Consider the following 57,671-nt stretch of genomic DNA (forward strand, 5'->3'; position numbering starts at 1 on the left):
ATGAACGCTTGGATAGATAGCTTTAAAGCGCTATTAATACGATATGAAACTAAAGAAAAACATTGGAGGGATTTTCATCTGCTCGCATTCTGTTGTATTTTGATTAGGAAACATTAAACAAGTTCATAATAAAAAAAAGAAAATGATAGAAATCACTTTCTTTTTTTGTGTAAATTGTTAAAAATAATTGTATATTATTTTGAATGATTCAAGGTGTTGGTGTCTATATTAATGTTGAGTCCCATGGCGATCTTCATTCCTAATTCAATATTGGCACGGAAGAAATGGCAGAGTTGCCTGTTGATGATTTCCTCTCGTTTAGGACCAGAAATTTTGCTCATATGATCAATAATATTTTGTATTAACCGTCCCTTTTCTTCAGGATTTAAGACTTTAGTATATAGAAGTCCTGGTTGAGTATAGTGATCGTCTTCGTTTTCATTTCTATTGTAGTGTCCTACCCAATTGCTGTCCAATTCGTAATTGTTGTTTTTGTATTTTTCATCAGTAACAATGTCATCAAAACTATTTGGAGAATAATTTGGTGTGTCACCGGCTGGGTTGGTTGCCATTGCGCCGTCTCTTTGATAGTTGTGATAGCCGTATGGACAGGCGTTTACCGGAAGTTGGTGGTAGTTGGCACCCAAGCGATAGCGTTGTGCATCGGGATAGGAAAATATTCTGCCTTGCAGCATTTTGTCGGGAGAAAATCCTATTCCGTTTATAATCTGACTTGGTGAAAAAGCCGCCTGCTCAACATGCGCAAAGTAATTGTTCGGGATTTCGTTGAGTTCTAAAATGCCTACTTCGATAAGTGGAAATTCTTGATGAGGCCATACTTTGGTAACATCAAAAGGATTCCAGCGGAATTCTTTTGCTTGTTCATCAGACATAACCTGAATGTACAGCTTCCATTGTGGAAATTGTCCTTTTTCTATAGATTGGCAAAGGTCTTCTTGAGCAAAATCTGGATTTTCTCCCGCTAATTTCGTCGCTTCGTCATCCGACCAATTTTTTATCCCTTGCAGTGTTTTAAACTGAAACTTTACCCAAACTTGTTGGTTGTCGTTATTGGTCATGGAAAAGGTATGAGAGCCGTAGCCGTTCATGTGGCGGTAACCGTACGGCGTACCTCGATCCGACATTAAAATTAAAACTTGATGTAAGCTTTCGGGATTCAAACTCCAAAAATCCCAAATCGCCGTGTGGCTTTTCAAATTGGTTTTGGGGTTTCGTTTTTGAGTGTGGATGAAATCGGGAAATTTTTTAGCATCTTTTATGAAAAAAACCGGAGTGTTGTTTCCAACAATGTCCCAGTTCCCCTCTTCGGTATAAAATTTCGTGGCAAAACCTCGCGGATCTCTTGCGGTATCGGCTGAGCCTTTTTCTCCACCAACAGTAGAAAATCTGGTGAAGGTTCTGCACGAGTTGCCCACCTTAGAAAATAGCTTTGCTTTGGTATAAGAACTGATGTCTTGGGTTACCGTAAATGTCCCGTAAGCACCGCTGCCTTTTGCATGAACCACGCGTTCTGGGATTCTCTCGCGGACAAAGTGTGCTAAGTTTTCTTGCAACATGAAATCTTGTAACAATACAGGGCCTCTAGGTCCTACGGTTTGCGAGTCTTGATGCTCAAAATAAGGGTTTCCTTGTGCTGAAGTTAATTTTTTGTTGCTCATAATGAAGAGATTTGTATGAAAAATACAAGTAAATAAAGAGTGGTGTATCCTGTATTTTTTTGTCCACCCAAATTTACCACGAAAAATTAGAAATAAAAGAAAAATCGTAATATCTTTGTGATAGATAATATATATCCAATGAACATTCAGCAATTAGAATATCTTATCGCGGTAGATAAGTACAAACATTTTGGTAAGGCAGCACAAGCGTGTTTTATTACCCAACCGACCCTTAGTGCAATGATTCAAAAGTTAGAAGACGAGTTGGATGTGAAAATATTCGACCGAACGACTCATCCTATCCGGACGACAGATGTTGGGGTGAAGATCTTGGATCAGGCCAGAAAAGTGATAGATGAAGTCAATGAACTGAGAAACACAGCCAGTCTTCTGAACAATGTTTTGGCAGGAAGACTTAATTTGGGGATCATCCCAACGGTATCTACTTTTATATTGCCCAAAGAAATTTTTGATTTTTTACAGTTGCATCCAAAGATTGAACTGAATGTGAAAGAAATGACCACGGAAAATATCATAAAGTCTCTAAAATCCGGTGAGTTGGATGCGGGGATTATTGCAACGCCTTATGATGCCGCCAATGAGTTTTACCAGGATTTTATTTTCAATGAAGAACTCATGGTCTATTCGGCAACGCAACAAAAGAAAAACGAAGATTCTTTTGTCATTCCGGAAGAAATAGACATCGATAAAGTTTGGTTATTGGAAGAAGGGAATTGTCTAAGAACTCAATTTGAAAATATTTGCAATTTGAAAGAGAATACCCTGAAACCCAAAAATCTGGATTTTATGGCATCCAATATTCATACATTGTTGCAAATGGTGGATCGTGTAGGTGGAATTTCAATTTTACCGGAGTTGGCTGTTAGTCAGCTTTCAGAAGAGAAAAGGTCAAAAGTCATGAGGTTCAGAAAGCCGTTTCCGTATCGTGAAATTAGCGTGATCTATTATAAACCCACCTATAAGCAAAAAATTATCGACGAATTGGTGAATGAGATAAAAAATACCATTAATCCAAAGCTGAACTATAACAGTTCGCCAGAAGATTTTGTGAACATTAAACCTCAAAAAAAATAAAAAGAGGCTTGTTTTCTTTGTTAATCAATTTATTGTCTGTAATTTTGCTCCATTAAAAAAGTAGAGGAAAAATTTGAACTGATTGCAACCTCCTAAAAAAATGCTAAAACAGACTTTCTATTTTAGTTTCTGCTGTAATCATTTCTTGTTTTTCTATTTGTTAAATTAAAAAATACAAGAAAAATTATGTCTTATTTATTCACATCAGAGTCCGTATCAGAAGGACATCCAGACAAAGTTGCCGACCAAATTTCCGATGCGCTTATCGATAATTTTTTGGCCTATGATCCCAGTTCTAAAGTAGCATGCGAAACTTTGGTAACTACCGGTCAGGTGGTTTTGGCAGGTGAGGTAAAGTCCGATGCGTACTTGGATGTACAGACCATTGCAAGAGAAGTCATCAACGGAATAGGATATACCAAAGGTGAATATATGTTCAACGGTGACTCTTGTGGGGTTATTTCGGCCATTCACGAACAGTCAACCGACATCAACCAAGGGGTGGATCGTGTGGTATCTAATGACGATTTCGAAACCCGTGCCAACGCACAAGGTGCTGGTGACCAAGGAATGATGTTTGGTTATGCCACCAACGAAACCGAAAATTATATGCCTTTGGCTTTGGATCTTGCGCATTCTATCCTGAAGGAATTGTCTGATCTAAGAAGAACAGGGCAGATCTCTTACCTTAGACCCGATGCAAAATCTCAAGTAACCATCGAGTATTCTGATGATCACAAGCCGGTTAGGATTGATACCATTGTTGTTTCTACTCAACACGACGATTTTGATAGCGAAGAAGAAATGTTGGCTAAAATTAAAAAAGACATCATCGAAATTCTAATTCCTAGAGTAAAAGATACTCAGAAACCAGAGATTCAGGCTTTGTTCAACGATCAAATTCAATATCACATCAATCCAACAGGGAAATTTGTAATCGGTGGACCGCACGGAGATACAGGACTTACTGGTCGAAAAATTATTGTGGATACTTACGGTGGAAAAGGAGCTCACGGTGGTGGTGCTTTTTCAGGGAAAGATCCTTCAAAAGTAGATAGAAGTGCAGCTTATGCAACTCGACATATTGCGAAAAACCTAGTGGCTGCAGGTGTTGCAGATGAGGTTCTGGTGCAAGTTTCTTATGCAATCGGTGTGGCAAAACCTTGTGGTTTGTACATTAACACTTACGGGACAGCGAAAGTAAATCTGAACGATGGTGAAATTGCAAACTTGGTGAACGAGATTTTTGATCTTAGACCTTATGCCATTGAAAAGAATTTGAAACTTAGAAACCCAATTTATCAAGAAACGGCTTCTTATGGACACATGGGAAGAACGCCTTATGTAGCAGACAAAACCTTCAATGCAGGTAAGCCAAATGAAAAAACTGTAAAAGATTTAGAATTCTTTACTTGGGAAAAATTGGATAAAGTAGATGCTATAAAAGCAAAATTCGGAATTTAAATTTTTAAATATTTTATAATTGAAAAGCAGCTTTACTCGTTAAGGCTGCTTTTTTATTCATCCAAATGAATGTTTTTCGTTTTTTTTGACTTTAAATTCTGAATAATGCTGATGATGTATTTTCTAATGTGCCCGTTAAGGAGGAGTTGTATGAATTTTTTCTCCAGCCAATGATGGGTAGGGAAAAGAAAAGAAAGTAATACGATTTTGGAAAGTAAGATGGGTATGGGTGCTCCATGAGTAATCTCGTGAAGCTGATGATCGACCAAAAGAATGATGAACTCAAAAAACATGATGAAGGAAATATAGCCCATGGATTTGATCCACCAATCCGGAATTTTGTAAAATGAAATTACCACCATGGCCATGGCCACCAAAATGATGAATAGGATGATGATGAGGTATTGGGTGAAATGTTTTCTTTCCAAAGCATCTTGACTTTTTTGATGCTCCAATTCCTTCTGAGCAAGTATGTTATTGAGTTCGATGTTTTGAATGTTTTCATTACTCAAAACCTTAATCCATTGACTTTTTGCAGAATTAAGTTTTTCGAGAATCTGAAAGGCTTTATCGCTTTGTTGGTGATCCAAATAATGTTGGGCAATTTGTTCGCCAAGCTCCACTTGGTTGGAGTAGATGTTGGTTTGTAAGCAATACTGGAAAGCCTTTTCCAAATCTTTAATTTTTTCATTTTCCAGACCCATTCTCTTTTCAAATTCTGCTTTTCGTAAGTAATAGTTGTATTGAAAATGCGGATTAAGATTGTCTTCTTCTTTAGCTAAATTCCAATAAAAAATAGCCGAATCTTTTTCACGGTCATGCTCTGCAATTCCCGCTTTTATCCGGTGGTAGATGGTGGGCCTGTCGCTTTCAAGAGCTTTTAGATCTTCCGGATTTTCTTTGTACCATTGCTTTAATTTGCCAAATTCCAGTTGGTTGAAATAGTAAGTTCTTAATGAACTTTGTGCATTATACGACAGCTGTTTTAGATTGTGTTTTTTAGCATATCGAACGATTTTTTTTGTGATTGCTGCAATGGCTTCGTTGTTTAGGAATTGAGTCAGGATTAGCACTCTGTTTTCTTCTGCATAGTACCATTTTGTAGAGTCGATAGGTTGGGATTGTGAAATTTCAGTTTTTACTTTCATGTTGTACTCTAATGCCTTTTCATATTTTTTTTGAAAATAATAGTAATCGGAAAGTAGCCCTAGAGTCACTACTTTTAAGGAGTCATGTCCTAAATCATAGGCCAAATAATGGGCATCCAATAAATTTCGCAATTGCTCTTCCGGCAGGTTTTGTTTTTCTTCGATTTTGCTTAGGATAATGAGTTGTATGATCTTGTACTTCGGGTTTTCTTCGGAACTGTTAAGTGTTAGGTTTAGATAGTTTAGTGCTTTGTAGGGTTGGTTTTTATTAATTAGAAAGTTGCTATACGCATAATACACCTGTTTTTTCAAATTGGTTGAGTTGCTTTTTTCTGCGTTTTCTTTGGCTTGTGAATAAAGATCGTACCCTTTTTCGTCACTAATGTTTTCGGGATCTGAGTGTTCCAGAATTGAAATATAGCATTGTGTATTGGTTTTTGGATCATTAAGCACAATGGCTTTTTCTAACGCTTTGTTTAAAAGTGAATCGGCTGCTTGAGAATTTTGCAAAGTGTCTTTTTGTCGAACAGCTTCTTGTAAAACAACATCAATAGGCCCAGTACGGTTCGTGTGTGTTTTGTTGCAAGAATACAATTCTAGCAAAAGAAAAATATAAACCCAAGTGGTGAAAAGTTTTTTGAAATTTAACATTTGGGAACGCTTTCTTTAATAAAGTGAATAAAATTACGAAATAAATTAAAAATAATTAACTTTGTAACACTAAAAACATCGAATCATGAAAAAATTATTATTGATAGCTGCACTTTCTCTAGGTGTAGGCTATGTGTTGGGAAATTACCAAACCTTATTGAAACTGGTTCAAGGAAAATATGAAACAGTCGATCTTCCGGATCAAACGAATGATGTGTTAGAATATCGAGAAGCCAGAAAGCTGTTTCAAAATTATCGTGTAGAAAGAGGTTTATCAGGGAATAACCAAACAGAAGGTTATTTTGACTTAACACAAAATCAAGCAAAAGAATTGTTTAACCTGATGGTTGCCAATAATTACGAAAAGGCCAGAGTATATTTTGGATACGACGGAAAAGGTATACATTGTTTATTGATCAATGGAATTGTAAGAGATGTCGAACAAAATGAAATGACCGGAAAAAGGAAATTGGATTTTATAACCATTGGCGGAGGCAATAAAGACTGTCCAAAACATTGTGACATTGAAGCTACCGTTGTTGGAGTTCAGGAAAATTAACTCAATTCAAAAACTGTAATTTCAGGCTCAATTCCCACTCTGCCGGGATAGCCAATCACACCAAAACCTCGATTGACATAGAGGTATTTGCCTTCGGATTCGTACAAGTCGGCCCATTTGGGATATTTGTATTGTACCGGAGACCATTTTATATTTTTTAGATCCAGGCCAAATTGCATACCGTGGGTGTGACCAGAAAGAGTAAGTTGTATGTTGGACGAATGTTTTTTTACCACTTGGTCGAAATGTGTGGGGTCGTGGCTCAATAATATCTTTGCCGACTCAGTAGGAAGTCCAACAGTAGCTTTGTTCAAATCTCCAAACTGAGGAAAGGGCTTTTCGCCCCAGTTTTCAACCCCAATTAGGTATAGTTTTTCTCCATTTTTTTCTATGGCAACAGCCTCATTTCTTAGCATTCTGAAGCCTGCCTGTTTTTCATAATCAATAAGTTGTAGGAGATTGGCATTTTTTTTCTCCATGCTTTCCCAAGCCACATAGTCGCCGTAATCGTGATTGCCCAAGATGGAAAATTTGCCATCTTTGGATTTTATTTTTGAAAAAAGAGGGATGAACGGACGGAATTCGTCGGCCAAATTATTGACCATGTCACCCGTGAAAACTACCAAATCAGCATCTTGATCGTTGATGAGCTGAATGGCTTTTTCTAATCTATCTGGATGAAGGAAACTTCCGCTATGGACATCGGAGATCTGCACAATTTTGTATCCTTTAAACGCTTTCGGAAGATGCCGAAGTTTTAATCTCACCGTTCTCACCTTATGTCTGTATTTACCAAAAATCACCCCATCCACCACCATCGCCGAGACCAATCCTCCTAAGGAAAGTCCAAGCAGGCTCAAGAATTTTCTACGGTCAGGAAAATGTTCTGCCGTATTGTTGAATTTTTGAAAAAAGTAACCTAAAGTACGGACGATGTCATCGCTTAAAAGAAAAATGGCAACAATAATCTTAGGCACGATAAAACCCAAGATTATTGTTGCAAGAAGTTGTATGGTTGAAGTTGCTCCTTGATCTGTTTTTTGAAAAGTAAGAATTTTGAAGAGGATGAAAACATAAATTAATAAGGTAATTATCCGATACAAATTTCTAGACCAAGTTGCATTAACCAGTGTTTTGAATGCCTGATAGACATAAAATTCCAGCAGAAAAAATAGACCAATAAAAATTAAGATGTTTTTCTGCATGACTAATCGTTATGATTTACAGAATTTGTTTTTTAAGTTTTTGATCATGTCGATGGACATTTCGCTCACGCCAAATTCGTAGGTCAATCCCCAATCCTTTTTTGCCACAGAATCGTCTATGGAAGCCGGCCAAGAGTCGGCAATGGCTTGTCTAAAATCCGGTTTGTAATCGATTTCGAATTCGGGAATGTGTTTTTTGATTTCTGTAGCCAACTCGTTTGGGGTAAAGCTCATTCCGCCTAAGTTGTAAGAGGTTCTTACCGTAAGGTTCTCGGAAGGCGCTTGCATCAATTGCAGTGTGGCATTGATGGCATCGTCCATGTACAACATGGGCATGGCGGTGTTTTCAGAGATAAAACTGGTATATTTTCCGTTTTCGACCGCTTCGTAATAGATTTCAACTGCGTAATCCGTTGTGCCTCCACCTGCAGGAGTTTTCCAAGAAATAAGTCCGGGATAACGGATGCTTCTTACATCGACACCGTGTTTTTCATTGTAATATTCGCACCATTTTTCACCTGCTAGTTTAGATATTCCGTAAACCGTTGACGGGTTCAGGACTACATCCTGACCTACATTTTCCTTAGGGATTCCTTTTCCGAAAACAGCAATGGAGCTTGGCCAAAAAATCTTATTCAGCTTTTGTTCTTTCGCCATTTCTAGGAAATTTAACAAAGGTTCAACATTGAGTTTCCATGCAAATTGTGGATTTTTTTCTGAAGTTCCTGAAAGCAAAGAAGCCAAATGGTACACCGTGGTTATTTGGTACTTGTTAACGATTTCTTTGGCCAATTCGGTATTGGAAACATCTAAGATTTCATAAAAACCAGCATTGGTGTGGTTTTTTTCCGGCTGAGCAATATCGCTAGCGATAACATTTTCTTTGCCGTAGATTTCTACCAATTTATTCGTCAGTTCAGAGCCGATTTGACCAAGAGCTCCGGTGATTAATATTTTTTCTGTACTGTTGGACATTGTTGTTGTTTATTTTAATTTGCAAATGTACTAAAAATATAAATTTTATGGGACTTGTAATACGGATCGAGAGAGATTCATTCCAACTTATTTCGCCGACCAATTTTTCAGTTTGTACAAGAATTTCCAACCCCAATCATCCAGTTTTTTTACAAGTTTTGCCAGTTGTACTGCAATGGCAATGTTTAGGACAAACATCAAGACCATTAAAATGTACCAAGGCATTTGATCTTTCAACCCAACCACTGCAAAATAAATTAATGACGAACTCAGACCTTGTGCAAAATAAAAGAAAATAGCGTTGGTCCCGATGTTGGTGATGAAGTTCGGCTTCTCAATTTTTAGTCGGTTATATAGCGTGAACAATACGGTTAGCGAAAAAATTGACCAGAAGATGTACAAGAGTTTTGGAGGGAATTTGGCCTTGTTCATCTTCATCAAAGCCTCGTAGCCAAGATCGGCATACAAATATATTAAGATCAGGAACCATAAACTGAACAATACAATAGACCAATTTATTGGAAGTTTTTTACCTTTCATTTGATGGGCTATTAAAAATAAACCGAGATAGAATGCAACATAACCCACCTGACCTGTAGGGTAGTATTGTGTGTTGAGGTTGATGAAAAGCGTATAACCTAAACAGATCCCGATGAACCACAAAATATGTCTAGGAAAGAATTTTAATATTAAAACCCCCAAAACCGTCAAGATATAGTACACTTTCAGATACCAAAAACTGCCCATCACCACAGGAAAAGTGTCGCACATGGTGTATTGGTGCAGGTACCAGTTGCCCAAGTTTTCCCATGCCGGCATGGTGGATATGCTTGTTGGAGTATATTTGGTCCCGAAGGTTGAGTAGAAACTTTTTAAGCTGTCCAAACCAAAAAAATACAAACCAAAAACTTTGAAAAAATAATCGGCAAAAAATAAAACAGTCACAAAAATCATGTAGGTGATCTGTAATTTTAATAACCGATAAAATGTCTTTTCTATATTTCCTCCAGAAGTCAATCCGCTGAGTGCATAAAATAAAGGGACATCAAAAAGTAAGGAGAGTACCCGGAATTCGGTTTTTATATAAAACTGTCCACTCCAAAAAGCCGTATGGATAAAGATGATGGAAAGCGTAGCTAAGCCTTTGGCATAGTCGATGTATAAATCTCTTTTCATATTTGGGAAATAGAGTTCAAAAATAGGAAATTAATTGAAAAATGAGGGTTTTCTTAAGAATGGCAAAATTAATTTTTAATACTTTATTTTTGCATCATGTTTAACATCGATCATCATTCTTTTCAAAAGATGGACAACTTGTCCATGCAGAAGCAGCCTTTCTTTTTCATCATCAATTTTTTGATGGATCGGGTGGAAGTTTTCACCGAAGATCAACTAAAAAGCTCTGGTGTTTTGGTAGAATTTAAAGGCATGTCGAATGTTGATACTCAATCCTATTCAACCCCAAAATTAGAATTTGAAGCCTTGATCGAAGATGTAGAAAGCTATAAAAAGGGATTTGAAATAGTACAGAATCATTTAAAATACGGGAATTCTTATTTGGCCAACTACACCAGAAAAACCGAAGTGAAAACCAATTTTTCTTTGGCTGACTTTTTTCATCAATCCAAGGCGAAATATAAAGTCCTATATCCCGAAAAATTTGTTTTTTTCTCCCCAGAAACCTTTGTGGAAATCAAGGGGAACCGAATTTTCACCCATCCCATGAAGGGCACCATCGATGCAAGTGTAGAAAATGCAGCTGAGGTCTTGAAGAACGATGTTAAAGAAAAAGCGGAGCATTACACCGTGGTCGATTTGCTTAGAAATGACCTGAGCATGGTGGCCGATGAAGTTGTAGTGGATGAGTTTCAAAGGATCGATCACTTGGTGACGGCACAAAAAAATCTTTTGACCATGAGCTCTGAAATTTCAGGAGTATTAAAGCCTGAATTTCAAAATAAAATAGGATCTGTACTGAAGAAATTGCTTCCGGCGGGCAGTATTTTGGGGGCACCAAAAACCAAAACTTTAGAAATTGTTTTAGAAGCTGAAGGGCATGAAAGAGGTTTCTATACCGGAGTTTGCGGTTGGTTTGATGGCGAAAACCTGGATTCTTGTGTCATGATTCGTTTTATTGAACAAGAAAATGAAAAATTTTATTTCAAAAGTGGTGGTGGCATCACACATTTGAGTAAATTAGAGGACGAATACCAAGAAGTTAAAAACAAAATCTATGTCCCGATTTATTGAAAGCATAAAAGTAGAGCACCAAAAGATGCATCTTTTGGAATTTCATCAGCATCGTGTGAACCAAACTTTTTCTCATTTCGGAAAAATGGGTTCCTTGGACTTGATGGCGATTTTTAAAAAATTGGATCTGGATGAAGACGGTTTTTTCAAATTTAGAATCGCCTATGATTTGGACAAAAATTACAACTGCTCGCTAATTCCCTATGCCTTGCCGGAAGTAGAAAGCTTTGCCTTGGTCGAAGCCAATCAGTTGGATTATGCCTTCAAATTCGAAGACAGAAAAGAGTTGGATCGTTTGAAAAATTCAGCAAAAACCGAAGAAATAATCTTGGTGAAAAACAATCACCTGACCGATACCTCGATCAGCAATCTGATTTTTTTAAAAGACAAAACCTGGTACTGTCCAGATACCCATCTCCTGAATGGAGTGATGCGTCAATCCTTATTGAAATCCAAAAAAATTAAAGAATGTCCGATTACCCTTCAAAATTTAAAGGATTTTTCCCATTTTAAAATCATCAATGCAATGAATAATCTGGATGACTCTTTTGTCTATCCCATTGAGAAAATAAAAAATCTCCCCGAAAGTTCTGCTTATTTAGAAGTCTGAATTTAGGACTTCAAATGTTCGAAATACGATTTTAAAACTTCAGAATTTTCAATTTCTTGGGTGCACACTTCCAAAATTTTTGGCTTGCTGTCCGGTTTGAAAAAATTGTCCAAAACCCTACCCAAAGTGGTGTCGTCATCTACTTTTACATAGCCGTATCCGAAATGCTTAGCAATGTGCTCGGCATTCAAACGGTGTTTGGTAGAGATGAATTCGTTCAAAGTATTTTCGTTGGTATTGCCCGGGCCGGGGATGATTTTGAAAATGTCGCCCTGTCCGTTGTTGCAAACTACAATTCGTGTAAACGGTGGTATGTACGGATTCCAAAGGCCGTTGATGTCATAAAAAAAACTGATGTCTCCAGTAACCAAGACCGTAGGATTTTTGTCTTTTATGGCAAATCCCATTGCGGTAGAAGTAGAGCCGTCTATTCCGCTGGTACCACGATTGCAATAGACTTGTTTGTCGTAATAGTCGAAGAGTTGTGCATATCGAATCGCCGACGAATTGGAGAAATGGATGTTGTAGTGCTCAGGAGTTTTCAGAGCCAATAAATAGTAGAAGTAAAAATCCGAGAAGCCTACTTTGTTCAAAAATGCATCGTGTTTTTTATCTCTTTTGTCTTTCAGTGTAGACCAAAGATTGTGATAAGCTTGTGGTTCGAGGTTTACGGAACCGATGAATTGAGCAAAAAAATCTTCGGCTTTGGTTTGGATTTTTTCGCTCAAGCAAAAATAAGTATCGGGTTGCCAATACGGATCAATGTGCCAATGCGATTTGGGCTTGGCTTGTCTTAGGAATTGCTTCACTTTTTTCGAAACCACATTTTGTCCCACCGTGATCAGCAAATCCGGTGCATAAGTTTTGTAATCCTCTTCGGTAAAGTTGAAGATGTAACGGTCGATATGCTGGAAAAATTTTTCGTGGTGAATGTTGGAGTTGGCCTCGCTGAGGACCACTGCCGTATGGTTTTTTGCCAGTTGTGCCAATTGCGCATTTAACTCTGACGAATGCGCCTGAGAACCGACCAAGATCAAAATTCTTTTGGTGGTGTTCCATTCAGCAATCAATCGGGACGGGATTTGGTACCGGTTTTTTTGTAGATTTTTTTCAAAGCTCGGAAAGCTCGGTATCTCGGCAACCAAATCGTACAAAGGCTCATGAAGTGGGATGTTGATGTGTACCGGTCCCGATTTTTCTATACACAATTCCACCGCTTTTTGAATGATTTCTCTGTTGATGAACTCGGCATCTTCAATTTCATCTTCAATCATTTGAAAATCGCCATAAGAATGCTGATGAAAAATATTTTTCTGACGGATGGTTTGTCCATCAAAAATATCAATAAAATCTGTTGGTCGATCTGCAGTCAGTACCAACAAAGGGATGTTGGCATAGAAAGCTTCGGTTATGGCAGGGTAGTAGTTGGCTACAGCCGAACCACTGGTACAGGTTATGGCAACCGGTTTTTTCTCGGACATCGCCATGCCCATGCCTACAAAAGCGGCACTTCTCTCGTCAACAACACTGTAACAATGGAAGCTGTCGGTTTCTGCAAAATGTATGGCAATGGGCGCATTTCTTGATCCTGGAGAAATGATGATGTTGTTAATGCCATATTCCTTCAGGATATGGGTGAGTAGTTGTATGCTTCTTTTGGAAGAGTACTTTTTCATAATGCTACGGTCTGAGAAGTCGGTAGTTTCCTACTTTTTGTTGTGTATAAAATTCCAAATTTAAAGAAAAAAAATAAGGATTTTCATCACGAGGTTAAAGTTCTCATCATTTTTTAACTTAAATGTTATTTCGTTTTGTCATTTTTGTAAAAAATAAACTATTGAAAACGGTATTGTTGCTCGGAGCCAATTCGGATGTGGCCAAACAAACGATGATGAAGTATCTGGATATGGGCTGTTTTGTGATGGCTGCTTCACGGGATTTGGTTGCTTTGGAAAATTTTATTCAACAAAACAATTTGGCTGTCGAAAGATTAAAAGTTTTGTATTTTGATGCAGAAGATTTTGATGGGCATCAAAAATATTATGAAACTTTACCCTACAAACCACACATTGTGGTGTATGCTGCCGGATTTTTGTCTCAGAACGAAGAAGCGCTGCGTCACTTTTCTGCAGCTCATCGCATGATGAAGGTCAATTACATTGGGGCGGTGTCCATCCTGAACATTATTGCCATGGACGGAGCCAATAAAAATTTAGAAAAAATCATAGGTCTCTCTTCGCTTTCCGGGGTTAGGGGTAGGAAATCCAATTTTGTGTACGGCAGTACCAAGTCGGCTTTTACACAGTATTTAGCAGGTCTTAGACAAGAGTTGTCGGCGAGGAAAGTTGTGGTCAATGTGATGATTTTGGGCTACATCGATTCTAAAATTAATCAAGGTTTGGATCTTAATAAAAACCTGATCATGCAGCCCGAATATGTTGCCCGTCATGTGGTGGGTGCCGGCTCTTCTTTTGTCCAAGTTCCGAATTGGAAATGGAAAATAATCTATTGGATTTTGAAGCTTCTACCTGAAAATTTGGTGTCCAAACTGCCATAATTATACTTTGTTTTCTTGTTTTTATAATTTTCTTATTTTTACGGCTTCTACCGGAGCGCTTATTGTGAACTTTGATTTAAGAAATCTTAGGGCACTTTTATTCTGGTGTAAACAAGAAACAAATGAAAATAGAAATGGATAATCCACCCGTGTTGGATTTTAAGAAAAGAAAGGTCGTACAGTATTCACTAATTTTTTGCGTGTTGTTGGTTCAGTTGGTAATCGCTGGATTTTTCTACAACGAATACAAAAATAAGGAGTCTCTGATGTTTATTGAGAAACAATTGAAAGAGGTACAGCATTTGGAAGGTTTGACTTCTGGTGCCAAAGTTGAACTTTCCCAAGCTCAGGATCATCTACAAGATTATCTTAAAAATGACAATCCCAAATCCTTGGACGCCTATTTTGCTTCTTTAAACAATTTGAATTCTAAAATTGAGTCCATCAGCCAATTCAATAACCAACATCCTAAGTTTAGTAAATTGGTTTCCGAAAAAACTCGTCGTACTACCAATCCCAATGACCTCAAAGTTCTAATCGACTCTATGCGATTGCTCTCGACACAGACTGTTCTGAAAAAAAATGAAGCACTTCCGAATCTTAAAAAGTACAACCTGGATTACGATTTTGGAAAATTAGAAGTGGAGACCAAAACCTTCTCCGATTCAACCAAGAAAAAAGGACTTTTTGGCCGTTTGAAAGATGCAGTTGCTGGTAATGTTACTACAAAAAAAGACAGTACTGTGGTAACGATAAAAACTGGAGCATCACCAAAAGCCATCAACATAAAACATGAGATGGACAGCCTGTATCGCTCCGTGGTAAACCACTATACCAAAGAAGTGCAAAGGATAAAAGTGAAAGCCATTCGCAATCAGAATGCACGCGAGAATAATGAAAAATTCTTCAATGCCTTCAACAATCTTTTCGTGTACTCTGCCGGGATGATGGAAGTCTATGATACCGCAGCGAAAACCTCTAAAAGCGATTTGGAAAATGAATTTGCCAAACAAAATGCAAAAACCAGTAAAACCCGATATCTGTTGCTTTGGATCTTGTTCGGACTTTTGTTTTTGATGTCTTTGATGATCCTTTATTTTACCAAAATCGCCTTCCAATACGAAACCAAGTTGAACGAAGCTAATAATGAAATCAAGGAAAACTTGAAATTCAAAAATAGAATTTTAGGCATGTTGAGTCATGAAATTCGTTCGCCTCTAAAAATTATGGGACTGTTCATCAATAGGATTGCTAAGAAAACCAATGACGATACGGTGCAGGAATATTTGAAATCCATTTCTTTTACCAACGATTCCCTATTGTTACAAGCCAATCAGATTTTAGAATACACCAAAAACCAACAGGTAGGAAATAAATTGGTTCCGGTTGTGTTTAATTTGAAAAACGAGATATCGTCCATCCTTACTGCAATCCAACCTTATGTAGAGTCCAGACACAATCAGTTGCTGGTTCAAGAAACGATAGATCCTCAGTTTATGGTCTATTCCGATAAGGCAAAAGTGCATCAGGTTTTCATAAACATCTTGGCCAATGCCAATAAATTTACCGAAAAAGGTAAAATCACAGTGCATACACAAGCCGAAAAACTGAACGATGAGGTGATCGTTCTGAAAACAGAAATTACGGATACCGGAGCCGGAATTGCCAAAGAGGATTTGGAAAGAATTTTTGAACCGTATTATCAAGGAGTGCTTTCTGAAGAAGTGGATAATTTAGGTGCAGGCTTGGGCTTGAGTTTGTGTAAAGAATTGCTAGCTCTATTTGATGGCGAAATTTCTGCTGCAAGTGAATTGGGCAAAGGAACAACCGTGTCGTTCTCGTTTAATTTTCAAGTGAAAAAATAAAAAAGTATGAAATCACCCATCCGTTTTTTATTGGCCGATGATCATGCTTTGATCCGACAAGGTTTGGTTTTTCTTTTGGAAGATCTGGATGTTGAAGTCGAAATTTTGCAGGCTTCTACTTTGGGACAAACTTTGTCTTGCATTCAGGAAAATCCCATTGATATTGCGATTGTTGACGCTCAGTTTCCTGATGGATCCAGTCTTTCAATTCTACCGAAAATAATAACTCAAAATCCTGAAACTCTAATCTTAATTTTTTCGGGTGTTGATGAAAATCAGGCGTTGAGGTTTGTGAGTGCCGGAGCTCACGGGTTTTTGTCTAAACTGAGTGAGGAAGAAGAAATTATCCATGCTCTGCAAAAAATGATCAGTCAAGGCGAATATCTCAGTGAAAAAACACAGTCGTTGTTGTTGGATTCCTTGCGGAATCCCAGCTTGGCAAATCCTCTTTATGCGTTAACCGATCGTGAATTGGAGGTCTGTAAACTCTATGCTGATGGTTTAGGAAATTTGGAGATCGCCAACAAGTTGGACATTAAACAGAATACCGTCAGCACCATGAAAAAAAGAATCTTCGAAAAGTTGAAGGTTGAAAATATGGTGGATTTGGTGGAAATAATCAAAACGAATTTATAACAAAAACGGGTTCTGATATTAATCAAAACCCGTTTTTTTATGTTAAAAATAAGATTATTTCAATCTCAATTCCAGTTCGTCCAATTGTTCGTTAGCGATTGCACTTGGTGCATCGATCATCACATCTCTTCCCGAATTGTTTTTTGGGAAAGCGATATAATCTCGAATCACTTCGTTGCCGTCCAAAATCGCAACCAATCTATCGAAACCGAAAGCCAAACCTCCGTGTGGCGGAGCGCCATATTTGAAGGCGTTCATCAAGAATCCGAACTGAGCCTCTGCATCTTCTGGTGTGAAGCCTAATAAATCGAACATCTTTGCTTGAAGGTCTTTGTCGAAAATACGGATGGATCCACCACCAATTTCGTTACCGTTCAGTACCAAATCATAAGCGTTCGCTCTTACTTTTCCAGGATCTGTGTCCATCAAGGCGATGTCTTCTGGTTTTGGTGAAGTAAACGGATGGTGCATCGCGTGGAATCTTTCAGTGTCCTCGTCCCATTCCAAAAGTGGGAAGTCGATCACCCAAAGTGGCGCAAACTCGTTTCCTTTTCTTAAACCTAAACGGTTTCCTAGCTCCATTCTTAGGGCAGAAAGTTGGGTTCTCACTTTATTTTCTCCACCACAAAGGATGAGCATCAAATCTCCGGCTTTTGCACCGAATTTTTCAGCAATCGCTTTCAGGTCGTCTTCGTTGTAGAATTTATTCACCGATGAGGTTACCACACCGTCGTTTTGGTATTTCACCCAGATCATTCCGGTAGCGCCAATCTGTGGTCTTTTCACCCAATCGATTAGTTCATCAATTTGTTTTCTGGTATAGTCGGCGCAACCTTCTACATTGATCCCTACCACCAATTCGGCATCGTCGAAGATTTTGAAGTCTTTACCTTTTACCAAATCGTTCAGTTCCACAAACTCCATCCCGAAACGGATGTCCGGTTTGTCGTTACCGTATTTTTGCATGGCATCGGCAAAGGTCATTCTTGGGAAAGAACCGAAATCCTGATCGGTCACTTCTTTCAACATCGCTTTTGCCATCCCTTCGAAAACATTCATCACATCTTCTTGTTCTACAAAGGCCATTTCACAATCTATTTGGGTAAATTCCGGTTGTCTGTCGGCTCTAAGATCCTCATCGCGGAAACATTTCACAATTTGAAAATATTTGTCCATACCGCCCACCATCAATAATTGTTTGAAGGTCTGTGGCGATTGAGGAAGAGCGTAGAATTGTCCAGGATTCATACGGCTTGGCACCACGAAATCTCTTGCACCTTCTGGAGTAGATTTAATGAGAACTGGAGTTTCCACCTCGATAAAACCTTCGTCTGAAAGATAATTTCTCACTTTCTGAGCCATCTTGTGACGGAAAATTAATTTTTCCTTCACCGGATTTCTACGGATGTCCAAATATCTGTATTTCATTCTCAATTCTTCGCCACCATCGGTTTCATCCTCGATGGTGAAGGGCGGAAGTTGAGATTCGTTTAAAATGGTTAATGTATCAACCAAGATTTCGATTTCTCCGGTTGGGATTTTCGGGTTTTTGGAAGCTCTTTCGATGACTTTTCCTTTCACCTGAATTACAAATTCTCTACCCAATTTTTTGGCATCGCCCATCAATTCGGCAGTAGAACGATCTTGATCGAAAACCAATTGGGTAATTCCGTAGCGATCTCGAAGGTCGATCCAGATCATAAAACCTTTGTCTCTGATGGTTTGTACCCATCCTGAAAGTGTGACTTCTTCGTTTAGATTTTTCAGCGAAAGCTCGCCGTTGGTGTGTGTACGGAACATATTCTTAAATGTTATATTATTGAGTTAAGGTATGGAAACGATTTTTCTTTCTAAAATTCAAGATGCAAAGATAAGAATTTGTCCAAAAAGCGATGTTTTAATTGTCGTACTTGTGGTATTTATTTTTTTTAGTCGGATGGTTTTGTGTTGTTAAAATTTAGAAAAGAGGTTTTTTTGTAGATTTAAGATGTTTTTATCTTGAAAAAGTAGGACTTAAATAATGTTTAATACCTATGAATGCTGGTTTTCTGAAAAAAAAATAAAAAATATTTTGTTTTTCAGGAATAAATTGTATATTTGATACAGGTTAAGTGATAGAGAGGTTGAAGTATTTAATTAAATCTTCAAAAAAATAGAACACTTACTGTTTATTTTACAAATTGCTTGTTTTGTATTGTAAATGTGTTTTATCTTTGACATCACTTTTGCTTTTGATGTTAAACTTTAAGTATATGAAAAACAGCGTTTTGCTCAAGTATTTCATTGCGCTTTTTCTACCGATGTTCGCAAGTGGTCAGAGTACCTCTTCGGCTTCAGTAACCATTCGATTGGGAGATTTTCACCAATTGGGGGTTCCGAAGTTGGACGAACAAATGGTGTTCTTAGATTTTAACCCTTTGAAAAATTTTATTGAATCGGAAGAGGAAGGTACGCCGGTACTTTTGTCTTCTACGGGAAATTTTAATTTGTTTGCACGCGCAGCGAGTCAGAGTTTTTCGACCCTAAATTATGCGACTGGAATTTACCATTACCACACAGTCTTTGAGCAGCATTGTGTTGCAAGGTTCTCCGGATGTGAATTTTAATTTTTCTTCACCTTCTGATTATCAGACCGGTAAAAGCCAGAATATGCCCAACCATCTTTTGGTAACCAATTATAAGTCGTATGAAATTTATGTGAAATCGTCTTCTAATTTTTTCACTCTAAACGGAACTCCGACTACGGTACCGGCATCTATTGTACAAATCCAAAATGGAAATGGGCAAACCGGAATTGTCACAAAAAATCTGAGTACAACGCCACAAGCCATTGTGACCGGAGCCTCACCAGAACTCAATAGAAACATCTCTTTAAAATATGTGATCCCTGCAGACAAAACCTCCGTGCTTTTGGGACAAACGACGGGAGCGACACCGTATATTTTGAATGTGATTTATAGTTTTACCAACCAATAGTTGGTTTATAGAATTTGACATGAAGTTTTTCGCTAAAGTATTTTTTTTAAGTCTTTTTTTCTTCAATTTTTTTTACGGACAAGACCAAAAGCCAGCAGGGTTGGAGACCTTCTTCAGGGAAGATAGCATTTTGTTGAAAGCTGGAAAGGCGTTTTCCAATGTCATTGTTCTGAAAAATACAAGCTCTTCTCCTGTGAAAATTGACAGTGTAAAAGCGGTAGAAGCCTATCCCGGCTTGTTGTTTTCGCCGAGTTTCAATGAGAGAATTGCAGCCAATGACTCTCAGGAACTGAATGTGAGGATGATTGCCGGCAAAGACCTTTTGATATCCAAGGTATCGAGAGTCGAATATTTGGTTTATTCTACTGAAAATGGAGAAAAAAAAATACAGAAAATAGGATTCACCCTCCTTAGAGAGAAAATGGATTTTGTGTCCATCATGCCTCTTGGTGAGCTGTATTACAACCCGGCAAGTCCCGAAAATTTACTCAGAATTTTTGTTGAAAACCAAGCATACGCTCCAAGGGTGTTGAAACTGAAAATCAAGTTGACTCCCGATGATTTTCTTGCGGCATTTCCTGAAGAGCAAATTCTTAGATTGGACTCCAAAGAAAAACAGCTGATCACCGTTCAACTGAAAAAAAGACAAAACATTACCTATTATCCGGATTACAATTTGTCGGTATCTGTTTTTGACGAGACCAGCAATACCATGGTTTCATCGGTGATATTGGCCATTCGTTCTTTGTCCACTTATCGTATGGTCAATTACGACAACAACCCGGTTCAGTATAAAAATTATGTAGAAGCATCCTACAACAATTCGGACAATCTGAACACCTATTATAAATTTAGAACCAATTACGAAAAGAAAATTGGCGAAGATGGAAATATAGGATTCAACTCGACCGTAGATTATTACAGCAACACCAAGCAGACCAATGTCTATGACACCCGATTGGATCTGGAATACTCTAAGTACAGCGCCAGTTTGGGGAATATTTATGGTCAGAATTACGATTTCAACATCAGCGGTCGTGGTTTGAAATTGGGTGCAAAAGTGGGTGAAAAAAATACGGTTGAAGTTTTGGGATTGGAGAACAATTACATGCTTTATTCCGATTTTTCTAACGGGGTTTCAGCGGGGAAAACGGCAGGTGTACAAGCAACACATCTTTTCAAATCGGGGAATTCGGTACAGTTAAATTATGTGTACAATCAAAATAATTTTTCTAAAGTAACCACCAATTTGGTCAACTTAAAAACTCCTGTATATACCGATTCTCTACAGGTTCTAAGTTTTGAGACCGGACTAAGTGATGAGTTTCTGGACGGAGTCAACAACAAGATATCCAAGCGAGGGTTTTCTTCCGGAATCAATTACCGATTGATGAAGCCTAAATTTTCTTTGTATTCCAACAATTATTACAGCAGTCCGTACTACTCCGGTGTCCGTCGTGGCTCTTTTACAATGGACGAAATGTTGAATTATAGAATTTCTAAAAGTCAAAACCTCTACATCCGATACAATACCAGCAACAATACCTCAGGATATTTGAACGATATGGAAGCTTTGGGTTATGTGGAAAACAGCAAGTTTCTAAATCATTTGATAGAAGCCGGATGGGGATGGAATGGGAGTTGGCTGCGTGTGTCGTTGGCACCCAATTATACCTATCAATACATCCGTACGGTCTACAATACTTTAGAGTATCAGGCGTATAGAATGCGTGTGAATGTTGGGAAATCCTTAAAATCTCATAATTTCAATTTGTCTTGGGACGGTGGATTGTCGCAATTTTCTAGCCGCTCTGGAAATGTTTTTGCGCAACGATTCGTGTTTAATTATTCGTATAAATTCATCAATTGGTCGGCAACGGCAGACATTAACCCTACCAATGCCTACGATCTCAATTGGTACAACGGAGGTACTTTTGTCAATTACTCGACCAGTTTGGGAACCATGATCAATGCAATGAAAAATAAATTGAACGGTTATTTCAGTTTGGGATATAATTTTATGAACAGCCAAAGGTCGGATAATTTGTACATGAATTCCAATATCGATTACAAATTATCGCCTTCGTGGAGCTTGACCGGAATGGCCTATTATAATTTTTTCCACGGAAGGGGCAACGATACGAATCCTTCGTATCAATACAGCAACCTGCAATTCAAGGTGGGAGTTAAGATGTCTTTGGGATCGTCCAAAGGAAATAAATTGACCTTGAAAATCTACGAAGATGAAAATCTGAACAATAAAATAGATCCCGACGAAACTTTGGTATCCGATGCTATTGTAAAACTGAACCAGAATATTGTGGCACTAACCAATGCCAAAGGTTTTGTAAAATATGCCAACTTGACACCGGGAAATTATACTTTGTCGGTAACCAAAAACAACCAAAGGATACCTTTGCTGGGCTTGGATAAGCTAACGGTGAAAAAAAATACAACAATAGAAATTCCTGTGGTAAAAACCATGCCTCTGGTTGGGCAAATGATTCAGATAAAAGACAAATACGACAATCAGAAAGCCGATTTTATGGGAATCAACATCTATGCTCAGGATCTGAAAACCGGAAAAACTCTTGTGGCGGTAACCGACATTGATGGTAATTTTAATTTCCAATTGATTGAAGGTCTTTATAAAATTTACATTCAGAATGACCGTTACGAAATTGTCAATAACAACCAAGAAATTCAGCTGAAGAAAGGCGAAACTGCAAATAAACTCATTTTTAATTTTAAAAATAAAGAATTAAAGATCAGAAAGAAACAGTTCTAAACGGGACAATATTAAAGGCCAACTTTTCGTTGGTCTTTTTTGTTTTTTCTCCATTCCCATGGGGCAATAGGATGTTGTTCTTGCCAAAGCCCAAGTCGTTTACCTCTGGCAATTTTTTCCAACTCGGCATAGACCTCGTCTTTAGAATATTTTTTGAAATGCCAAGCCAGACCATTTCGGATCAGTTCTTTGTTTAGATTTTGGTTGTTGTAAAAAATCTCGGCAATCCATCTTCCGTACCGATCGGGTTTGGATGAAATAATGATCTCCACAGTTTTTCCATAACAAAATCGGGAGACAAATTCTTTGGCACGCATCCCAAATGCCTGTTTTTTCTCGGGACAATCCACATGCGCCAATCGCACGGATTTGCCTTTGCCTTCCCAAAGAATTTCTATCGTATCACCGTCTTTCACCCCGATGACTTTGGCTTGATGTCTTTGTGCTTGTAAGACGATGTGTATAAAAAGGCATAAAAATAAACCGATTCTAATGTTCATGAAAAATGTTTTAAAAGATGCAGATTGTGGATGTGCAAAAATAGAAATATCATCGATTTTTCAACGAGAATATAAAATTCAAACTTAGTTTGTTAAAGTTTAGATAATTATGTGCAACTATTTCATGGATATAACGAAAAGAGTATCTTTGCGAAATTAAATTTTTTAAACTATTCATGAAAAAGTATTTATTGTTGCTTTTAATGGCAATAACTTTTATTTCTTGTTCTAAAAAAGTAGAATTAACAGGAAAGGTTTCAGGGGGATCTCCTCTGGAAAGAATTGAACTTATCGAAGGTTCTGGTGTTGCAACTTTGCCTCTAATTAACATTGGACTGGACAAAGACGGAAAGTTTTCAGGAAGTTTTGATGCTCCAAAAGACGGTATCTATGTACTTTCTTATGCCGGAAAACAAAACCTAATCTATCTGAAAGGTGGACAAACTGTAAACATCAACGGTAATGCAGCCAATTTCCCGGCAGAATATGTGGTGACAGGAGATGCGAAAGAGAACAACGACTTCTTGAAGCAAACTCAAAAGTTTTTGGTTTCCTACGCTCAAAAATTTAATATGCAAGATTTGGTGACTAAAAAAGAACCTGAATTCTTGAAAGCCATTCAAAAGATAGAAACGGATCTTAATAAAAATATCGACGAGGTTGCTGGTACAACAAAAGCCGATAGCGATGTGGTAAAATGGAAGAAAAACGACTTGGTGTCCACCCTTCTTAATGTCATGTCTCAATACAAAATGAACTACGGTAAGCTAACCAACAACCCGGCATTCAAAGTGTCAAAAGCATTTACCGATTACGAAAACAAGTTGCAGCCCAACAAAGACGAGTTGATCCAACAAAGTCCTTCCTACAGAAATTATTTGCTAAGCACAATGGGCGAAGAGTATATGAAATACTCCGCAGAAAAAATGAAAACCAATGTAGATGCCAGCACTTCTGAAGTTTTTGCAGATTTCTTAAATTCAAAAAAAGAAATCTCTCAATTGGAAAAAGATTATCTTTTGGCGTATGTAATTGCTCAGTCCGACATCACCCCAAGTGCCGATGCAAACATGGTTAAGAAAGTGAACGACATCATCGAGAAAAACATTAAAGATGCAACGGTTAAAAAAGACATTCAGCACCTACAATTTGTGATTTCCGGAGTTAAATTGGGTGATCTTGCTCCAGATGCAGCTCTTACAAAAGAAGATGGAAAAGCATTCAAATTTACAGATCTTAAAGGAAAGCCAAGTTTGGTGATGTTCTATGCTTCTTGGAATCCTGGTATTGCCGAAAACACCGTTTCTGTTCTGAAGGATGTTATGAAACACTACAACGGAAAAATCAATTTGGTGGCCATCAATATGGACGATACCAAAGATCAATTTACAAAAACGCACAAGGCTTTGCTTAACGGAATTGCTGCAACACATGCCTATGCCGATGGCGGTATGAATTCAGCAGCAGCCAAAGCATTCGGAATTTACGGTTTCAAATTGCCAAGCTTTGTCATCATTAACAAAGACGGAAAAATTGCTTCAAAACCAATATACAATTTAGGAGAACCTGAGTTTATAGAAGCGATGACCAAAGAAACTGGAGTAGCCGCTCCTGCAGCTCCTCAAGCTGAACTAAACATGGATCCTAGCATTTTGGCTCCAGAAATGGCAGCGCCTCAACCGGCAAAGTAATTCCAAAATATTTGGAGGTTTAATCATATCCAAGCCTTGTCGTCTTTCGATTGACAAGGCTTTTTAAAATTTAAGAAGATGAAGAAGAAAAAGAATATCATTCTAGAAAATATTCAATTGGTAACCGCAGGTGCCAAAGGGGTCGCTGTAGGAAAAACGGAAGAAGGAAAAACCGTTCTGGTGTCCGGAGCTGTCCCTGGTGATGTGGTAAATGCACGAGTGAAAAAATCCAAATCCAAATATTACGAAGCCGAAGCCCTAGAGATCGTTCAGCCGTCTCCAGATAGGGTAAACGCTTTGTGCAAGCACTTTGGTGTTTGTGGAGGATGCAAATGGCAGAATCTGAGCTATGCCAAACAATTGGAGTTCAAACAAAATGAAGTGGTCAACAACATCACCAGAATTGGTGGCGTCTCAGACTTTGAAATTCTCCCTATCCTCGGTGCCGAAGAACAGTATTATTACAGAAATAAAATGGAATTCTCCTTCTCCAATGCGCGTTGGCTAACTTTGGATGAAGTAAATTCCGGAACGGATTTCCAAGACAAAAATGCACTAGGCTTCCATATCCCTGGGATGTGGAGTAAGATTTTGGATCTTACCGAATGTCATCTGCAAGAAGATCCTTCCAACGAAATTCGTTTGTCGGTGAAAAAATATGCAGAAGAAAACGGGCTGGACTTTTTTGATGTCAAAAATCAAGAAGGTTTCTTAAGAAGCTTGATGCTGAGACAAAATTCCAAAGGCCAATGGATGGTGTTCTTCCAATTGTACAGGGAAGAGAAAGAAAATCGTGAAGCGCTGTTTCAGTTTTTGCTAGGCCGTTTTCCACAGATTTCGACTTTGCTATTTGCCATCAACTCCAAACAGAATGATTCGATCTACGATTTGGATGTTCAAACCTATTTTGGTGATGGATTTTTGATGGAAGAAATGGACGGATTGAAATTTAAGATCGGTGCCAAGTCTTTCTTTCAAACCAATTACAAACAAGCTCTAAATCTGTATAGAAAAACTTTAGAATTTGCCGACCTAAAAGGAGGCGAAGTGGTCTATGATTTGTACACCGGAACCGGAACTATTGCCCAATACATTGCTCGATCTGCAAAAAAAGTAATTGGGATAGAAGCCGTGCAAGAGGCCATAGATGCCGCAACCGAACATGCTAAACTTAACGGATTGGAGAATTGCGAATTTTTTTGTGGCGATATGAAGGAAGTATTTACCGAAGAGTTTTTGGCCAACCATCCCAAAGCCGATGTCTTGGTTACCGACCCACCAAGAGACGGTATGCACCAAAAGGTGGTGGAGCAAATTTTGAAACTTTCGCCTAAAAGAATCGTTTATGTAAGCTGCAACTCAGCAACACAAGCAAGAGATATTGATTTGATGAAAAACGATTATCGTTTGATTAAAATTTTGCCGGTAGATATGTTCCCACAAACCCATCATGTGGAGAACATCGCTTTGTTGGAAAAAATATAATTTTGTAAACATGAATTTCATAAAGACCGTCTTGCTTTCTATCCTTGCGTTGTTGCTCTTTTCTTGCAACAGCGACGATGATATTTGTACCAATGGCGAAGCGACACCGCGATTTAAGATGAAGTTTAAAAGCCAATCCACCGGAAAACTGAAAACCTTGGACTCGCTCTATCTGACCGTTGATTATGGAAATGGAAATCTAGGAGTCTTGACGCGTGCAAAAGTAGATTCGGTATTGGTGCCTCTTCGTATCGACGATTCTGGTTTTACTGAAATTTATGTTAAAACGAGTAAAAATGGACCTCAATCTAAGTTGAGGTTCATGTATCAAAGTAAAACCGAATATGTGTCACCGGCTTGTGGAGTAAAGAAACTCTACGAACAATTGAGCGTAGAGTTGTTAGCACCCAATCCTGTTTTGTCCGTAGAAACCATAGAAAACCAAATCATCAATGAGAACAAAACTCCTGTTTATCTGCATTTTTAGTTTTTCCTTTCCTTTTGTTTTTTGCCAGGAAAAACCTGTCCAAAAGCAAGGTGTTCTTAGGAATTATCAGCCCAATTTTATGCTGGGTTTTGATGTTTTGAATGCCGGTGTCGGTCTTTTCTCGGAAAGAAAATTGTATCAAGCCTATGTTTCTACAGAGCTTAAACCAAGACTTCATGCTATTGTAGATGCGGGTTTTGAAAAAAATGTGTTTCAAAAAAACGGTTACGATGCCAAAGCCAATGGGACATTTCTTAAATTGGGTGCTCTTTACATGCTGATTTCGGATCCCGAAAACCGTTTCAATGGTTTTTATGTCGGTGGAAAATTAGCAGGATCTTTGTATGAACAAGAATATTTTGCAATACCCATCAAGGGTTTTCAGTCAGGAGATTTTTCAGTTTCATATCCATCGACCACGCAATCGTCGTTTTGGGCAGAGGCACTTTTGGGTGCGAGAATTCAGTTGTTTCAATCGTCTTTTTACATCGATGCCAATGTTCAGCCCAAATATTTGATCCATTCAACCAAACAAGATCGCATTCAGCCCATGATTGTTCCGGGTTTTGGAAAATCGACTTCAGCTTTTGGTGTTGGATTTTCTTGGGCTTTGGCGTATAAATTCTAAAATAAAAATTACGAATATTTTTTACAACCTTCTAGGAATAGAAGGTTTATTTTTTGTTTGAAAATCTTGGGTCAACCGAATTATTTCATGGTACAGTTCTTGAAGTTCTGCTGGAGGATTTCCGAAATCAAAACTTTTAGAAGTATAGGTGTTTTTTTGATCGGTAAGGATGCTGATCTCACTGCTTGGAGCAGCATCGTTGAAGCGGTTTTGAGTTGGAGATTCGTAAGAATTAATTTTTTTGAGATTTATTTTTTGTACAAGATCGTTCAGGTTGTTCCAGTCGCTTGTTTTCAGCTCTTTCTTCTGTGTCCTGTTGTTGTTCTGATAGACAATGTGTTCTCCTTGTATTTTAAAACTCTCTTGGCTTCCTCTGGATTGTTTCGTCAGGGTTATTTCGCTAAAGTGCTCATTTTGTTTTGCATCCATCAAGGACAAAGTGTTGCTTTTTTTCTGAGCCGTGCAGCTAAGTTGTAACAATGAAAATAAACAGATGATGAATGTTAAAGTTTTCATGATTTTAAATATTATGTTAAATTTGTTTTGATGAGAAGTCAAAAATAAGTTATTTTTGCCAACCTTTAATAGTAAGTTTTAAAAATATGAAAAAGCAATTATGTTCTTTGGCAATCATCATGATGGCATCGTCATTTATGAATGCCCAAGTTGTTAAAAAAACGGAAACTGAATCTAGGTTTCTGGGTAGAGGTGTTGCACGAGAAGATAAACACAACGGTTTTGTTAGATGTTTGACTACAGAGTATGAAAACTACTTGCAAGAAAAAAATCCAAAGCGACTTAATACCGAACAGTTCGAAGAATGGTTGTCACCATTGATCAAAAAACAATTGGAGAACAGATCTCAAGTGGGTAATGTGATTACCATTCCGGTTGTTGTTCATGTGATCCACAATGGTCAGGAGATTGGTGTAGCTCCTAACATTACCGATGCCCAAATCCAATCTCAACTTACTGTGATGACCCAAGATTACAGAAGAATGGCAGGGACAAGAGGGTTTAATGACAATCCCGTAGGTGCCGATGTAGAAATTGAATTTGTATTGGCAAAAGTAGATCCTAATGGAAATCCAACAAACGGGATCAATCGTGTTAATCTTTGCGAAGAAAGCTGGTCAACGACTGATATCAATGATATTGTAAAACCCAATACCATTTGGGATCCTACACAGTATATGAATATGTGGAGCGTCAACTTTAGTGATAGCTCGTTGTTGGGATATGCTCAATTCCCGTCCAATTCCAACCTGGGTGGTCTAAATCCAAATATGGGTGATGCAAGTACCGATGGTGTAGTTGCCAATTATTCTACTTTTGGAAGCAGCGATTACAATGACGGTACCTTTTTGTTATCCGCTCCTTTTGATAAGGGGAGAACCATGACCCATGAAGTAGGTCACTTTTTAGGACTTCGTCATATTTGGGGAGATAACAGCAGTTGTACGGTTAATGCAACAGACAGTGCCAAAGATTTTTGTCCAGATACTCCAGCAGCCAGCACTTCAAACGGAGGTTGCTCGCCAACGGATACTTGCCCATCTGCTCCAGGTATGGATATGATTGAAAATTACATGGACTACACCAACGATGCGTGTATGAATATTTTCACACAAAATCAGAAAACAAGAATCAGAACGGTAATGGATAATTCTCCTAGGAGAAATACTCTAAAAACTTCAACGAAAGGTGTTGCAATACCATTGTTTCCTAACGATGCAGAGCTTAGAGTGGAAGGGATGTGTGCAGATGCTTTCAAATGTGGAAGCGATGTGCTAAACTTCTCCATCATCAACAGAGGGACCAGTCCTTTAACATCTGCAACCATTTCGTATACAGTAGGAGGTACAACCAAAACATACACTTGGACGGGTAATTTGTCTCAAGATAAGTTGGATTATTTTTCTGTACCAATCAGCTATACCATACCGAGCGGTGCCGTAAGTGCGAATGTTGTAACGGTAAATGGTGTTGCCGACCAAAGGGCTACCAACAATGCATCTACCGGTTATTATAATAAGATTAATAATCCTGATTATTTCGATACAACAACCGTTAATTTCAAATTACAAAGAGATCAGTACGGATCTGAAACGGTTTGGGGATTGTTTAACAGTGCAGGTCAATTGGTGAAAACCGGAGGCCCTTACAACGATACGGCCAATCCTGGATTGATTACTCAAACATGGAGCTTACCAGCAGATTGTTATGAATTCAAATTGTACGATGCTTATGGAGACGGGATGACCTCTATCACCGGGACTTATGTTGAAATGAAAACATCAGCAGGACAAACCATTTTCTATGCCGCAGGAGATAGTTTTACCACAAAAACAGGTAAAAACTTTACGACTCAAGTGTTGGCAACCGTAGAAAAAGATATTGCTAACGATATCCAAGTGTATCCAAACCCAATAACCGATGTTTTGAATGTTACGAAAGTGAGCGCAAAGGCTACTTTTGAAATCCATAATGCTGTTGGACAATTGGTGAATAAAGGCAAAATTGCAGATAACAAAGTGCAAGTAGTTCACCTTGAAAAAGGAGTGTATTTTATTACCATATCAGAAGCAGGTGTTTCTAAAAAAGTAAAGTTTATTAAAAAATAATTTTTCTTTTTCCAACCTAGTAAACTCCGACTTTTTAGTCGGAGTTTTTTTATTTTAAAAGCCTTTTAATGATTTTCTATTATTGTTGAAAAAAAGGTTGGAATACTACAATTAAATCACAAAAAATTTTTAGATTTGTGGGATTAATATGTTAATAAGTATAATTATGAAGAAACTCTTTACATTTTGGCTTCTTCTCCTTATGTCAACGGCTTCGTTCGCGCAATGGAGTCCAACAGATTATAGGCGAGAAGGGAAAAGTAGAGCCGATAAGGACATCTACTTCAAGTTAAATCTAAACGAGTTAAGATCACAATTGGCTTCTGCACAGGAAATGGGAAGAAATTCCCGCCCTGTTCTCGTGTCCATACCAACCCTTGATGGGAAAATTGAAAACTTTAATGTGTACAGTTTCCCGGTGATGGCTAGTGAATTGGCACAGCAGTATCAATTGGGGTCTTATTCTGGAGTGTCGGTTAACGATCCTTCCAAAACCGTTAGATTTAGCCTTGCTCCCAACGATTTTCAATGCATGATGATCGTTAATGGCGAGTATCAATTTATCGATCCTGTAGATAAGGGACAATCCATCTACAGCGTTCATTCTAAAACAAAACCTACAGGAGGCAAAGCTTTTGTTTGCTCAACAAAAGAAAGTGCCGTTTCTCAGCAAGAGATGCAAAGGTTGTATGCGAAAGGAAATTCGTTTGCAAACAATCCTGCAGATTTTTCTAGAAGCTCAGATAAAAAATACAGAACAATGCGTCTAGCAATGTCTGTGACTGGTGAATATACTCAGTATTTCGGAGGTACGGTAGCAGGTGCATTAACAGCGATTAATGCAACCGTAACTCGTGTCAACGGAGTATATGAAAAAGATTTTGGCCTTCATTTGAATGTTCAAAACTTTCCACAACTTATTTATACCAATGCAGCAACGGATCCCTATTCTCCGTCTGCTCAGATGAACAATTGGAATAACGAACTTCAACAAAATTTAACAGCAACGATAGGAAATGCTGCCTACGATATCGGCCACCTTTTCGGTAGAGATGGTGGAGGTGGTAATGCAGGCTGCATCGGTTGCGTTTGTATCAATCCAACGGGGCCTGCGAGTAACCAAAAAGGTTCTGGATATACTTCTCCTGCAGATGGAATTCCACAAGGAGATAATTTTGATATCGATTATGTTGCTCACGAAATGGGCCATCAGTTAGGAGCAAACCATACTTTTTCAAATTCATTAGAAGGTGCTGGTGTAAATGTAGAGCCGGGTTCAGGATCTACCATCATGGGTTATGCCGGAATTACCGGTCCTAATACCGATGTGCAACCGCATTCGGATCCGTATTTTCATACCGTAAGTATTGGTCAGGTTCAGACGAATTTGAATAATAAAACTTGTGATGTAGAAACAACTACAACCAATAACCCACCGGTAATTGCTGCATTTACGACCTATACCATACCTAAAGGAACGGCATTCGTTTTGACGGGTTCTGCAACGGATCCAGAAAACGATCCGATGACTTATGTTTGGGAACAAAGGGATAATGCTACAGTTACTATTAATAAAAACAATCTTGGAAACACCACTTCAGGTGCGGCATTTAGATCTGTAGTACCCTCTACAAGTCCGGTGCGATATTTCCCAAGACTGTCATCGGTGTTGGCAGGTGTTCTTAATAATACCAACAACCTTTGGGAAGCAGTTCCTACTGTAGCTAGAACAATGAACTTTGCATTTACCGTTAGGGATAACAACCCAGCGGCTAATCAAAAGCAAACACAAACTGCGACTCAACAAATTGTTGTAGGGAACGATGGGCCGTTTACCGTAACAACAACAGCGGTAACCAACAATGTGGCGTCTCCTGTTACTTGGACGGTAGCCAATACCAACAATGCTCCGTACAATGCAACCAATGTACAGATCGATTATACGGCTGACAATGGGGCAACTTGGACTGTGGTATCGGCATCTACACCAAACGACGGAACAGAGAATGTTACTTTTACAGGTCTTACCAATGGACAAGTCATCAAGATAAGAGTTTCTGCAATTGGAAATGTATTTTATGCAGTGAGCAGTGCTACGGTAGCAGCAGCGCCTATGGCTGCAACTTTGCCATACACGCAACCGTTTACCAATAACGATTTTACTTTTGTGAACGGTGCCTCAGCAAATAAATGGGTTTGGGGATCAGCAGCAGGTAATCCAGCGAACTCAATCTATGTGTCCAATGACAATGGAGTGTCCAATACTTATACAACCACCTCAGCTACTACAATTCATGCATATAATGATTTTTTAATTCCTGCTGGAACGGTTAATGCTACATTATCTTTCGACTGGAAGGCCAATGGAGAAACTTCTTATGACAGAATGAAAGTTTGGTTGGTACCGGATACTTATGTACCGACATACAATACTCAAATCCCTGCGGGTGGAGGAAGATTACAAATTGGAGGAAACTGGAGTGCGACTACTTCATGGCAAACCTATTTTAATCCGACTTTGAATATTTCGACTTTTGCGGGACAAACCATGCGTTTGGTATTCGAATGGAAAAATGACGGAAGTGGTGGTAACCAAAATCCGGCAGCTGTGGATAATATTAATTTATTGATCCCGACTTGTCAGGTTCCGACCAATGTTGCTGTAAGTAATATTACACAAAATTCCGTTCAGGTTAGCTGGACTGCCGCTAACCCGGTACCGGCAATGGGTTATGAATATTATATTTCTACATCCAATACACCACCAACAGCCGCTACACCAGCATCTGGTGTGTCAGCAGCTTCTCCAGTGGTTATCAATGGTCTGACTCCTAATACCGTTTATTATATTTGGGTTAGATCCAGATGTACAGCATCGGATACCAGCTTATGGATGCCTGCGCCAATGGTTTCTACTACTCAGATTCCGGCGACTCTTCCATACAATGAGAATTTTTCTGGACCTAGTAATTTTACCTTTACGAACGGTACACAACCCAATAAATGGGAAACCGGTGCAGCAGCAGGTAACCCAGCAAACGGATTGTATATTTCTAACGACAACGGACTTAACAATGCGTACAATGTAAGTGCAGCTTCCATTGTCCATGCGTATAGAGATATTGCCATTCCATTTGGAACAGTAAATGCTACTTTTGGCTATGATTGGAGAGCGGTAGGACAAGCTTCTTCAGATTATATGAAAGTGTGGTTGGTGCCAACTTCTTATATCCCAGTAGCCGGTACTGCCATCCCAACTGGTGGAGGTAGGGTACAGATTAATGGTTTCCACCAACAACAAGCCAACTGGCAATCGTATTTCTCTTTTACACAGAATATTTCCGCTTTTGCAAATCAAACCATGCGTTTGGTTTTCGAATGGACAAACAATGCCAGTATAGGTACGCAAACACCAGCAGCGGTAGATAATATTACTTTATTTGTGCCTACTTGTCAGGTGCCTACCAACATTGTATTGGGTACAGTAACACAAAATTCAGCTACTATTTCTTGGACGGCTGCCAACCCGGCTCCTGCCAATGGATATGAATATTATGTATCGACAGTAAACACACCACCAACAGCTGCAACAGCTCCTACGGGAACATCGACTGCATCACCGGCAACCCTTACTGGATTGTTACCGAATACAACTTATTATGTATGGGTAAGATCTAAGTGTATTGGTCCGGATAGAAGCTTGTGGATGACAGGTCCTTCGTTTACAACGGGGCAAATACCTGCGAACATGCCGTATCTGCAACCGTTCAATAACGGACCGGTAGATTTTACTTTTGTTAATGGTACCCAACACAACAAATGGGAATTTGGTAATGCAACGGGTAACCCAGCGGGTTCTATCTATATATCTGATGATAACGGAACCAGCAACAATTATAGTACTTCTGCAAGTACCGTGTTTGCTTATAGAGATATTACTGTTCCTGCTGGTACAACGATGGCAACTCTTACCTACAATTGGAAAGGTATGGGAGAAGGTTCTTTTGACTTTTTACAAGTATGGACAGTTCCTGTATCTTTCTCACCAACTGCGGGTACAGCAATTGTTGGAGGAGGTGGTAGAACTCAGATAGGTGGTAACCTTAGTCAACAAGGTGCATGGCAAAATTATTTTAACCAAAATGTTAACTTAACCGCATTTGCAGGTAATACTGTACGATTGGTATTCCAATGGAAAAACGATGGTTCTATATTTAACCAAACACCAGCAGCGGTAGATAACATTAATTTAATAGTTCCTACTTGTCAGGTGCCAACCAATGTTAACATCAATACCGTAACAACGACTACGGCTAACATTACTTGGACGGCAGCCAACCCGGTTCCTGCAGGTGGTTATCAGTATTATGTTTCTACAAACAATACTCCGCCAACAGCTGCTACCGTACCTACTGGAAACTCTGCAACTTCTCCAGCTGCACTAACAGGTCTTACGCCTAATACAACTTATTATGTTTGGGTAAGGTCTAAATGTATTGGTACCGATACCAGTCTTTGGATGCCTGGACCTAGTTTCACAACGCAACAAATTCCGGCAAACTTCCCGTACATCCAACCGTTCAACGGTACCACGAATGACTTTGCATTTGTAGGTAACACAGCGAATAAATGGGTGCAAGGAACGGCTACAGGTAACCCTGCAAACTCCATGTACATTTCTGATGACAACGGGGTAAGTAACAATTATACATACACAACTACGGTATCTCATGCATACCGTGATATCAATATTCCTGCGGGTCTTGGAAACTTCATTTTAGAATTCGACTGGAAATCTGAAGGAGAAGGTAACTGGGATAACTTGCAAGTGTGGGTTGCTCCAACAACATTTGTACCTACCAACGGTAATGCAATTGCCGCTGGTGGTGGTAGAGTACAAGTAGGAGGAAATTATGTTGGGCAAAATACTTGGCAAACATTCTCTGATCAAAACTTTGCTGTACCAGGATTTATTCCTGCAGCAGGTGGGGTGATGAGATTGATCTTCCAATGGAAAAATGATGGATTTGGTGGTACGCAACCGCCAGCAGCAATTGATAATGTTCGTTTGACAAAATGCGACAATGCTGCACCGGCTAACTTTACTGCAACCAACATTACCAGTACTTCTGCTACAGCAACTTGGACTGGCGATATGGGTGGCGCAACTTATGTGTTCAAGTACAGACCGGTAGGTTCAACAACTTGGATCATCGTACCACTTGCACAAGGTTCTACTTCTTATATCATGCAAAACTTATTGCCATTTACACAATACGAAATGGAAATTACAGCATTCTGTAAGAATATTGCAGGTACACCATCAACAGGTACATTTACAACTCCATGTAGTACAGCGGCACCTTTGAACCTTACGGTATCCAATGTGTTGTTTACTTCCGCAGATATCAGCTGGTCTGCTTCTGCAGGGGTAACTTACTCTGTACGATATAGAGAAGTGGGTGCTGGTGTTTGGACTGTATTTACAACAGCGGCAACCAATGCACAACTAACAGGTCTTACACCGGGTAAAACTTATGAAGTTCAGGTAGCCAATATCTGTAACAATGTGGTAGGTGCTTATTCGTCTTCTCAAGTATTTACTTGTCCTACGACTTGTGATATGGCTCCAACAGGATTAACCATTACCCAGATCACCAACTCTTCTGCAGTTGCCAACTGGAATGCTTTCCCTGGTGCTTCGTATATTGTAAGAATTAGAAAAGTAGGATCCCTAATGTGGAATACTTTGAACTCTGCAACCAACACTTATACTTTCACTGGATTAACTGAAAATACTCAGTATGAAGTACAAGTAGCGAATGTATGTAGCGGTACTCCGGGTAACTTTACTCCACTGTACTTGTTTACAACTTCTGCAGTAGTTTATTGTGATCAAACTTCACACAACTCCGGATCCGAGCATATTGCTAATGTAACGGTGAAAAACTCTAACGGTATTACCATGAGTAACGATTCTGGACCGTCTAACTACACCAGCTTTGTTCCAGTTAACGATGCTTTGGTTAGATTGTATAAAGGAACATCCAACAACCAAATCTCAATTGAGAAAAAATGGGCATCTACCACTTATGATGAAGCGGTAGTGGTTTGGGTAGATTTCAACAGAAACGGTATGTTTGAAGCTTCTGAAATGATTGTTAATTCACCAGCGAATCAAGTAACTCCAATTACTGCAACTTTCAATGTACCAAGCAATGCTTATGTTAGCATTACCGATGATAAGTACATCTTGATGAGAGTAGCGATGAGAAGGGATGCTGCACCAGATCCTTGTGTTGATTTTGACAACGGTGAAGTGGAAGATTATAAAGTCTTAATCATCGAGCCACCAATGAACAATGTACTAGATCCAAACAGCATCCAGATCTATCCAAACCCGGTTAAGAATAACCTATTCGTAACCAAAGTGAAGGATGGTGCTAAATACAAAATCTATGACAGTGCCGGTAGAGTGATTAAGTCAGGAGTGATCTTGGCGAATAAGATTGATCTTTCTCACCTGATCAGCGGAGTCTATATTATCGATGTCGATAACAATGGGGAAACTGCTCAGAAAAAATTCATCAAAGAGTAAGATTCAATTTCTTCAAATTATATTTTTAAAGCCCTTCGAGAAAATCGAAGGGCTTTTTGTTTTATATATTGTTATTGTGGATTTTGTAATGCATTTTTGTTAATGTGTAAAGTATACTATTTTTTAAAATATAAGAATTTATTAGAAAGCTGATGGATTATTTGGTTTTCTCTTTTTTTTCTTTGTCAGGTATTTGATCATGTTTTATATTAATGTTAAGGAATGTACTGCCCCAATGTTGATACTGTATAATTTTGATAATGGTAATATGAACAATCTTAACATGAGTTAATATTATGTTTAATCAACTAAAAATTATTTGTAAAAAATTTAAAATCTAAAAAATTATTGATTATGAAAAAATTTATTTTACTTACATCTTTATGTATAATTGGATTTGCAAATGCTAATACGATGCTAGGAAACAACGACTTATCTACTTTAGAAAATGAAACCAATTGTACTCACATTACACTTAGTTGTGGAATTGAATATGATATTTGTAATTTTAAAGGAACTACAAGTCAATTAGTACAAGTAGTAATTAATGCAAATAATAGTAATTGCAGATCAGAAATAATTGCACCTAAAGAAGATCATTCACTTGAACCTTAATTAAAAAAAGTCCAATATAAATATAAGATTTATATTTGTCATTCTTATTTATTGTCTTCAGTATTTTATGTTGGACTTTTATATGTGAATTCTATGAAAAAAATGACTTTTATTTTGTTATTCCTATTTTGTTTTTTTACTGTAAAATCACAGACAAATATAGATGTAACTTATGAATATACCTTTACGCCTGATTCCGAAAATAAAGCGAATAAAATAAAAACAGAAAATTTTATTTTAACAATAGATTCTGATCAGAATTCGGTTTACAGAAGTATTAGGAAATATAAATTTGACTCAGCAATGGTTGATTTGGAAAAGCAAGGCTTTCATGAAGCATTTGTAAAGTTGTCATCTATGCCACAACCAAGTACAGATAGGAAAGTATTTGTATTCAAAAACCAGCAAGGATTTCAAATAACCAATACAATCTATGGTAGCACTTATCTGTATCATAAAAATAAGCCAAAAAACAATTGGGTTATAGGAAAAGAAACAAAAATATTGAACGGTTATAAAGTTACGAATGCATTTTTAGATTATGCAGGGAGACATTACGAAGCCTGGTTTACACAAGATTTACCTATAAATGCAGGACCATATTTGTTTTGTGGATTACCGGGACTTATATTAGAAGTGTATGATGTCGAAAAAGATTTTTACTTCAAAATGATAGAAATCAAAAAATCAGTTTTAATATTTGATGAAATAGAAAATGGTGTTCGTAAAGTATCCATTCAAGAGTTTAGTAAAATTGCTAAAAATTATAAAGAAAATCCAATTTTTGAGATGGTCGCAAATGGAGCTGTGATAGACGAAGCCAATCGAAAAAAAATAATGGATAAAGCTAAGTTAAGAAATAGTGTAAAAGCTAACTTAATGGAATTATCTCCTGAGTACTAGTTTTTCATGTTCAACTATGACTCATTTTTGAATTTATTCTAACCCTTCGATTTTTTCGAAGGGCTTTTTTTTACAAAATAAACCCTCTAAGTTTTTAGCTTAAAGGGGATTTAATAGGTGTAAATTTTTATTGTTTTGTCAATTGCCAACTTCCGGTTTGCGTACCCATTTTCCAAGTACCACTTGTAGAATGGTTTGCGCTGATGCTTCCTTCTAATTGAAACCCCGTATTCTGAGAATATGCGGTGTTGAACGCTCCATAGTCGTTAACAGCACCATGAAATGTTTCTGAGTAGTTGTTTGCATTGGTTCGGATTACTTCAATAGATCCGGATTTGAACACTTCTACAGACAAGGTTCCGGATTCGTTACCCGAGTAGCTGCCTTTATAAGTACCTTTGTAGGGCGAAGTATAATTTTCTATACCTTTTTGTTCCCAATAATTTTCTAACATCCTGTCACAGGAAATCATAGTTATAAGTACTGAAAATGCAAATAGTGCAATCGCTTTTCTTTTCATTTGATGGATTTTAATTTTGTATTTTTTCGAGTAGGCGTAGCGTTTCCTTTTCTACTTCATCCAGTGTAGAATTGTTGTAGATGATGTGGTCGGCAAGTTTAATTTTATCTTTTTCTGGCATTTGTTTTTGCAAAACAGCCTCCACCTCTCGATAGGTTTTTTGGTCTCTGTTCATGACTCTTTTTATCCGGATATTGTCATCGGCAGTTACCAAAATGGTTTGGTAGCAGTTTTTGTAAATGCCCAATTCATACAGCAGTGCCGATTCTTTAAAAACCCATTCTGATTTTTGGGCTTTTACCCAATTTTCGAAATGCTCTGCGACGGCTGGATGGATAATTTGGTTGAGCTTTTTTAAAAGTTCATCGTTGCCAAAGACTTGTTCGGAAACCCATTTTCGGTTGTAATTGCCCAAATTGTCGTATGAAGAATTCCCTAAAAGCTGAATTATTTTTTCTTTTAGTTTGGAATCCAAATTGACCAATTCTTTTGCCCAATAATCCGAGTTGTACACGGGAAAACCTTTTTCTGTGATGAAATGGGCAACGGTTGATTTGCCACTGCCAATACCTCCGGTTATGCCTATTATTTTCTTCATAATGTTGTTGTGTTCTAACCTGCAGCCCGACTTGAGTGGAGCTCTTTTTATTTTTTTATAAGGTCTTTTCGAAGTCGAATTGTGACCTTATAAAAAATAAAAAAGCGGGAACGGAAGGCGGTTAAGCTGCCCAAATGAAAAAATTAATATCCAAAAACTTCGTTGAAGCTAAAGGTTTGGTCCAGTTTTACGCCACGATCGGTCATTTTAAGGCTTGCCAATTCGTTGTGGGTGTCGTGTTCAAAGAATAGCAGGTAGTCATTGTCCACGCATTGTTTTAGAAATTTTCCTTTTTCTTCCAAAGTGAGTAAAGGTCTGGTGTCGTATCCCATGACATAAACTTGTGGGATGTGCCCAGCGGTTGGGATCAGGTCGGCTGCAAATACGATTGTTTTTTCTTGGTATTGCAAGACGGGTAACATCTGTTTTTCGGTATGTCCATCGACAAAAATAACATCCATTTTCAGATCAGGAGCAAATCCGTAATTTCCAGTAGTGGGCAACGGTAAAAAGTTAAGCTGTCCACTTTCTTCAATGGGAATGATGTTTTCTTTCAGGAAGCTTGCTTTTTCTCTGGCGTTGGGTTCGGTAGCCCATTTCCAATGGTTTTCGTTGGTCCAAAATTGTGCATTTTTAAAGGCAGGTCGGTAACCGTTTCGCTCGTCGTTCCATTCTATGGCGCCGCCACAATGGTCGAAATGCAGGTGGGTTAAAAAAACATCCGTAATGTCTTCTTTTACAAAACCGTATTTTTTAAGGTTTTTGTCCAGGGTGTCATCTCCAAAAAGGGAGTAATGTCCGAAAAATTTTTCGTCTTGTTTGTCTCCAAGTCCACAATCGATAAGGATTAGTTTTTTCCCGTCTTCCACCAAAAGAGAGCGAGTGCCCAATTCGATTAGGTTTTTTTCATCGGCGGGATTGGTTTTTTCCCAAAGGTTTTTTGGTACTACACCAAACATGGCGCCTCCGTCTAGTTTAAATTTTCCACACTGTATAGGATATAGTTTCATATAAATTTTATTTTTTACTAAAGTAATCAATTTATATGAAGTAAGAAAAAGCTAAATTTAAAGGACGGTCTGTTATTGGGGTTTAATGAAAATTAATTCTTTAAATGTTTCATGATTTCTGCCACCTCCAAGTCAGATTTTGATGAAGATTCCTCTAGTTGGTGGATGATGTTCTCATAATCTTCTTGGTTTCTATTTTGTGACATTTTCTGAGCGATATAAATTTCTGTAGGATAAATTTTAAAACCAAAAGCTCCTTTCATCGCTTTGTTTATAAAGTCGTTGCCCATTTTTTCTAAAGTCATGGGGCATTTTTGGTGATTTTCGTATTTGTTGGTCAGCTTATCCAAATGGTGTTTCAGTTCAGCATCGGTCATCAACTCAACCGTTCCATAGATTTGTACGGCTTCATAATTCCATGTGGAGGCGTTGATATGATTGTACCAAGAGCTGGAAATGTAGGTGTGTTTACCCAAAAAATCACACAAAACCACATCACCATTATTAATTTCTTTTGCCTGTGGATTGGTCATCGAGATATGAGCTTCTACAAAAGGTTTTTCAATGTTTTCTTCGTTCCATAAAAGCATGGAGTGGGTGGCTCTTATTTTTTCTTTTGATGAAATGATCAATGCAAAACCATTTTCTGCAATGATTTTTTTCATAACTTCACGGTTCTCAGTTCTGTACGGTTTGGGTATGTGCATGGTGGTTTTTGGGATTAAAAAAGTTCACCTGGTTTTTTAGGTATTTTGATGTTTAGGTGTTTATATGCTTTTTCGGTGACTTCCCGGCCTCTCGGAGTACGGATAATAAATCCTTCTTGGATCAGGAAAGGCTCGTAGACTTCTTCCAAAGTTTCGGGGTTTTCGCCTATGGATGTGGCAAGGGCCGAAATTCCAACGGGTTTTCCACGGAAGTTTTCTATCATTACCCTCATGATTTTATTGTCCATATCGTCCAGTCCGTATTCATCAACATTTAGAGAGTCTAGAGCAAATTTGGTGATACCAATTTCTATTTCGCCGTTGCTTTTAATTTCAGCAAAATCCCGAACTCTTCTCAACAGAGCATTAGCAATTCTTGGTGTTCCACGGCTTCTTCTGGCAATTTCTAGTGCTGCATCTTCGTAGATTGGTACACCCAAAACTCGGGCACTTCTTTCGATAATCATCCCGAGCAATTCAATGCTGTAATATTCCAGTCGGCTTTGTATCCCAAATCGTGCGAGCATCGGTTTGGTTAGCATTCCGCTGCGTGTGGTGGCGCCAATTAAGGTAAATGGGTTCAGTCCAATTTGTACACTTCTGGCATTGGGACCGGTCTCCAACATGATGTCAATTTTATAATCTTCCATTGCCGAATACAAGTATTCTTCTACAACGGGCGAAAGTCTATGGATTTCGTCAATAAAAAGGACATCGTTTTCTTCTAAATTGGTCAGCAGTCCGGCTAGACTTCCCGGTTTGTCCAAAACAGGACCAGAGGTTACTTTGCAATTTACGCCCAATTCATTGGCTATGATATGGGAAAGTGTCGTTTTTCCAAGACCTGGAGGTCCATGCAACAAAACATGATCCAGTGCAGAGCCTCTTTTTTTGGCAGCAGCAACAAAAACCTCCAAATTGTCCAATGTTTTTCGCTGTCCGGCAAAGTCTTGAAAACTCTGGGGACGGATTTTTTCTTCTTGCGAAAGGTCTTCGGAAGAGTAATTATCTTTTTCTGGGCGTAAAAATTCAGACATTATTAAGAATTATTTTTAGTTGCTAAACTTTACAAAAGTAATCATTTTTAGAGCGTCTTCAATATTTTGGGCTATTAAATGATTTGGGCTAAAGTTTTATTTTTTACTTTTACAGCTATGAAATTAATAGGACCATTTAAGCAAATCATAACCCTGGATCACTTGGATCTTCGGGGCAAATTATCCGATGAACAATTAATAATTATAGAAAACGGTGGCATCTTGATAAAAGATGAAAAGATAGAAGCAGTAGGCGATTTTGAAGATTTGAAAGCCCAAAACCCATCTGTTTTTGTTGAAGCCATCGACAGCGAACAAATTGTACTTCCCGCTTTTGTAGATTGCCATACACACATTTGTTTCGGTGGAAATAGGGCCAATGATTTTGCAATGAGAAATGCCGGTAAAAGCTATTTGGAAATTGCCGAAGCCGGTGGTGGGATTTGGAGCTCGGTACAACATACCCGAAATGCATCAGAAGAGGATTTGCTAAACCTACTTTTAGAAAGAATTAATAAGCTTTTGTCCTTGGGAATTACCACCATAGAGATCAAATCGGGCTACGGATTGAATGTAGAATCCGAACTGAAAATGCTGAGAGTCATAAAAAAAGCACAAGCCCTAACCAAAGCGACCTTAGTCCCAACTTGTCTGTCTGCACATCTGAAGCCACGAGATTTTGAGGGAAGTTCGGAGGTGTATTTGGAGTATATTTTAAACGATATTTTACCCATTGTGAAAGCTGAAGATCTTGCACACCGAGTGGATATATTCATTGAAAAATCTGCATTTTTACCCGATGAAAGCAAGGCATTTTTATTAAAAGCTAAAGAAATGGGCTTCAAAATTACCGTTCATGCCGATCAATTTACACCGGGCAGTTCTAGAATTGCGGTAGAAGTGGGAGCGCTGTCTGCCGATCATTTGGAGGCGACATCAGCTGACGATATTCAGTTTTTGGCGAGTTCCGATACGGTTGCAGTTGCTTTGCCGGGTGCCAGTGTCGGACTGGGAGAGCCGTTTACACCGGCTAGGAAAATTTTGGATGCCAACGGAATTTTAGCCATTGCCAGCGATTGGAATCCTGGATCTGCACCCATGGGAAATCTAATTACCCAAGCGAGTATTTTGGCAACTTTTCAGAAATTGTCCACAGCAGAAGTCTTGGCGGGGCTTACCTTTAGAGCTGCAAAAGCACTCGATTTGTGCGATAGAGGGATTTTAGCAAAAGGCAAAAAAGCCGATTTTGTTGTTTTTCCTACGGATAATTTCCAAAATATAATGTACCAGCAAGGCGAACTAAGACCTTCTAAGGTTTTTGTAAACGGCGAAATGATAACCATCTAAAATTTTTGCGATTGTCATCAATATTTTCGATGATCTATCTCTTCTTGGGATAGGTCATTTTTCTTAATTTTGTTTCCTTAAATTTTTTCAGTTTTGAATACAAATACTACAATTTGGCAAGGTCGATGGGATGGTGATGAAGATGAATTTCTAAGAATTTTTCAAAAAGTTACAGTTTCTACGGAATATCAAACGATTGATGCTAACAATTTTGTTCTGCACGGATTTGCTGTAGATGAAGGTGTTAGGCGGAATAAAGGTAGGGTAGGTGCCGCTCAGGCTCCGGACATCATCCGAAAGAATATGAGCAACTTCCCCGTGAAAAATTCATCGTTTAGACTGCTGGATTTTGGTAATGTACTATGTGAAAATCAAAATTTGGAACGAGCACAAGAAAATCTTGCTGAAAAAGTGGCTTTGGTTTTGCAAAAAAAAGCAAAGTCTGTGGTTTTGGGTGGCGGACATGAAGTTACTTTTGCACATTATTCTGGATTGAAGTACGCCTTTCCAAATGAAAAAATAGGAATCATCAATTTTGATGCTCATTTTGATAACCGCGAACCCGAAATTGGAGTAGGACCTTCTTCCGGTACTGGATTTTGGCAAATTGCTCAGCAAGGTGAGATCCACTCTTTGCACATCGGTATTCAGAAGAATTCGAACACCAAAAAATTATTTAATACCGCCGATCATTTTGGGATGAAGTACATTTTGTCTGATGACCTGTACATGGAAAATCTGGATGCAATAAAATCGAAGATTGATGCCCTGTTCCAGTCGGTGGACAAAGTTTATGTAACGATTTGCATGGATGTTTTCAATGCCGCTATCGCTCCCGGTGTGTCAGCAAGTGCATACAACGGCATTTTTGCAGATGCCGTAATGCTAAAGGTGTACAGACACATTCTTCAAAATCCTAAGACGGTAGCTCTGGATGTTGCAGAGGTCAACCCCAACTACGATATCCAAGAAAGAACTGCAAGATTGGCGGCGTGCCTTGTCAATGAATGGCTGATGCTGTAACTTTGCACTCTAGTTTTTATTTTGAAGTATTGGGAATTTTTAATCTTTAATTTTCAATATTTCTAAAATCAATTGAACATGAAAGACCAAAATTTTAAAAATATTCAAAATGCTCAAGATCAACACCAAGTTTGGAAAGGTTTGGATTTTGAAGCTCGACAACTTTATTTTTCTCGTTTAGCAACTCTGCTTTTGGATAAGAAAGAAGACTTAGGATTGATCATCACCGAAGAAATGAACAAACCCATTTCGCAGTCGGTTTCCGAGATCGAAAAATGTGCAGGCTTGTGCCTCTATTATGCCAAAGCAGAAAATGTCTTGGCTGTTGAAACCGTAGAAACTCAGTTTGAGATTTCTGAAGTTCATCATGAAGCTTTGGGAGTGATCCTTGGAGTTATGCCGTGGAATTATCCTTTTTGGCAGGTGCTTCGCTTTGCTGTTCCAACTTTATTAGCCGGAAATGCTGTGGTGATGAAACACGCCTCCAATTGTTTGAGAAGTGGAGATGCCATCCAGAATTTGTTTGAAGAAGCGGGTTTTCCTATAGGCTTGTTTCAACATCTTAGGTTGGGACATGAGGAAGTGGAAGAACTGATTGCTCATCCGATTATAAAAGCAGTTAGTCTTACGGGTAGTGAAGCTGCTGGACGAAAAATTGCAGAAATTGCGGGGAGAAATCTAAAAAAATGTGTCCTGGAATTGGGTGGCAACGATGCTTTTATAATCTTGGCCGATGCCGATTTGCAACTTGCTGCTAAAAATGCCGCTACGGCAAGACTGCAAAATTGTGGTCAGACTTGTGTGTCGGGCAAACGATTCATCATTCATCAAGAGGTTTATGAAGCGTTTCTGCATTTGTTTGTGGATGAATATAAAAAATTTGTACCTACAAATGCCTTTGATAGAGAGACCAAACTGAGTAAAATGTCTAGAGCGGATTTGGCTGTGGAGCTTAACAATCAATATCAAACGGCTCTTGATCATGGTGCAGAAATTATTTTGCCTCTTGAGCAAAAGGATGACCTTACTTTTATACCTGGACTTTTGAAAATGAATGTCCATAATCCCATCTCGGATCAGGAGCTTTTTGGTCCCTTAGGAATGGTCTTTTGTGTAAAGTCGGATGAAGAAGCGCTGGAAGTTGCCAACAACACTTCTTTTGGTCTGGCAAATGCTGTTTTTACTCAGGATAGAAAGAAAGCTTTTTATTTCGCTAATAATCTTGAAAGTGGTTCGGTAGCGATCAATCAATTGTTCAAGTCGGATGTGAGATTGCCGTTCAACGGTAGAAAAAATTCGGGTTACGGAATTGAACTTTCGACCAAAGCGTTGTTCGAGTTTACAGCGATTAAAACGATTATTGGAAAAGTTTAGTCTTGTAGACTATTTTGTCATAAAAAAAATAAGCTGTCCTGAATGTGGATAGCTTATTTTTTTATTTTTTGTGGGGGGCGAGCCGAAGGCGAGCCCAAAAAGACGAATCTCACAAGATTGAATAGAGTCTTTACCTGATGTCCTAGCCCAGATGGAAACGGCATCCTTTTGCTTGGCGATGGAATTTTGCGGTGGCAAGCAAAAGATAGAGTGAACAGCTGGACCGAATATCGAAAGAAGCTGTTCTTTTGAAGCTCCTAAATGGTGGTCAATCGTAGAGAATTGGTTTTGCCTCCTTCGTGTGCCGGTGTGGCATTGAGGTTGATGACGAAATCTCCGGGTTCTACATATCCGTGGTTCCAAGTGAGCATGTTGACTTGGATGATGGTTTCGTCGGTGGATTTTTTTAGATCATAATAATACGCTCGAACTCCCCAAAGCAGGTTGAGCATCGTGAGTACCCTTTTGTTGGAACTGTACACGATGATGTGCGAATTGGGTCTGTGAGAGGATATTTGAAATGCGGTGTACCCGGAATATGTCAGAGTGACAATGGCCTGTACATTGCTGGATTTTGCAATTCTAACAGCAGCCATGGAAATCCTGTTGGTGATGTATCTTTCGTCTACACAATTATAAACTTGTTCTATGGGTCTGTTGTTGTTTTTGTAAAAGGTTGTGTCCTCGATGCTTTTGATAATCTTAGTCATGTTTTTCACCACATCCACAGGATATTTGCCAACTGAAGTTTCACCGGAAAGCATTACGGCATCGGCACCGTCCAATACGGAGTTTGCGACATCGTTTACCTCGGCTCTTGTTGGGGTTAGGCTGTTGATCATGGTTTCCATCATTTGTGTGGCAATGATGGCCGGTTTTGCACATATTCTGGCTTTTTCGACAAGATTTTTCTGGATGGCAGGTACTTCTTCCATCGGAACTTCAACTCCCAAATCGCCTCGGGCAACCATTAATGCATCGCATTCCGCTAGGATTTCATCGATGTTTCTTACGCCTTCTGGCTTTTCAATTTTTGCAATGATGGGGGTGCGGAATTCTTTACCGTTCGGATGATTGGCTATTAATTCCTTAAGATCTTTGATGTCTTGGGCATGTCTTACGAAAGAAAGCGCAATCCAATCGAACTTTAGATCCATCATGAATTGTGCGTCTTGTATGTCTTTTTCTGTAAGTGCCGGTAGCGAGACATTGGTATTGGGTAGGTTGACTCCTTTTTTGGAGCTCAACGGTCCACCTTGTATGGTTTTGGCTTTTACAATGTCTTTTTTGTTAGTTTCTATAACTTCCAATACCAATTTGCCATCGTCGATTAGGATTCTTTCCCCCACTTTTACATCATTTGGAAATTGGGTGTAGGTCATGTACACTTTTTCCGAATTTCCCTCAATATTTTCATTGGTAAAGGTAAGGATGTCTCCAGGGTTAAGATAAGAGCCGTCTTCTACAATGCCAATTCTGAGTTTAGGTCCTTGCAGATCACCAAGAATACCCACAGAATAGCCAAATTCTTTGTTGATTTCTCGGATAAGTTTGACATTTCTTTTTACCAAATCGTAATCGGCATGTGAAAAATTTATTCTAAAAACATCGGTTCCGGCTTTTACCAAGTCAAGCATGGTTTCTTTGGTTGAAGACGCTGGTCCTAATGTTGCGATGATTTTTGTTTTTTTTGAATATTTATTCATAGTTTTGAATTATGTGGAATAGCTCGTCATTTGAAGAAATGGCGATGCTCTCCATTTGAAAAAGATTCGTTTCTGGTTGCAAAATTAACGAAAAATTACTACTGGAATATGAACAAGTTGTAATATAGCGGATGTTTTGCTTATTAATGAGCATCAAATTCTCGTTTTCTTCTATGAATAGCTCGGTTACTTCTTTTTTCTGTATCCGGTGTGATGATTGATTTGAGAAAAATCGGAAAACAGTTTGTGTATTTTCACAAAAGGCTTCGAATACGGGAAAATAATAGTCAAAGTATTTTCCATAGACTACGATGTCTTTTTTTCTTTCAAAAAAGAAAGTGTTAGCGGAATTAAGTTTATAGAAAAATGAAAAGTCCTGAAAGTTTTGAACACAAGTTACCAAACCAATGAAAAGCAGTTCGTCGGCGGTATCACAATCTAATTGGAGTATTGTTTTTTGCTTGCTCAAGGATGTTTTCTTTTTTATTTAGAATATAAAATGCTCTTTGGGCGGCTTTTTCTTCGGCTTTTTTCTTGGAAGAGTCCGTTGCGTTAGAAATGCTTTTGTCGTTCAGCCAAACCACACATCGAAATACAATGCTTTTGTTGGCTTGGTGTTCTTCTGCAGTTTCGTAGCGAATGGCAACTTTCTTTTTTTGACTCCATTCCAAAAGAATGCTTTTGTAGCTGACAATTTTTCGCTCTAATTTAGTGATTTCTTCCGGAGTAAGGAGCTTGTTGAGAACAATCTCTTTGCATTTTTCATATTCTAAATCCAAAAAGAGAGCACCCACCAAGGCTTCGAACAAGTTTCCGGTGATGTTCTCACTGAGCGTTGTCGTTTGATTGGTTTGGATGAATTTTTTTAAATCCAATTGCTCACCGATCTTATTGAGATTTTTGCGGTTTACAATTTTAGATTTCAATTGGGTAAGGTACCCCTCATTGGCTTTGGGGTAGTTGTGGAATATATAACAAGAAATTATGGTTCCTAAAACGGAATCGCCCAGAAATTCTAATCGTTCATAATTGTTTTGAAAATCGATGTTTTTAGACTGCGATTTCAAAGAAAAAGCTTCTCTGTAAATCGAGACATCACGAATCTCTGTACCTAAAAGTTTGTTTAATTCCTGTGAAAGATAAAAATCTTTTTCCGATAATATTTTTTTTCTTTGCTTTAGGAATTTAGAAAAATATTTCTTTAACTCCATAGTCAATAGAGTGGATTAGATTTTTTTAAATAAAACACAAGCGTTGTGTCCTCCAAATCCGAAAGTATTGCTCATGGCTATCTTAACTTCTTTTTTAACCGAATGGTTAAAGGTAAAGTTCAGCCTGCTATCAATTTTTTCGTCATCGGTAAAATGATTGATGGTTGGTGGCACCTCTCCATGGACAATGGTACCCAATGCTGCAATAGCTTCGATAACTCCGGCAGCTCCCAATAAGTGACCGGTCATGGATTTGGTTGAATTGATTTGGATGTCGTACGCATGATCGCCCAATAATCTGGAGATGGCACTGGATTCTGCAATGTCTCCCAATGGAGTAGATGTACCGTGCATGTTGATGTGATCGACCTCGTCAGCGGTTACACCAGCATCTTCCAAACAGTTTTTCATTACGAGATAAGCTCCAAGACCTTCAGGATGTGGCGCTGTCATGTGATGTGCATCAGCACTCATACCGCCTCCTTTTAGTTCTGCGTAGATGGTTGCACCTCTTTTTAGAGCGTGTTCATATTCTTCCAAAATCATACATCCTGCACCTTCTCCCAAAACAAAACCATCTCTGTCTTTGTCAAATGGTCTAGAAGCGGTTGTAGGATCGTCGTTTCTTGTAGAAAGTGCCATTAAGGCATTGAACCCACCAACGCCACTAGCACATACAGCAGCTTCTGAACCTCCACACACGATAACATCTGCTTTGCCCAATTGGATGAGCATTTTAGCATCAATTAAAGCGTTGGCAGATGATGCACAAGCAGATACAGTAGTGTAGTTAGGGCCGTGGAAGCCGTACTCGATGGAGATTTGTCCAGGCGTGATGTCGGCAATCATTTTAGGAATAAAGAACGGGTTGAATCTAGGGATGTCCGATTTTGCCCAATTAACCACTTCGGATTCGAAAGTTTCAAGACCACCAATACCGGAACCCCAGATAACTCCAACTCTGTTTTTGTCAACTTCGGTATTCAAAATCTCAGAATGTTCAATGGCTTCTTTAGCAGCAACCATTCCCAACTGAGTATTTCTATCCATTTTTTTAGCTTCTTTTTTGTCGAAGTGTTGCAATGGATCAAAGTTTTTTACTTCGCAAGCAAAGCGAGTTTTAAAATTTGTGGCATCAAAAAGAGTAATCGGAGCGGCACCGCTCTGACCTTTTACAAGATTTTCCCAGTATTCTTTTGCATTATTGCCTATTGGCGTTATTGCACCAAAACCTGTTACGACTACTCTTTTTAATTCCATAAATTATAATTTTTTATTTCTGAAACTAGAAATATTATTTGTTAACTACTTCTTCGATGTAAGCGATAGCATGACCTACAGTGGTGATTTTTTCTGCTTGATCATCTGGGATTTGAATGTTGAATTCTTTTTCAAATTCCATGATAAGTTCTACAGTGTCCAAAGAGTCCGCTCCTAAATCGTTGGTGAAGCTAGCTTCTGGAGTTACTTCTGTTTCTTCAACGTCAAGCTTATCAGCGATGATAGCTTTAACTCTTGATGCAATGTCTGACATAGTAAATTGTTTTTATTAATTGTTATTCGGTGCAAATATATAAAAATCTTTAAAACTATAAATTGTTTTATTGTTTTTTGATGAAATATACGATTGTATTTTGTGTAACGATTTAGGAATGAAAAATTTAAAAAAGCACGAAATATTGGTTTGTTTTTGTATTTGTCATAAATATGTGTATTCGATGAATAATCAAGAAAAAGTAAATAAAACATAAAGGATGAACGATAAAATTTAATTTAAAATGTTAAAAATCAATTATTATTGCAATAGAATGAAAATAATATTTATATAGCAACAAATTAAATTATATTAAATTAATAATTATGAAAGTAAAATTACTATGCTCTGCATTGCTGATTGCATCCTTGTACAGCAATGCTCAAGTTTATCAGTCTGTTCCCATACAATCTGGGTTTAATCATGATGTTATAGCTAATGGAGTAGGGAATTCCATCAGTTCTACAACTTCTGATGTCGATGGGGTAGATTATGCTTTTTTGTCAAAAGATTTTAAACCTTTAGCGACAAGTCCGGATCTTACCTATGGTTTACCGATAGATGGAAGCTTTAGTTCAATGGTTGCATCAACCGTTGGTTTGCCGTTTCAGCTTGCATCTTATTCTGGTAATAATGCTCTACGATTGGTGTTGCCTGCGGATAGTGGTCTTTTAAATTTTTCGACTCCAATTTCTGCGAATCGTTTATTTATGTTAGCTACTTCAGGAAGTGGAACTTCTGTGGTAGATGTTACGATTACATTTACAGATTCTAGTACTCAAACCATCAGTGGTATTTCATTATCGGATTGGTACAATGGAACTAATTATGCGATTTATGGTATTGGTAGGGTGAAAAGATCATCGAATGCTTTAGAATCTGGTGGTGGGACTAACCCAAGGTTGTATCAGGTTGAACTTGGTATTGATGCTGCAAATCAATCCAAACAAATACAAAGCGCTACGATTACCAAGGTTTCAGGTGGAGGATTGCCTAACATATTTGCGTTTTCTGCAGATGCAATAGTTTCTTGTATGCCGCCTTCGGCCTTGACAACAACAGCTGTTTCTGCCAATTCTGAACTTTTTCATGGACGGCTCCAGCTTCAGTACCTTCTCTAGGGTATGATGTGTATTATAGTACTTCAAGTACGCCACCCACAGTTGCTACAACTCCCAATATGTCTGCTGTTACGGGAGTGTCGACTACAATTGCTGGTTTAAGCCCAAATACGGAATATTATGTATGGATGAGATCTTTGTGTACATCGGAAACAGGACCATGGAACGGATCTTATTTGAAATTTAAAACATCTTGTGCGCCTGTTGCTTCTCTGTATGAAGGTTTTGAGACGACAGCTACGGGGAATTTTGTTCCTACTTGCTGGGAGAGAATGGCTCCGTCTGCTTCAGCGGGATCCATGTCGATTTCTACAGCAACTCCTGCTGCAGGTACGAAAAATGTTTATCAATATGCATCAACAACACAAAGCCCAACAATTGTTGCTTTACCAGAGTTTTCTAATGTCAATGCTGGGACCCATTGGTTGAGGTTTAAGGCTAGAACGACTGTTGCGGGAGGTACATTGTCAGTTGGTTATGTAACCGATGTGACGGATGTGATGAGTTTTGTGACTATTGAGGATTTGACGATCAATAATACTTCATATGCAGTTCCGTCCGCTGAATATAAAGTGATTGTTCCGAATACGCTTCCATCGAATGCTAGACTGGCAATTAAAAATAAAAATGATGGTAAGGCTTATTATTGGGATGAGGTGAATTGGGAACCGGTACCAACTTGTCTTGAGCCATCCGACTTAGCGGTAAGTAACATCACTGCTGATGGAGCAACTTTAACTTGGACAGCATCTACTTCTAGTCCAACAGGGGGTTATGATGTTTATTATAGTACAACGAATACTGCGCCAACATCTACATCTACTCCAAATGTGAATGTTAATTCAACTACTGCTAATCTTAGTTCTCTTACAGATAACACGACTTATTATGTTTGGGTAAGAAGTCATTGTAGTTCTACAGACCAAAGTACTTGGTTGGCATTGCCAAGTTTCAAAACATCATGTCTGCCTGTTGCTTATATGTATGAAGGTTTTGAAAGTTATGCATCAGGAAGTATTGTTCCGGATTGTTGGGTAAGAATGGCAGCTGCTACTTCTGCGGGATCCATGTCCATTTCAACGGTTACTCCAGCAACAGGAACCAAAAACATATATCAATATGCATCGGCGACACAAACGCCAACCATTGTTGCCTTGCCTGTTTTTTCTAATGTAGATGCAGGTACTCATCGATTGAGATTCAAAGCCAGAATATCTTCAGGAACCGGTGGGACTCTTTCTGTTGGATATGTAACGGATATTAATGACCTGAATAGTTTTGTGTCTTTAGAAGATCTTACGATTAACAATACCACTTATACTGGAGCAGCGGCTCAATATCAGGTTGTGATTCCGAATACGGTTCCTTCTGGAGCGAGATTGGCATTAAAGAATAAAAATGATGCTAAATCGTATTATTGGGACGATATCTATTGGGAACCTAACTCATCATGTGAAGAGCCTACAACATTATCTGTAACGAATATTACAACGACCGCAGCAACTGTTAACTGGGTTGCTCCAGCAACAGCTCCAGCCAATGGATATGATGTTTATTATAGTTTGGTAAATACTGCACCTATACCGACTACGACTCCTACAACAACGGTGTCGGCTCTTTCTGCTAATTTAACATCATTAAATCCAAGTTCAGTATATTATGTATGGGTGAGATCCAGATGTTCATCTACCGATCAAAGTCCATGGGTTGCTCTCTCTAATTTTGCTACAGCTTGTGATGCGGTTAATCTTCCTTATGTTCAAAACTTTGATGCGGTTACAGTGCCGGCTCTACCTAACTGTACCACGAATCAAAATGTGGGAAGTGGAAATAATTGGACTACAATTGCTAGTCCAGGATACGGATTTAATTCTCAAGTTTTAAGGTATTCTTATAGCTCGTCTAATGCCGCTAATGCATGGTTTTATACCGCGGGTATTAATTTAATTGCGGGTACCAATTACAAAATCTCTTTTGACTACGGTAACAACAGTACAACTTATGTTGAAAAAATGAAAGTGGCGTTTGGAACTTCAGCGGATGCAACTGCAATGACAACACAGGTGGTTGATTTGCCAAATATTACTGGTTCTGCTAAACAGACCGTGACATATTCTTTTACGGTTCCAACAACTGGAGTGTATTACTTTGGATTCAATGCTTATTCTATTGCAAACCAATACGCTTTATATGTGGATAATATAAACATAGATCAAGATGTTTTAGGAACTTCAGAAGTAAATACAAAAGATGGAATTATGGTATATCCAAATCCTTTCCATGATGTTGTTACAATTTCTGGGACTAGAGACCTGAAATCGGTACAGGTTATGGATGCTTCTGGAAGATTGGTAAAAACCATTGAAAGACCTGCTGCACAATTGCAATTGGGTGATCTGAAATCCGGAATGTATATTTTACAACTGGTTCATAGGGACGGAACAACATCATCTGTCAAAGTGATGAAGAAATAATAATTAATTTTTTAACCATGAATAAGCTGTCCAAAAAGTCTGGGCAGCTTTTTTTGTTATAAAAACATAATCAAGTTATGAGATTCATAATTACAAGGAATGGTATTTTTTTTTCATGAACGGGTACAAAAAAATCTCTCAAAAAAATGAGAGATTTTAAGAGCCATTATCGGGAATTGAACCCGAGACCTCTTCCTTACCAAGGAAGCGCTCTACCCCTGAGCTATAACGGCGGTTTGTTGAAAAAAAATCACAATCCTAAGTTGGTTGTGATTTTAGAGCGGAAGACGGGGGTCGAACCCGCGACATTCAGCTTGGAAGGCTGACGCTCTACCAACTGAGCTACTTCCGCATTAAGTGTTTACTTAACAGTGTTGGTAAACGGTGTGCAAATTTAAGAATTAAATTTTAATCTGCAACATTTTTTTTAATCTTTTTTTTATTTAAAAAAAATAGTGGGGAGAGCAGGATTCGAACCTACGAAGCCGAAGCAACTGAGTTACAGTCAGTCCCATTTAGCCACTCTGGAATCTCCCCGATCCATTTTTTTAAAGAGCCTCCAGAGGGATTCGAACCCACGACCCCGAGATTACAAATCACGTGCTCTGGCCAACTGAGCTATGGAGGCAAAGATTTCAAAAGAACTTCTCTTTCTGCAAACAGTCAAACTTGTTGTGTTTGTTTCTGTTTTACGGGTGCAAATATGAGCACTTTTTTTGAAATCCCCAAATTATTTTGAAAAAAAATTAACTTTTTTTTGAACTTTTTTTCTAAGCCATTTCTTTCTTCTTGATTAAGAGTTTCTTAGCGGCTTCGGCGCAAAGGTCTAAACTTTCTTCAAAACTAGCACCGGTCTTCTTAACTACGATGTCATCGCCGGGAACGACTAAGATGATCTCTGAAGTTTTGTTCTCCTTGTCGGAAGTGTTTTCAACTTTTAAGAACACTTTGCATTCTTGGATACGATCGTAGAAGGTCGCAAGTTTGTTTAATTTTTTTTCGATGTGGTCTTCTAGTGGTTCGTGAGGAGTCAATCCCATTGACTGAACTGTAATTTTCATAATCTGTCAATTTTAATTTGGTTAAACTTTGAAACCTTAAGTTTCTTCTTCATTGTTATTTGCTCTTGGATGAGCTTTGTTGTATGCTTTTTTTAATTGTTCGATGTTGGCGTTGGTGTAAACTTGTGTTGATGCCAACGAGGCGTGCCCCAAAATCTTTTGTACTTTAGATATTTCGGCCCCGTTGTCCAAGATGTGTGTTGCGAAACTATGTCTTAGGATGTGTGGGCTTTTTTTGTCTTTTGAAGTAACAAGACTAAGGTAGGAAGTAACCGTGAGATAGACAAATTTTTCTGTGAGTTTTTTCCCTTTTTCATTTACAAAAAACAGATGTTGGCTGTTCTCATTTGGTTTTCTGAGGCTTAAATATTCTGAGAGTTTGTTTTTAAGCTCAATAGAAATGGGGATGATTCTCGTTTTGTTTCCTTTTCCAGTGACTTTTATTTCGTTATTGGTAAGATCGGTGTTTTGGTAGAGTAAGGTGCATAGCTCTGCTCTACGGATGCCGGTTTGGTACAATACCTCTATGATCAGCTGGTGGAGTAGGCTGGGTGAGTCCTCCCAAGTGTTGCTGAGGTCTTCCATTTCGTCCTTGGATATGGGGATTTGCTTTTTGGGATAGAATTTTAATGAGTTTATGTTTTCCATTGGAGAAGTTTTTAGTTCTCCAACTCTCATAAGGAAGGTGAAAAAAGATCTAAGACTGGATAATTTTCTGTTGATGCTTCTTTTGCTCAGTTCTTTTTCGCTTAAAGAAATCATGAAATTTCTGATGATTTTTCTATCTGCTTTAGCAATGCTGTTGTGGCCTTCGGTTTTCGCTAGAAAATTTTCAAAATCTTCTAAGTCTTTTTTATAGCTGCTGATGGTGTTGGGGGAGTATCTTTTTTCTTTGGTGAGATACTCTAGGAAACGCTGGGTCATAATAAAAAAATCTCTTTCCAAATTTACAAATTCGGAAAGAGATCAATATTATTTTATTGAAAATAATTAAGCTTGTTCTTCTCTACTAGCTTCTCTTTGTTTGTGAGCCGCTTTTAGTTTAGCTTGTCTGTTGGTAACGGAAGGTTTGATAAACTGTTGTCTCGCTCTTAGTGATCTAACAACTCTTGTTTTATCATATTTTCTTTTGTACTTCTTAAGTGCTCTGTCGATAGACTCTCCGTCTTTTACTTGAATTATTAACATATTTTACATCTCATTTCGGGTGCAAAAGTAAGAACTATTTTTTTAACTCACAAATTTATTTCAGTAAATGCAAAAAAGCCTAAAAAATCTTACATTTGTAGAAATATTATCAACGATGAAATTAAATTCATACATATTATTTATTTTTCTTTTGATGAGCGGATTTTCTTTTGCTCAAAGAAATCGTGCGGCTCGGGTAGAAACGCCTTCAGCTCAAACTTTAAGGGCCGGAGCTTTTATTGATGTTAACGCTGCAGGTTATGCTCCGAGCGCTTATACCATCGATCAATTGATAAAAAATATATTGATTACGGGTGGCAATAGCAATTGTGCGACACCAAATATTTCTAATGTTCAGGTTTCTCCCAATTTGGCAGCTACAGATGTTAATAGATCTTGGGGATATTTTAACAAAGCGCTTACGGCTTTTCCTTTTACAGATGGTATTGTACTCACCTCGGGATATGCCAGAAGAGCGGGAAATAATTTCGCAAATGGAACTTTAAGTGATGTATTAGGAACAGGTGGTGATACGGATTTGGCAACTGCAATTAATGTGTCTAATGGCCAGTTGAATGATGCAACATACATTTCGTTTGATTTCGTGCCTTCGGTTTCTACCATTTCGTTTAATTATATTTTTGCCTCAGAAGAATATTCCAGTTCTTATCCATGTACATTTACAGATGGTTTTGCATTATTAATTAAGAAACAAGGAGATCCCAACTATACCAATTTGGCCGTATTGCCCAATAATGCCGGTCCCGTGAGTGTGACCAATATTCACCCAAATATTCCGGGGAATTGTGGCTCTGTAAACGAACAGTATTTCAACGGCTACAACTCCAATAACATAGAAACTAATTTTAATGGAAGGACAATTCCGTTAACTGCTACTGCTACTGTCATTCCAGGGCAAACCTATCATTTCAAAATTGTTTTGGCGGATTATTCAGACTCTTCTTTTGACTCTGGAGTTTTTATCCAAGCTGGATCTTTTAATATTGGTGTTCAAATTGGCGACGGAACCGGTGCTGCGTTGCCACCAAATGTAAATGTTTGTGGCCCGATTTCTCAGACCATGGTCGCTACTTCACAGGCGAGTGGAGCAACTTATCAATGGTTTTTGAATGGCAACCCTATTGCCGGTGCAACCAACGATACTTACACAGCAACACAGCCAGGAACTTATTCTGTAGAAGTTACAGTTCCGGGAAGTAATTGTCCGGGTACCGCTCAGGTGGTTGTCACATCTACACCCGCGCCAACGGTACAGAATACTTCGTTGGAAGTCTGTTCCAGTACCACGACGGGAGTTTTTAACCTGACCAATGCACAACCCAATATAAGTACAACCCCGGGTGCGGTTTTTTCGTATTATCAAAATCAGGCAGATGCCTTGGCGGGTAATACCAATGCCATAGGAAATGCTACGGCATTTTCTTCGGCCAATACCACTTTATATGTGCGAGTGCAGGTGGGTAATTGTTTTAATGTTGCTCAACTGCAATTAACCGTAAATCAAACTCCGGCAATACCAACCGTTACGGCTTCTTCCGGTGTTTTGTGTGCCGGTGGAACGGTAACTTTAACCTCAAATTATACTTCTGGAAATCTATGGTCAACAGGTGCAACAACTCAAAGTATTGTTGTGAATGCAGCGGGAACTTATACCGTAACCAATTCTGTTGGTACTTGTACCAGTGCACCGGCTTCTGTTACCATAACGGACTCTGTAGATCCCAATCTTCAAATTTCTGGTAACTTGGCT

At 38.5% G+C, this 57,671-nt stretch carries 47 protein-coding genes and 4 tRNA genes (1 of these 51 running past the window's edge); 25 read left to right on the forward strand and 26 right to left on the reverse strand.

Annotated features, from left to right (window positions below):
* Positions 1 to 194 precede the first annotated feature (194 nt).
* The gene (locus EIY84_RS04275; protein WP_124640679.1) at positions 195 to 1,679 is read right to left on the reverse strand and encodes a catalase; all 1,485 of its coding nucleotides are present in this window, start codon (positions 1,677 to 1,679) and stop codon (positions 195 to 197) included.
* Positions 1,680 to 1,817: 138 nt separating this feature from the next.
* On the opposite strand from EIY84_RS04275, the gene EIY84_RS04280 reads away from it, so the two are divergent.
* Positions 1,818 to 2,774, forward strand: a complete 957-nt coding sequence (locus EIY84_RS04280; RefSeq protein WP_124640680.1) for a LysR substrate-binding domain-containing protein — start codon at positions 1,818 to 1,820, stop codon at positions 2,772 to 2,774.
* 186 nt (positions 2,775 to 2,960) lie between these two features.
* The gene (gene metK / locus EIY84_RS04285; RefSeq protein ID WP_124640681.1) at positions 2,961 to 4,238 is read left to right on the forward strand and encodes a methionine adenosyltransferase; all 1,278 of its coding nucleotides are present in this window, start codon (positions 2,961 to 2,963) and stop codon (positions 4,236 to 4,238) included.
* Positions 4,239 to 4,291: 53 nt separating this feature from the next.
* On the opposite strand, the gene EIY84_RS04290 is transcribed toward metK, so the two are convergent.
* Positions 4,292 to 6,037, reverse strand: a complete 1,746-nt coding sequence (locus tag EIY84_RS04290) for a hypothetical protein (RefSeq protein ID WP_124640682.1) — start codon at positions 6,035 to 6,037, stop codon at positions 4,292 to 4,294.
* Between the two features lie 85 nt (positions 6,038 to 6,122).
* Here EIY84_RS04290 and EIY84_RS04295 point away from each other — a divergent pair, with 85 nt between their 5' ends.
* Positions 6,123 to 6,596, forward strand: a complete 474-nt coding sequence (locus EIY84_RS04295) for a hypothetical protein (RefSeq protein ID WP_124640683.1) — start codon at positions 6,123 to 6,125, stop codon at positions 6,594 to 6,596.
* Here EIY84_RS04295 and EIY84_RS04300 read toward each other — a convergent pair.
* The 3 genes from EIY84_RS04300 to EIY84_RS04310 all read right to left on the reverse strand — a co-directional run bounded on the left by EIY84_RS04300 (position 6,593) and on the right by EIY84_RS04310 (position 9,952).
* Positions 6,593 to 7,801, reverse strand: coding sequence for a metallophosphoesterase (locus EIY84_RS04300; RefSeq protein WP_124640684.1), 1,209 nt, complete (start codon positions 7,799 to 7,801; stop codon positions 6,593 to 6,595). The two genes, EIY84_RS04295 and EIY84_RS04300, sit on opposite strands and share 4 nt — an antisense overlap.
* Before the next feature lie 9 nt (positions 7,802 to 7,810).
* The gene (locus EIY84_RS04305) at positions 7,811 to 8,776 is read right to left on the reverse strand and encodes an NAD-dependent epimerase/dehydratase family protein (RefSeq protein WP_124640685.1); all 966 of its coding nucleotides are present in this window, start codon (positions 8,774 to 8,776) and stop codon (positions 7,811 to 7,813) included.
* A gap of 87 nt (positions 8,777 to 8,863) precedes the next feature.
* A complete protein-coding gene (locus EIY84_RS04310; RefSeq protein WP_124640686.1) occupies positions 8,864 to 9,952 on the reverse strand; it encodes an acyltransferase family protein in 1,089 nt (362 codons plus the stop codon).
* A 96-nt stretch (positions 9,953 to 10,048) separates the two neighbouring features.
* Here EIY84_RS04310 and EIY84_RS04315 point away from each other — a divergent pair, with 96 nt between their 5' ends.
* Both EIY84_RS04315 and EIY84_RS04320 read left to right on the forward strand, forming a co-directional pair.
* Positions 10,049 to 11,026 (forward strand): aminodeoxychorismate synthase component I, encoded by a 978-nt coding sequence (locus EIY84_RS04315; RefSeq protein WP_124640687.1) that lies wholly within the window; start codon positions 10,049 to 10,051, stop codon positions 11,024 to 11,026.
* Positions 11,010 to 11,636: an aminotransferase class IV gene (locus EIY84_RS04320; protein ID WP_124640688.1), complete on the forward strand. Its 627-nt coding sequence runs from the start codon at positions 11,010 to 11,012 to the stop codon at positions 11,634 to 11,636. The genes EIY84_RS04315 and EIY84_RS04320 overlap by 17 nt, the downstream gene beginning before the upstream one ends.
* 2 nt (positions 11,637 to 11,638) lie before the next feature.
* Here the strand turns inward: EIY84_RS04320 and menD are convergent, their stop codons facing one another.
* Positions 11,639 to 13,312: a 2-succinyl-5-enolpyruvyl-6-hydroxy-3-cyclohexene-1-carboxylic-acid synthase gene (gene menD / locus EIY84_RS04325; protein WP_124640689.1), complete on the reverse strand. Its 1,674-nt coding sequence runs from the start codon at positions 13,310 to 13,312 to the stop codon at positions 11,639 to 11,641.
* A 161-nt stretch (positions 13,313 to 13,473) separates the two neighbouring features.
* On the opposite strand from menD, the gene EIY84_RS04330 reads away from it, so the two are divergent.
* The 3 genes from EIY84_RS04330 to EIY84_RS04340 all read left to right on the forward strand — a co-directional run bounded on the left by EIY84_RS04330 (position 13,474) and on the right by EIY84_RS04340 (position 16,694).
* Positions 13,474 to 14,193, forward strand: a complete 720-nt coding sequence (locus EIY84_RS04330) for an SDR family NAD(P)-dependent oxidoreductase (protein WP_124640690.1) — start codon at positions 13,474 to 13,476, stop codon at positions 14,191 to 14,193.
* Between the two features lie 122 nt (positions 14,194 to 14,315).
* The gene (locus EIY84_RS04335; protein ID WP_241154728.1) at positions 14,316 to 16,058 is read left to right on the forward strand and encodes a sensor histidine kinase; all 1,743 of its coding nucleotides are present in this window, start codon (positions 14,316 to 14,318) and stop codon (positions 16,056 to 16,058) included.
* A 6-nt stretch (positions 16,059 to 16,064) separates the two neighbouring features.
* The gene (locus EIY84_RS04340; RefSeq protein ID WP_124640691.1) at positions 16,065 to 16,694 is read left to right on the forward strand and encodes a response regulator transcription factor; all 630 of its coding nucleotides are present in this window, start codon (positions 16,065 to 16,067) and stop codon (positions 16,692 to 16,694) included.
* 54 nt (positions 16,695 to 16,748) lie between these two features.
* Here EIY84_RS04340 and aspS read toward each other — a convergent pair whose 3' ends face one another.
* Positions 16,749 to 18,494 (reverse strand): aspartate--tRNA ligase, encoded by a 1,746-nt coding sequence (gene aspS, locus EIY84_RS04345; RefSeq protein ID WP_124640692.1) that lies wholly within the window; start codon positions 18,492 to 18,494, stop codon positions 16,749 to 16,751.
* A 452-nt stretch (positions 18,495 to 18,946) separates the two neighbouring features.
* On the opposite strand from aspS, the gene EIY84_RS04350 reads away from it, so the two are divergent.
* From EIY84_RS04350 to EIY84_RS04360, 3 genes are all read left to right on the forward strand, one after another.
* Positions 18,947 to 19,300 carry a hypothetical protein gene (locus tag EIY84_RS04350; protein WP_124640693.1) on the forward strand — a complete coding sequence of 118 codons (354 nt, stop codon included), beginning with the start codon at positions 18,947 to 18,949 and terminating at the stop codon, positions 19,298 to 19,300.
* A complete protein-coding gene (locus EIY84_RS04355) occupies positions 19,224 to 19,670 on the forward strand; it encodes a hypothetical protein (RefSeq protein ID WP_124640694.1) in 447 nt (148 codons plus the stop codon). The genes EIY84_RS04350 and EIY84_RS04355 overlap by 77 nt, the downstream gene beginning before the upstream one ends.
* A gap of 100 nt (positions 19,671 to 19,770) precedes the next feature.
* A complete protein-coding gene (locus tag EIY84_RS04360; protein ID WP_164472015.1) occupies positions 19,771 to 22,458 on the forward strand; it encodes a hypothetical protein in 2,688 nt (895 codons plus the stop codon).
* Between the two features lie 11 nt (positions 22,459 to 22,469).
* On the opposite strand, the gene EIY84_RS04365 is transcribed toward EIY84_RS04360, so the two are convergent.
* Positions 22,470 to 22,958 (reverse strand): thermonuclease family protein, encoded by a 489-nt coding sequence (locus tag EIY84_RS04365; protein ID WP_124640696.1) that lies wholly within the window; start codon positions 22,956 to 22,958, stop codon positions 22,470 to 22,472.
* A gap of 176 nt (positions 22,959 to 23,134) precedes the next feature.
* Here EIY84_RS04365 and EIY84_RS04370 point away from each other — a divergent pair, with 176 nt between their 5' ends.
* From EIY84_RS04370 to EIY84_RS04385, 4 genes are all read left to right on the forward strand, one after another.
* Positions 23,135 to 24,649, forward strand: coding sequence for a TlpA family protein disulfide reductase (locus EIY84_RS04370; protein WP_124640697.1), 1,515 nt, complete (start codon positions 23,135 to 23,137; stop codon positions 24,647 to 24,649).
* Positions 24,650 to 24,727: 78 nt separating this feature from the next.
* Positions 24,728 to 26,134, forward strand: coding sequence for a 23S rRNA (uracil(1939)-C(5))-methyltransferase RlmD (rlmD, locus tag EIY84_RS04375; RefSeq protein WP_124640698.1), 1,407 nt, complete (start codon positions 24,728 to 24,730; stop codon positions 26,132 to 26,134).
* Positions 26,135 to 26,144: 10 nt separating this feature from the next.
* Positions 26,145 to 26,621, forward strand: a complete 477-nt coding sequence (locus tag EIY84_RS04380; protein WP_124640699.1) for a DUF6452 family protein — start codon at positions 26,145 to 26,147, stop codon at positions 26,619 to 26,621.
* Positions 26,587 to 27,249 carry a DUF6048 family protein gene (locus EIY84_RS04385; RefSeq protein ID WP_124640700.1) on the forward strand — a complete coding sequence of 221 codons (663 nt, stop codon included), beginning with the start codon at positions 26,587 to 26,589 and terminating at the stop codon, positions 27,247 to 27,249. Before EIY84_RS04380 ends, EIY84_RS04385 begins: the two co-directional genes overlap by 35 nt.
* A 21-nt stretch (positions 27,250 to 27,270) precedes the next feature.
* On the opposite strand, the gene EIY84_RS04390 is transcribed toward EIY84_RS04385, so the two are convergent.
* Entirely contained in the window at positions 27,271 to 27,765 is a 495-nt protein-coding gene (locus EIY84_RS04390; protein WP_124640701.1) for a hypothetical protein, read from the reverse strand.
* An 86-nt stretch (positions 27,766 to 27,851) separates the two neighbouring features.
* On the opposite strand from EIY84_RS04390, the gene EIY84_RS04395 reads away from it, so the two are divergent.
* The 4 genes from EIY84_RS04395 to EIY84_RS04410 all read left to right on the forward strand — a co-directional run bounded on the left by EIY84_RS04395 (position 27,852) and on the right by EIY84_RS04410 (position 37,989).
* Positions 27,852 to 29,873, forward strand: a complete 2,022-nt coding sequence (locus tag EIY84_RS04395; RefSeq protein WP_124640702.1) for a M43 family zinc metalloprotease — start codon at positions 27,852 to 27,854, stop codon at positions 29,871 to 29,873.
* A 166-nt stretch (positions 29,874 to 30,039) separates the two neighbouring features.
* The gene (locus EIY84_RS04400) at positions 30,040 to 36,471 is read left to right on the forward strand and encodes a fibronectin type III domain-containing protein (protein ID WP_124640703.1); all 6,432 of its coding nucleotides are present in this window, start codon (positions 30,040 to 30,042) and stop codon (positions 36,469 to 36,471) included.
* Between the two features lie 354 nt (positions 36,472 to 36,825).
* Entirely contained in the window at positions 36,826 to 37,086 is a 261-nt protein-coding gene (locus tag EIY84_RS04405) for a hypothetical protein (protein WP_124640704.1), read from the forward strand.
* A 102-nt stretch (positions 37,087 to 37,188) separates the two neighbouring features.
* Positions 37,189 to 37,989: a GLPGLI family protein gene (locus EIY84_RS04410; protein ID WP_164472016.1), complete on the forward strand. Its 801-nt coding sequence runs from the start codon at positions 37,189 to 37,191 to the stop codon at positions 37,987 to 37,989.
* A 127-nt stretch (positions 37,990 to 38,116) separates the two neighbouring features.
* On the opposite strand, the gene EIY84_RS04415 is transcribed toward EIY84_RS04410, so the two are convergent.
* From EIY84_RS04415 to ruvB, 5 genes are all read right to left on the reverse strand, one after another.
* Positions 38,117 to 38,509, reverse strand: a complete 393-nt coding sequence (locus EIY84_RS04415) for a hypothetical protein (protein ID WP_124640706.1) — start codon at positions 38,507 to 38,509, stop codon at positions 38,117 to 38,119.
* Between the two features lie 10 nt (positions 38,510 to 38,519).
* Positions 38,520 to 39,107 carry a dephospho-CoA kinase gene (coaE, locus tag EIY84_RS04420; RefSeq protein WP_124640707.1) on the reverse strand — a complete coding sequence of 196 codons (588 nt, stop codon included), beginning with the start codon at positions 39,105 to 39,107 and terminating at the stop codon, positions 38,520 to 38,522.
* Positions 39,108 to 39,250: 143 nt separating this feature from the next.
* Positions 39,251 to 40,117, reverse strand: coding sequence for an MBL fold metallo-hydrolase (locus EIY84_RS04425; RefSeq protein ID WP_124640708.1), 867 nt, complete (start codon positions 40,115 to 40,117; stop codon positions 39,251 to 39,253).
* 92 nt (positions 40,118 to 40,209) lie between these two features.
* Positions 40,210 to 40,824, reverse strand: a complete 615-nt coding sequence (locus tag EIY84_RS04430; RefSeq protein ID WP_124640709.1) for an FMN-binding negative transcriptional regulator — start codon at positions 40,822 to 40,824, stop codon at positions 40,210 to 40,212.
* Between the two features lie 14 nt (positions 40,825 to 40,838).
* Positions 40,839 to 41,861: a Holliday junction branch migration DNA helicase RuvB gene (ruvB, locus tag EIY84_RS04435; protein ID WP_124640710.1), complete on the reverse strand. Its 1,023-nt coding sequence runs from the start codon at positions 41,859 to 41,861 to the stop codon at positions 40,839 to 40,841.
* Between the two features lie 117 nt (positions 41,862 to 41,978).
* On the opposite strand from ruvB, the gene hutI reads away from it, so the two are divergent.
* From hutI to EIY84_RS04450, 3 genes are all read left to right on the forward strand, one after another.
* Complete coding sequence (hutI, locus tag EIY84_RS04440; RefSeq protein ID WP_124640711.1) at positions 41,979 to 43,208, forward strand: imidazolonepropionase; 1,230 nt, start codon at positions 41,979 to 41,981, stop codon at positions 43,206 to 43,208.
* A gap of 93 nt (positions 43,209 to 43,301) precedes the next feature.
* Entirely contained in the window at positions 43,302 to 44,231 is a 930-nt protein-coding gene (hutG, locus tag EIY84_RS04445) for a formimidoylglutamase (RefSeq protein WP_187477431.1), read from the forward strand.
* A gap of 78 nt (positions 44,232 to 44,309) precedes the next feature.
* A complete protein-coding gene (locus EIY84_RS04450; protein WP_124640712.1) occupies positions 44,310 to 45,605 on the forward strand; it encodes an aldehyde dehydrogenase family protein in 1,296 nt (431 codons plus the stop codon).
* A 257-nt stretch (positions 45,606 to 45,862) separates the two neighbouring features.
* Here EIY84_RS04450 and pyk read toward each other — a convergent pair whose 3' ends face one another.
* Genes pyk through EIY84_RS04475 form a run of 5 tightly spaced genes read right to left on the reverse strand, consistent with a single transcriptional unit; the run spans position 45,863 to position 50,056 of the window.
* The gene (gene pyk, locus EIY84_RS04455; RefSeq protein ID WP_124640713.1) at positions 45,863 to 47,311 is read right to left on the reverse strand and encodes a pyruvate kinase; all 1,449 of its coding nucleotides are present in this window, start codon (positions 47,309 to 47,311) and stop codon (positions 45,863 to 45,865) included.
* On the reverse strand, positions 47,304 to 47,780 hold the full coding sequence (locus tag EIY84_RS11955; protein WP_164472017.1) for an IPExxxVDY family protein: 477 nt from the start codon (positions 47,778 to 47,780) through the stop codon (positions 47,304 to 47,306). Before EIY84_RS11955 ends, pyk begins: the two co-directional genes overlap by 8 nt.
* Positions 47,743 to 48,522, reverse strand: coding sequence for a ribonuclease III (rnc, locus tag EIY84_RS04465; protein WP_124640714.1), 780 nt, complete (start codon positions 48,520 to 48,522; stop codon positions 47,743 to 47,745). Before rnc ends, EIY84_RS11955 begins: the two co-directional genes overlap by 38 nt.
* Positions 48,523 to 48,537: 15 nt before the next feature.
* On the reverse strand, positions 48,538 to 49,782 hold the full coding sequence (gene fabF, locus EIY84_RS04470; RefSeq protein WP_124640715.1) for a beta-ketoacyl-ACP synthase II: 1,245 nt from the start codon (positions 49,780 to 49,782) through the stop codon (positions 48,538 to 48,540).
* Positions 49,783 to 49,816: 34 nt separating this feature from the next.
* Entirely contained in the window at positions 49,817 to 50,056 is a 240-nt protein-coding gene (locus EIY84_RS04475) for an acyl carrier protein (RefSeq protein WP_002976354.1), read from the reverse strand.
* Between the two features lie 353 nt (positions 50,057 to 50,409).
* Between EIY84_RS04475 and EIY84_RS04480 the strand changes: the two genes are divergently transcribed.
* Both EIY84_RS04480 and EIY84_RS04485 read left to right on the forward strand, forming a co-directional pair.
* Positions 50,410 to 51,177 (forward strand): hypothetical protein, encoded by a 768-nt coding sequence (locus EIY84_RS04480; protein WP_124640716.1) that lies wholly within the window; start codon positions 50,410 to 50,412, stop codon positions 51,175 to 51,177.
* A gap of 59 nt (positions 51,178 to 51,236) precedes the next feature.
* Positions 51,237 to 53,651 carry a fibronectin type III domain-containing protein gene (locus EIY84_RS04485; protein WP_164472018.1) on the forward strand — a complete coding sequence of 805 codons (2,415 nt, stop codon included), beginning with the start codon at positions 51,237 to 51,239 and terminating at the stop codon, positions 53,649 to 53,651.
* A 161-nt stretch (positions 53,652 to 53,812) separates the two neighbouring features.
* On the opposite strand, the gene EIY84_RS04490 is transcribed toward EIY84_RS04485, so the two are convergent.
* The 7 genes from EIY84_RS04490 to rpsU form a co-directional block, all read right to left on the reverse strand.
* Positions 53,813 to 53,884, reverse strand: a tRNA-Thr gene (locus EIY84_RS04490).
* Between the two features lie 46 nt (positions 53,885 to 53,930).
* A tRNA-Gly gene (locus EIY84_RS04495) sits at positions 53,931 to 54,003 on the reverse strand.
* Between the two features lie 104 nt (positions 54,004 to 54,107).
* A tRNA-Tyr gene (locus EIY84_RS04500) sits at positions 54,108 to 54,188 on the reverse strand.
* A gap of 17 nt (positions 54,189 to 54,205) precedes the next feature.
* A tRNA-Thr gene (locus tag EIY84_RS04505) sits at positions 54,206 to 54,279 on the reverse strand.
* 142 nt (positions 54,280 to 54,421) lie between these two features.
* Entirely contained in the window at positions 54,422 to 54,712 is a 291-nt protein-coding gene (locus EIY84_RS04510; RefSeq protein ID WP_124640718.1) for an HPF/RaiA family ribosome-associated protein, read from the reverse strand.
* 36 nt (positions 54,713 to 54,748) lie between these two features.
* Positions 54,749 to 55,636 (reverse strand): tyrosine-type recombinase/integrase, encoded by an 888-nt coding sequence (locus EIY84_RS04515; RefSeq protein ID WP_124640719.1) that lies wholly within the window; start codon positions 55,634 to 55,636, stop codon positions 54,749 to 54,751.
* A 66-nt stretch (positions 55,637 to 55,702) separates the two neighbouring features.
* Positions 55,703 to 55,900, reverse strand: coding sequence for a 30S ribosomal protein S21 (gene rpsU / locus EIY84_RS04520; protein ID WP_124640720.1), 198 nt, complete (start codon positions 55,898 to 55,900; stop codon positions 55,703 to 55,705).
* Between the two features lie 115 nt (positions 55,901 to 56,015).
* On the opposite strand from rpsU, the gene EIY84_RS04525 reads away from it, so the two are divergent.
* Positions 56,016 to 57,671, forward strand: the start of a protein-coding gene (locus EIY84_RS04525) for a choice-of-anchor L domain-containing protein (RefSeq protein WP_241154730.1). Its footprint extends 2,316 nt past the window's final position; the window shows 1,656 of its 3,972 coding nt (coding positions 1-1,656); the start codon lies at positions 56,016 to 56,018; its stop codon lies off the right edge, out of view.

It is taken from the genome of Amniculibacterium aquaticum (assembly GCF_003852705.1).
GTDB classification, from domain to species: domain Bacteria; phylum Bacteroidota; class Bacteroidia; order Flavobacteriales; family Weeksellaceae; genus Amniculibacterium; species Amniculibacterium aquaticum.

Bases quoted from the DNA above. Each gene is read 5' to 3' on its own strand.
- EIY84_RS04275 (WP_124640679.1), bottom strand. From the start codon at position 1,679: ATGAGCAACAAAAAATTAACTTCAGCACAAGGAAACCCTTATTTTGAG.
- EIY84_RS04280 (WP_124640680.1), top strand. From the start codon at position 1,818: ATGAACATTCAGCAATTAGAATATCTTATCGCGGTAGATAAGTACAAA.
- metK (WP_124640681.1), top strand. From the start codon at position 2,961: ATGTCTTATTTATTCACATCAGAGTCCGTATCAGAAGGACATCCAGAC.
- EIY84_RS04290 (WP_124640682.1), bottom strand. From the start codon at position 6,037: ATGTTAAATTTCAAAAAACTTTTCACCACTTGGGTTTATATTTTTCTT.
- EIY84_RS04295 (WP_124640683.1), top strand. From the start codon at position 6,123: ATGAAAAAATTATTATTGATAGCTGCACTTTCTCTAGGTGTAGGCTAT.
- EIY84_RS04300 (WP_124640684.1), bottom strand. From the start codon at position 7,801: ATGCAGAAAAACATCTTAATTTTTATTGGTCTATTTTTTCTGCTGGAA.
- EIY84_RS04305 (WP_124640685.1), bottom strand. From the start codon at position 8,776: ATGTCCAACAGTACAGAAAAAATATTAATCACCGGAGCTCTTGGTCAA.
- EIY84_RS04310 (WP_124640686.1), bottom strand. From the start codon at position 9,952: ATGAAAAGAGATTTATACATCGACTATGCCAAAGGCTTAGCTACGCTT.
- EIY84_RS04315 (WP_124640687.1), top strand. From the start codon at position 10,049: ATGTTTAACATCGATCATCATTCTTTTCAAAAGATGGACAACTTGTCC.
- EIY84_RS04320 (WP_124640688.1), top strand. From the start codon at position 11,010: ATGTCCCGATTTATTGAAAGCATAAAAGTAGAGCACCAAAAGATGCAT.
- menD (WP_124640689.1), bottom strand. From the start codon at position 13,312: ATGAAAAAGTACTCTTCCAAAAGAAGCATACAACTACTCACCCATATC.
- EIY84_RS04335 (WP_241154728.1), top strand. From the start codon at position 14,316: ATGAAAATAGAAATGGATAATCCACCCGTGTTGGATTTTAAGAAAAGA.
- EIY84_RS04340 (WP_124640691.1), top strand. From the start codon at position 16,065: ATGAAATCACCCATCCGTTTTTTATTGGCCGATGATCATGCTTTGATC.
- aspS (WP_124640692.1), bottom strand. From the start codon at position 18,494: ATGTTCCGTACACACACCAACGGCGAGCTTTCGCTGAAAAATCTAAAC.
- EIY84_RS04350 (WP_124640693.1), top strand. From the start codon at position 18,947: ATGAAAAACAGCGTTTTGCTCAAGTATTTCATTGCGCTTTTTCTACCG.
- EIY84_RS04355 (WP_124640694.1), top strand. From the start codon at position 19,224: ATGCGACTGGAATTTACCATTACCACACAGTCTTTGAGCAGCATTGTG.
- EIY84_RS04365 (WP_124640696.1), bottom strand. From the start codon at position 22,958: ATGAACATTAGAATCGGTTTATTTTTATGCCTTTTTATACACATCGTC.
- EIY84_RS04370 (WP_124640697.1), top strand. From the start codon at position 23,135: ATGAAAAAGTATTTATTGTTGCTTTTAATGGCAATAACTTTTATTTCT.
- rlmD (WP_124640698.1), top strand. From the start codon at position 24,728: ATGAAGAAGAAAAAGAATATCATTCTAGAAAATATTCAATTGGTAACC.
- EIY84_RS04380 (WP_124640699.1), top strand. From the start codon at position 26,145: ATGAATTTCATAAAGACCGTCTTGCTTTCTATCCTTGCGTTGTTGCTC.
- EIY84_RS04385 (WP_124640700.1), top strand. From the start codon at position 26,587: ATGAGAACAAAACTCCTGTTTATCTGCATTTTTAGTTTTTCCTTTCCT.
- EIY84_RS04390 (WP_124640701.1), bottom strand. From the start codon at position 27,765: ATGAAAACTTTAACATTCATCATCTGTTTATTTTCATTGTTACAACTT.
- EIY84_RS04395 (WP_124640702.1), top strand. From the start codon at position 27,852: ATGAAAAAGCAATTATGTTCTTTGGCAATCATCATGATGGCATCGTCA.
- EIY84_RS04400 (WP_124640703.1), top strand. From the start codon at position 30,040: ATGAAGAAACTCTTTACATTTTGGCTTCTTCTCCTTATGTCAACGGCT.
- EIY84_RS04405 (WP_124640704.1), top strand. From the start codon at position 36,826: ATGAAAAAATTTATTTTACTTACATCTTTATGTATAATTGGATTTGCA.
- EIY84_RS04410 (WP_164472016.1), top strand. From the start codon at position 37,189: ATGACTTTTATTTTGTTATTCCTATTTTGTTTTTTTACTGTAAAATCA.
- EIY84_RS04415 (WP_124640706.1), bottom strand. From the start codon at position 38,509: ATGAAAAGAAAAGCGATTGCACTATTTGCATTTTCAGTACTTATAACT.
- coaE (WP_124640707.1), bottom strand. From the start codon at position 39,107: ATGAAGAAAATAATAGGCATAACCGGAGGTATTGGCAGTGGCAAATCA.
- EIY84_RS04425 (WP_124640708.1), bottom strand. From the start codon at position 40,117: ATGAAACTATATCCTATACAGTGTGGAAAATTTAAACTAGACGGAGGC.
- EIY84_RS04430 (WP_124640709.1), bottom strand. From the start codon at position 40,824: ATGCACATACCCAAACCGTACAGAACTGAGAACCGTGAAGTTATGAAA.
- ruvB (WP_124640710.1), bottom strand. From the start codon at position 41,861: ATGTCTGAATTTTTACGCCCAGAAAAAGATAATTACTCTTCCGAAGAC.
- hutI (WP_124640711.1), top strand. From the start codon at position 41,979: ATGAAATTAATAGGACCATTTAAGCAAATCATAACCCTGGATCACTTG.
- EIY84_RS04450 (WP_124640712.1), top strand. From the start codon at position 44,310: ATGAAAGACCAAAATTTTAAAAATATTCAAAATGCTCAAGATCAACAC.
- pyk (WP_124640713.1), bottom strand. From the start codon at position 47,311: ATGAATAAATATTCAAAAAAAACAAAAATCATCGCAACATTAGGACCA.
- rnc (WP_124640714.1), bottom strand. From the start codon at position 48,522: ATGGAGTTAAAGAAATATTTTTCTAAATTCCTAAAGCAAAGAAAAAAA.
- fabF (WP_124640715.1), bottom strand. From the start codon at position 49,782: ATGGAATTAAAAAGAGTAGTCGTAACAGGTTTTGGTGCAATAACGCCA.
- EIY84_RS04475 (WP_002976354.1), bottom strand. From the start codon at position 50,056: ATGTCAGACATTGCATCAAGAGTTAAAGCTATCATCGCTGATAAGCTT.
- EIY84_RS04485 (WP_164472018.1), top strand. From the start codon at position 51,237: ATGTCTGCTGTTACGGGAGTGTCGACTACAATTGCTGGTTTAAGCCCA.
- EIY84_RS04510 (WP_124640718.1), bottom strand. From the start codon at position 54,712: ATGAAAATTACAGTTCAGTCAATGGGATTGACTCCTCACGAACCACTA.
- EIY84_RS04515 (WP_124640719.1), bottom strand. From the start codon at position 55,636: ATGACCCAGCGTTTCCTAGAGTATCTCACCAAAGAAAAAAGATACTCC.
- rpsU (WP_124640720.1), bottom strand. From the start codon at position 55,900: ATGTTAATAATTCAAGTAAAAGACGGAGAGTCTATCGACAGAGCACTT.